Consider the following 55,946-nt stretch of genomic DNA (forward strand, 5'->3'; position numbering starts at 1 on the left):
CCTTGTCATCCGCGACCGGTCCAGTGTGCGGATCGCGGTGCTGGTCCAGGCCGGATCGATACTTGGCATCGTCAATTACATCACGGGGATCAATGCAATGGCGATAATCGGGGCATTCGCGATGATCGCGGCGACCGTCCAACTCGCCCGCCCACTGCTGAAACCGGCCGCAAACGACAATCCCCTTATCGCGCGCACGGCCTGACGATCTTCGTTACGGCAAGGGGCTCAATCCATGATACGTCCACGGCCGATTCGTGGATTCGAGAGCGGGGGTTCAATTCGATGTTCAACAGCAACAAGGGCACGCGTGACACAAGCACGGCTCTTCCCACGGCGGCGCAACTCCAGGCGTCGGGCGGCAAGCGCGGCATGTTCTCGGTCCTTGGTCCCGATGTCGTCGTCACCGGCAATATCGCGGCAAGCGCCGACCTCCATATTGATGGCCGGGTAGAAGGCGATGTCGATTGCAACAGCCTCGTTCAGGGCACCGACAGCCGGATCGTCGGTTCGGTAAAGGCCGACACCGCGCGCCTGGCCGGAACGATTGAGGGCTCCGTATCGGTGCGTCAGCTGACCATCGAGCGGGCCGCGCGGATCATCGGCGATGTCGAATATGAGACGGTCGCGATCGAAAATGGGGCGTCGATCGACGGTCGCCTGAAACATGTCGCGGCCGATGCCGGCGCGCGTGTGTTTGACCGGACCGCGCCGACTGTGCCGACACTTGTCAGCGCGCCGGACGAAGATCAGCGCCTCTTTAGTTCCAATGACGTGGCGGCCGCCTGACGGCTTCCGCCTGACCGGCGATTCAGCTGAGGCGCGACAATGTGTTCGCCGCGCCCAGCATGTCGACGAAGAAGCCGATCCACATCGCCATCAGCACCGCGCACGACGCCACATAGACCATGAAGCGCGGCTGGACCTTTTTCGGACCGATATGAATGAAGCTGTGGACCGCGCGCAGCACGACATAGATCCAGGCAAGGATCACCTGCACGTGGTTCGCCTGATGCGTAATCATCAACAAGGGCACGAGCGCGAAGTACATCACCGGCATCTCGAACAGATTGGTGAGGTTGTTCGCGGGCATCTCGACCGGGCGAAAATAGCGCAACGCCGCCTCGCCATCGGCAAAGTCGCGCGCGGTCGGCGGGTTGCGCTTGATATGGCTGAAGCGCTGCACGAACATCGTGAACCATATGATCGTCACCAGCGCGACCATCGCAAAGGTCGGCCATAAAATCGCGATTGTCGTCATGACACTATCTCCCCGTTTCGGCGTTATTGTTCTGTCCGGCCGTCACTCTGTCCAGCCCGAAAGGATCCGCCATAATGACTGACCCGACCTTGCCGATGACCGGTGGCTGCCGCTGCGACCGGCTGCGCTTCAGCGTCACGCGCCCGCCTTTGTTCACCGCTGTGTGTCACTGCACCGGCTGCCAGAAGATGTCCGGCAGCGCCTTTTCCACCACGGTCTGCGTGCCGAGCGATGGCTTTGCCCTGACCCGGGGCGACGCCGTGATCGGCGGCCTGCACGGCGATCAGGCGAAACACCATCACTGCGACTGGTGCAAGAGCTGGGTCTTCACCCGGATCGAACCCGACATGGGTTTCGTCAATGTCCGCGCGACCATGCTCGACGATCCGAGCTGGTTCGTGCCTTTTGTCGAAACCTATACCGACGAAGCACTGCCTTGGGCGAAGACCCAGGCCAAGCACAGCTTCGCGACCTTCCCGGAAATGGAGCGGTATCAACCGATCGTCGCGGAATATGCCGCAACGACCCGCGTCACTTGACCAATTCACCGCCCTTGATCACCGCGCTGGGCTTTTCGAGCAAGCGTATGTCGCTCAGCGGATCGCCATCGACCGCAACGATATCGCCGTAACGCCCGACCGCGATCGCACCGACATCCGCCGTCTTGCCCAGCGCCTCGGCGGCATCGGACGTGGCCGCGCGAATCGCCTGGATCGGGGTCATGCCCCATTCGACCATCTTGGCGAATTGCTTGCCGTTGTCGCCATGCGGATAAACGCCGGCGTCGGTACCGAACAACATCGGCACGCCCGCCCTGACCGCGCGCTGAAAGGTCTGGCGCTGCTTCAGGCCGATCGCTTTTTCCTTGTCGAGGCTTTCCTGTTCGGTCCCGTTGCTGGTGCCGGTCGCGAGGATATAATCGTCGTTATAGATATCCATATCGAACCAGGTGTGGTGCTGCGCGGCAAGCTTGATCGTCTCGTCCGAAGCCAGGCTGCAATGCTCGATCGTGTCGATCCCGGCGAGGATCGCAGCCCTGATCCCTTCATCGCCATGGGCATGCGCCGCGACGCGCAAGTGCAGCATATGTGCCTCGTCGGCGATCGCTTTCATCTCTTCCAGGCTTAGCTGCTGTCCGCCGACGCTGTCGCCGAGCGAGAAGACTCCGCCGGTGGCGCAGATCTTGATCACTTGCGCGCCATATTTATGCAGCCAACGTACTTTTGCGCGCGCTTCCTCGGGTGAATTGACCACCGAGACATTCTTGCGGTCGAGCGACGGCGGCAGGCTGTTGTCGTCGCAATGTCCGCCGGTCGCGCCGATCGCATAAGCGGCGGTGGTGATGCGCGGCCCCTGGACCCAGCCGCCGTCGATCGCTTCGCGCAAGCCGACATCCTGGAAATCGGACGAGCCGACATTGCGTACCGAGGTGAAACCGGCATCGAGCGTCTTCCGCGCATTGGCGACGCCCACCGCCGCCCAGAAGCTGTCGGTATATTGCAGCGTACGATAGCCGCCGATCTCAGCCAGCGAGGTCAGATGGACGTGCATGTCGATCAGCCCGGGCAGGATGGTCTTACCGCTCAGGTCGATATGCTTGACCTTGTCACCCCAGCGGATGACGCGCGCATCGGCGATGCTGGTGATGCGCCCATTCTCGATAAACACTGCCGGATGATCGACCGTCTTGCCCGTGACGACGTCGATCATCTTGTCGGCCGTGACGACCACCGTCTCAGCGGCGGCGGGGACGGCAACCAGTGCCAGCAGCGCCGCACCCAGATATTTCAGCATCTCGTTTCTGCCCCCAAAACCGTGTCGATCGACGCGGCGTCCCTCGCCGCGCTCTGCATCACATGTGCAGCGTACGTCCGTAAGCGCCAAGCACGCTTTCGTGCATCGTTTCCGAAATGGTCGGATGCGCGAACACCGTTTCCATCAGTTCGGCCTCGGTCGTCTCGAGCTGACGCGCGACGACATAACCCTGGATCAGTTCGGTGACTTCGGCACCGACCATATGCGCGCCTAGCAATTCACCGGTCTTGGCATCGAATACCGTCTTTACGAACCCTTCGGCCTCGCCGAGCGCGATCGCCTTGCCGTTACCGATAAAGGGGAATTTACCTACCTTCACCTCATATCCCGCTTCCTTGGCCTTGGCCTCGGTAAAGCCGACCGACGCGACCTGTGGCCGCGAATAAGTGCAGCCTGGGATGTTCCAAGTCTCGAACGGATGCGGCTGCTGCCCGGCGATCGCCTCGACACAGACCACGCCCTCATGGCTTGCTTTGTGCGCCAGCCATGGTGGGCCGGTCACGTCGCCGATCGCGAACAAACCCTCGACATTGGTGCGGCCATAACCATCGGTCTTGATATGGCCACGGTCGGTTTCGACGCCGAGCGCCTCGAGCCCGATCTCCTCGGTGTTGGGCACGATGCCGATCGCGACGATCGCATGGCTGAACTCGGCCGTCTCGACCTTACCGTCCTTGCCCTTGATCGAGGCGGTGACGCCCTTGGCGCCGCTCTCGAGTTTCTCGATTCCCGCGCTGGTCAGGATCTTGATGCCCTGCTTGGTCAGCGCCTTTTCCATGAAGGCACTGACTTCCTCGTCCTCGACCGGCACGACCCGTGGGAGCATTTCCACGATCGTCACATCGGCGCCCATATCATTGTAGAAGCTGGCGAATTCGACACCGATCGCGCCCGATCCGATCACCAGCAGCTTGGTCGGCATTTCTTCCGGCACCATCGCATGGCGATAGGTCCAGATGCGCTTGCCATCGGCCTTGGCGAACGGCAGGTCACGCGCGCGAGCGCCGGTTGCGACGATGATGTTCTTCGCCTCCAGCTCGGTCACATTGTCGCCCTGCTTGACCGACAATTTGCCCTTTCCGGTAAGCGTGCCGGTGCCCTCGACCACGGTCACCTTGTTCTTCTTCATCAGACCCTTGACGCCCATGTTGAGCTGGCCGGCGACCTTGCGGCTGCGCTCGACGATCTTGGTCAGGTCGAAACCGGGCTTCTCCACGCTCAAGCCGTAATCGGCGGCGTGGGTGATGTAGTGATAGATTTCCGAAGTGCGCAACAACGCCTTGGTCGGGATGCAGCCCCAATTGAGGCAGATACCGCCGAGCCGCTCGCGCTCGACGATCGCCGTCTTCAGGCCAAGCTGCGCGGCGCGGATCGCCGCGACATAGCCGCCGGGGCCGGAACCGAGAATGATCAGGTCGTAGGTATCAGCCACGTTTGCTTCCTTCTGAATTTAGCGGGGAAGGCCGATCGTCCTCCCCCATCGAAACCAGTGTAAAATTACCGGCGGCCGCCTTGGCGGTCCCGTCGCCATGGCGATCGCGCCGCCACACTTCGACCGCGACGGTCATCGAGGTCCGGCCGGTCGCGACAATCGCCGCGTAAAAGGATACCTCGTCGCCGATAGACACCGGGGCAGTGAAACTGAAACCGTCCGCCGCGACAACCGGTGCGCGGCCCTGACAATGACGTGAGGCGACCGAACCGGCGGCGAGCGCCATTTGTCCCATCAGCCAGCCGACGAAGATCTTGCCATAGGGGTTCGCGTCCGCCGCCATCGCGGTGGCGCGAATCGCAGGAGCGCCTGCCGGCGGGCCATCACTCATCGACGGCTGGCGGCGTGCCACGCTTGCGCGCATCGGCCCGGTCCCTGGCCCAGGCAAGGCGAAATGGTCGGATACCCATGAACACAACGACTATCATCGAGGCATAGGCAACCCACCAGATCGTCCGACCTGCGGCGGGCACCGCCCATACCGCGAGCGACGCGATCAACGCCGTCGCGGCGAGGCCGGCTGCAATATGCAGAAGCTCGATCAGCGTCCGAGCCATCGATTTAAGCCACCATGGCAAGCGGTGCCTCCACCAGCGCCTTGAACGCCTGCATCAACTCTGCACCATCCGCGCCGTCGATCGCGCGGTGATCGAAGCTGCCGGTCGCCGACATCACCGTCGCGACGCCAAGCGCGTCGTCGATGATATAGGGCCGCTTCTCGCCTGCGCCGACTGCCATGATCATGCCCTGGGGCGGATTAATCACCGCTTCGAACTGCTTGATCCCGAACATGCCCATATTGCTCAGGCTGGCGGTGCCGCCCTGATATTCCTCGGGCTTTAATTTCTGCTCGCGCGCGCGACCCGCCAGATCCTTCATCTCGGTCGAGATGGCCGAGATCGCCTTGGTATCGGCATGAGTGATGATCGGCGTGATCAGGCCCGACGGCGCGCTGACCGCGACCGAGATGTCGGCGCGCTGAAAGGTGATCAACTGATCACCGGTGAACATCACATTGCATTTGGGCACGCGCATCAGCGACACCGCCAGCGCCTTGATCAGCAAGTCGTTGACCGACAGCTTCACGCCGCGTGGTTCGAGCGCGGCGTTGAGATCGGCGCGCAGCTTGAGCATCGCGTCGAGCCGGATATCCACCGTCAGATAGATATGCGGAACGGTCTGCTTCGATTCGGTCAAGCGGCGCGCGATCACCTTGCGCACGTTCGACAGCTTGGCCGCCTCGTGCGGGATGTCCGGGATCGCGGCGGGTTTAGCGGCGGCCGCTGGCACGGATGCGGCTTCGGCGATCGGCGCGGCAGCTGCCTCAGTCTTGGCAACAGGTGCGGCTCCCGCCTTGGCGCCTTCCACATCGGCCTTCACGATCCGGCCATTCGGTCCCGAACCGCTCAGCGCCGACAGTTCGACACCCTTCTCGGCCGCGATGCGCCGGGCGAGTGGGCTCGCCTTGACGCGCTCGCCATCAGCTTTGGCCCCATCAGCTTTGGCCCCATCAGCTTTGGCAGGTGTCGGTGCGGGAGCGGCGGACGCCGCCTCGGACGCCGGCTTGGGTTCCGGCTCGGCCTTGGCATCTGCCTTCGGCGCGGGTGCCTCTGCCTTCGGCGCTGAGGCCGGCGCATCGGCGTCTTCGCCTTCGGCGGTCAGGGTCGCGATGACCGTGCCGACCTTCACATTGTCGGTACCCTCGGCGATCAGGATCTTGGAGATCACGCCTTCGTCGACCGCCTCGAATTCCATCGTCGCCTTGTCGGTCTCGATCTCGGCCATCAGGTCGCCCGACTTGACCGTGTCGCCTTCCTTGACGAGCCATTTGGCGAGCGTGCCTTCCTCCATCGTCGGGGACAGGGCAGGCATCTTGATCTCGATAGGCATAAGCTGGGGAGTCCTCAGGCCGAAACTTCGCGGGGTGTTTCCTTCGCGCCCGATGCCGACCGGGTCAAGACCGCACACTTGCTTAGTGCCCGACATCGCGTCACCTATATGCTCAGGAGAGCGATGAAATGCGTGTTTATCTGGTGGTGATCGACGAGAGCCCGGAGGCGGAGATCGCACTTCGCTTCGCTGCCCGGCGTGCGGTGAAGACCGGCGGCGGAGTCGAGATACTGACGCTGCTGCCGCCGGCCGAATTCGTGCAATGGGGCGGCGTACAAGCGACGATCGAGGAAGAAGCGCGGCACCATGCCGAAGCGCTGGTCGCGGGCGCGGCCGGCACATTGATCGAGGAATCGGGACTGAAGCCGTCGATCACGCTCAAACAGGGCGACGGGCCGAAGATCATCCGCGAGATGATCGCGGAAAATCCCAATATCGCAGCACTGGTGCTCGGCGCCGCCGCGACTGGCGCGCCGGGGCCGCTGGTCAGCCACTTCGCCGGCACCGATGCGGGCGCGTTGCCGATTCCGTTGATGATCATCCCGGGATCGCTCGACCGCGACGCGATCGACCGACTGAGCTAGCCACTTTAACTCCTCCCCGGCACGGGGAGGAGTTAAGAAATACAACACCCGGCACAGGCTTGCCTCGCCCCGAATACGCGGTCACCATGGCGCGATGCGTTACCTCCCCCTCGCCGCCCTGATCCTCACCGCCCCCGCCGCCGCACAGGACGCGCCCGATCCGGCGCGACTCAAGGCGACGGTCGACAAGCTGGTCGGGTTCGGCACACGTCACACCCTTTCCACCGCTGACCCGGCCAAGCCCGGACGCGGGATCGACGCGGCGCGAGGCTGGGCGGGCAGCGAGCTGACCCGCATCGCCGATGCGTGCGATGGCTGCATCACCGTCGCCAATATCGCGCGTACCTTTGTCGGGCCACGCGCGCCCGCCGGCGTCAATGTCGTCGATGTGCTCGGTTTTCAGCAGGGCGAGGAGCCGCGCCGCGTGGTGATCGTCGCAGGCCATATCGACAGCCGGGTTACCGACGCGATGAATGCCACCAGCGATGCGCCCGGCGCCAATGACAATGGCTCGGGCAGCGCCTTGGTGCTGGAGGCGGCAAGGATCCTCTCGAAGCAGAAGTTCAAGGCGACGATCGTCTATGCCCTGCTCTCGGGAGAAGAGCAGGGGCTGTGGGGCGGCCAGTTGCTCGCCGAGACCGCACAGCAGAAGAAATGGACCGTCACGGCGATGCTCAACAACGACATCGTCGGCAACAGTATCGGCCAGGGCGGCCTGCAGGTCGCCGACCGGGTCCGGGTCTTTTCCGAAGGCGTGCGCGCGTCGGAAGACCTGGCCGCGCAGATCGCACGTCGCGCGTCCGGCGGCGAGGATGACGGTCCGTCGCGCGCGCTGGCCAAGGCGGTGGATGGTATCGCTGCGACATTGCCCGCCGGTCTCGACGTGTTCGTCGCGCGGCGACCGGATCGCTTCGGACGCGGCGGTGATCATGAGCCGTTCCTGAAACTCGGTTTTCCCGCGATCCGCTTCACCTCGGCGGTGGAGAATTGGGACGCGCAGCATCAGGACCTGCGTACGGAAAAGGGTGTGCGTTATGGCGACACGCTGGACCGGATGGATTTCGCCTATCTCGCCAAGGTCACCGCGATCAACGTCGCGACGATCCGCCGCCTGGCCTCGGCTCCCGCCGCGCCTTCAAGCGTTACCCTGTCAGGCGCCTTGTCGCGCGACACGAGCGTGAAATGGGACGCCGTACCCGGCGCGGCCAGTTACCGCGTGCGCTGGCGTCGCAGCGATGTGCAGGACTGGACCAACAGCCTCGATGTCGCGACGCCGGGCACGATCCTCAAGGAAGTCCCGGTCGACGATAATTTCATCGGCGTCTCGGCGTTATCCGCCAATGGCGACGAGAGCCTCGTCACCTTTGGCGAAAGTGAAAAGCGCTGATATCCGACAGCGAAACGCCGTGCACGGGTCCGACCCTTGCACGGCGTTCTGCTCTTCTTAGATTTTCAGCCCGGGATCAGCGGCAACCGCATTGGCGCGGCTTGGCGCGCCACACCTTCTTCTTTGCGCGATAGACCTTGCGCGGCGAATAGGTGACCTCGTCGATATAGGTCGTTGTCGTCTCGATCACCGGCGCGGACTGCACCGTCACCGTCGTCGTGGTGGCCGGCGGATACCAATAACCGCCGCTCACATAACCGCTCGAGGCGTAATTGCCCGAATAGCCCGAGGTTGAATAACCGCTCGAATAACCGCGCTGCTGCACGACTTCGCGCGGCGGCGCATAGGCGACCGACGGTTCGTCATAGCCCGGCTCGCCATAGGGGGCGCCATATGGCGGGGGCGGCGCGGACTGATAGTCCTGCTGCACATAACCCCCGCCAGCGCTCCCCCCAGCGCCTCCATAAGGATATTCGCCATCCTGGCCGTCCGGCCCATAGGCATAACCATCATCATAACCGTCGCGATCGTCATAGCGGTCCCAATCAAGGCCGCTGACCGAATCCCAGACCTGGCCGCGACCGTCCGTCAGGACTGCGTCGTCATAATAGCGCGTCCAGTTGTAACCGCGCGGCGGGCTCGACAGACCATAGGACGACCAGTCGCTGATGAAGAAGGTCGGCGCGATCCAGTAGCGCGGCAAGGTCCAGCCCCGCACCGGACGGCGATAGCTGTTCCAGCCGCCGGGCGCATGCGATCCACCATACCAGCGACCGCCAACCTGAGCGCCCCAGCGCTGGCCGCTGCGATGCTGCCCACCCCAACGCTGGCCACCATTGTTCTGGCCGCCCCAGCGCTGACCGCCACCATGCTGACTGCCGTTCCAGCGCGCCGGGCGCGGCATGGTCGTGCCGCCCGGCTGCGGATGATAGGTGCCCGGCCCGCCGATCTTCGGGGCTGGCAATGGTCGCATCGGGCCGGTCGTCGTGCCCCCTTGTGACCCGAGTCGCTGTGCGTCTGCAGGTGCCGTGGTGGCGCCGAGCATCACCGCAAAGGCAGCAATCGTGAGGGTTCGCATGGTAAACACTCCAATCAAGACGCCGCACCCCCGCGCGACTTCGGTTATTCTTAACGCAAGCGTTACCATTTCCGGCGATTTGTCGCCAGAATTCAGAATGTCCCGGAACGGGTCAGCGCGCGATGCGCGACGCGATCAGCGCGACCAGGGCTTCGCAGCCGGCGGCATCCTCTGCATCGAAACGCGCGGCGCTCGGGCTGTCGAGGTCAAGCACGCCGAACAGCTGCCCATGATGAACGATCGGCACGACGAGTTCGGACCGGCTTGCCGCATCGCACGCGATATGACCCGGAAAGGCGAAGACATCTTCGACCAGCTGCGTCTCGCGCGTCTGCGCCGCCGTGCCGCACACGCCCTTGCCCATGGCGATGCGGATGCATGCCGCTTTGCCCTGAAACGGCCCGAGCACCAGTTCGCCGTCGATCGCGCGATAGAAGCCGGCCCAGTTGAGATCGGGCAAATACTCCCAAATCAGCGCGGCGGTGTTGGCCATGTTGGCGATCGGGTCAGGTTCGTCCGCGGTCAGCGCGTCAAGCGCGGCATGGAGGTCGCGATAGAGTTCGGTCTTGGAGCCGGTGTTGATCGCGAAGTCGAACATGGGGATTCCTGTGGCTACGGTCGGGCGCGCCGATTCACCTGGAATGCGGCGTGCGCGAGAGATGAGGGTGGTCGATGGTCAGCGCAAGGCGCCGTGTCATCTCGGCGGCAGCTCGGACGGTACCGGATCGCCATAAACCACCCCATGACGGCGAGGAAATGTCGACAGCGCGCGCTGCCAGCGCTCGCTGTCGGTTAGCCGCGACTGGATGATCTTGAGCTTTTCCCAACCCGCGATGCCATGGATCACGGCGCGCGCCGAGGCGACGAGCTCTGGGTGCATGAATGGGCTGAAAGTGACCTGGCGCAAAACCGCCGGGCCGATATCGATATGCAGTGCCGTGACCGGCTCGACCGCATGGCCGACGACGCGCAACTCGGCTTCGTCGATGAAACCACGGCGCTTCAGGAACGGCAGGCTATGGATGTCCGACGCATCGATCTTGGCGATTTCGTCGATCTTCACATAACGCATCGGTGCGAACATGCAGTGCGGCGTGCCCGCGATCACTTGTTCGAAATTGGCGCGGTCGAACTGGACGCACACCCCCGACGTATCGCCTGCGAACACCTGCCAATGATGGAACGTCTCGGGCGCCTCGGTCAGGCAGATCGCGCCGACAAAGGCGTAGTGCATCGTCTCCTGATACACTTCCATCGATCGGCGATCATTGGCGTCCTTCCAGGTCGAATAGCTGACCAGGGTCAGCCGCCGATTGAGCAGCGTATCGAGCAGCACGGGCAGGCTGGTGTAGCGGCGCAGCGGCTTCGGCGACGGGCTAGGTGAAGGGACGGCGCGCGGCGGCGCGGGCGGCGGTGAAACGGGCTTTGCCATGGAGGCGACATACACCGCCAAACCGGGCTATGGAACGCCCCACCCTACCCCGCAAAGATGGTTCGATGTCCCTGCTCCCCGTTACCCGATCGATCGCCATCGACAGCGACGAACTGCAAGAAAGCTTCGCCCGGTCGTCCGGGCCGGGCGGGCAGTCGGTCAACACCACTGATTCCGCCGTGATGCTGCGCTTCGACGTGCGCGGCTCGCCCAACCTGCCGGAGGCGGTCAGGGTGCGGCTCGAGATCCTCGCCGGCAGCCGGCTGACGCGCGACGGCGTGCTGGTGCTGAAGAGCGAGGGCGCGCGGTCGCAATTGCTCAACCGCCAGGAAGTGCGCGAACGCCTGTTCGACCTGATCCGCGAGGCGACGATCGTGCCCAAAAAGCGCCGCCCGACCAAGCCGTCCAAGGCGGCAAAGGCGCGGCGCATGGATGGCAAGACGAAGCGCTCGACAGTGAAGAGTCTGCGCGGCAAGCCGATCGATTAGCGCAAGGCGCTGTTTCTTCGCCTCGAACCGGCGATTCACAGTGGCTTCCGGTGTCGCCATGCCTGTTTCTCGCCGCGCATGTTGCGCTTCAGGATCGCCATCCGATTCGAGAAATCAGTTGAATCGGACGGCACAGAATCGAGCCGATCATGACTTCCACCGATCGATCCCGTCCCACCCGAAAATTCCCGTGCGGTCCTGGCGGAATTCCCGCAGAATTTCCCGTAGATTCCCGTAAAACTCCCGAAAAAGCATCTCGCCGCAACAATTCCCGTAACTGCGGGGAATTCCGATGGCGGCAGGGGCGCTCTCACGGCGCCGTAAGCTCACCGATTCAAGTGCGATTGTTTAGGCGCTAACGCCTCCTCCCAACGGCGTCTCGCCGATCGCCACGCTCTTTCACATCATGAAACCAACAGGAGGAACGACCGCCGACGGTTCTAGGCCTCGGGCAGCGCTAGGCTAAACCCGGCCTCCAGGAACCGCTCCGGCAACGGTGCCTCGGCGATGATCGGATCCTTGCCTTCACGCGGCACGGTCAATGATGCCGCATGCAGCAAACTATGCTTGCCGCCGCTGCCGTAGATCGGATCGCCGACCACCGGTGCGCCGAGGACCTCGGCGGCATGGACGCGGATCTGATGGGTGCGGCCGGTTTCCGGCGTGAATTCAACGAAGGAACGCCCATCCTTCACCTCCAGCACGCGCCAGCCGGTGCGTGCCGCCTTGCCGTTCGGGTCACCGCGCATGCGCCAGCCGTCTTCCGCGGTGCTGGTCTTGCCCAGCGCGAGATCGATCATGCCGCTTTCGCCCTCCGGCACGCCTTCGAGCACGGCAAGGTACCGCTTCTTGACCAGGCCTTGTTCGAACGCCTGCTGGAATCGCGCATGCGCCTTGGGATTGCGCGACAGCAGCAGGCAGCCAGACGTGTCGCGGTCGAGCCGATGTACCGGAACGGGCCAGCGCTTGAAGCCGAACTTCAGGCTGTCGAGATGGTTTTCGAGGCTGATCGAGCCGTCGCGCGGACGATCGACCGGCAAGCCGGCGGGCTTGTCGATGACCATCGCTTCGCCGTCGAAGAAAAGAACATGATTTGCGAGCATGCACCGCCCTTGCCACTCCCCGCGCGCTCATGCCAGAGAAACACCGATGGGCCTTCTCCAAAAGACCGCGATCGGTATCGCCGGCTTGATCCTTTGCGCGATGCCGGCGGCGGCGGCCACCGCGCCGATCGAAATCTGCACGGGACATATCGTCTATCCGTTCATGGACGGGCGCTTGCTCGGGCATTTGCCTTATGGTGACGCGTCGCCATTCGACCTGGTCGCTGCACCACCCGGATTCGGCATCGGCGAGAACTGCCTGATCCAGCGCGCGGCCGCGATCGATCTCACTCGCCTCCTCAACGCTGCGAACGCGGTGCCGGAGGTGGCAAACCAGTTGCGCGGCGTGTCCTGTCATCGCTCGATCTCCCGCCAACGCGCGGTTTTCTGTGGGCAGGTCGGACCGGGCCGGCGCTTTGCGACGCCGGGGCAGCGGGCGCAGTTCGTCGCGCCGCCGGGATTTAGCGAGCATTCCACCGGCTACACGATCGACTTCGGCATCCGTCCGGCACTCAATTGCTTCGATGTCGATCCGTGCATCGCCTCGACCGCCGCCGGTCGCTGGTTGGCCGCCCATGCCCGCGAATATGGCTTCGAAATGTCATTTTACTGGCACAACAAACAAGGCGTGACATGGGAACCATGGCACTGGCGCTGGGTCGGCACCTCGCCCAGCGCGCCGGGCGCCGTTCCGGCGCGGGCGATCTTCGCGCGTGCCCGAACCACCTTCGCGGCCAATCCCGCGGTTATCGATGCGTCGGCACCTTGGCCGCAACAGCCGGCCAAACCAGCGACGTCGCCGATTCTGCCAACTCCACCGGGCCACGTCGAGATTCCGCCAGGCGTTTTCCCGCCGCCACCGCCAAAACCCTGAACCATCCCGAATAGCAACGGCCGGCCAGCTGGGCATCAGCTGACCGGCCGTTCTGGACGTCGACGGTGCGTCAGGCGGCCAGCTTGGCCGCCGTCTCCGCAACGCGCTTACCCTGATAGCGCGCACCATCGAGCTCGGTAGCGCTCGGCTGGCGGCTGCCATTGCCGTCGGCGATCGTCGTCGCGCCATAAGGCGATCCGCCCTTGACTTCATCGACGCCCATCTGACCCTGGAAGCCATAGTCGAGCCCGACGATGGTCAAGCCGAAGTGCAGCAGGTTGGTGATGATCGAGAACAGGGTGGTTTCCTGCCCGCCATGTTGAGACGCGGTCGAGGTGAACGCCGCACCGACCTTGCCGTGCAGCGCGCCGCTCATCCACAGCCCGCCGGCCTGGTCGAGGAACGAAGCCATCTGGCTGGGCATCCGGCCGAAGCGGGTCGGTGCGCCGATCACGATCGCGTCGTAATTGGCCAGCGCGCTGATCCCCTCGATGACCGGATGCGAGGTGTCCGCCTTGAACCCAGCCGCGGCAGCGACCTCGGGCGGAGCGGTTTCGGGAACGCGGCGGATATCGACGTCGGCGCCGGCCGAACGCGCACCCTCGGCGACGGCGTCCGCCATCTGCTCGAGATGGCCGTAGGATGAGTAATAAAGCACAAGGACTTTGGTCATGGGAAAACTCGCTTTCATTTTGATGGGGCCCCTCCCGCAATCAGAGGGCTGGAGCGGGAGGGGTTAGGGGGAGGACCTGGATTCGTCGGGGAAGCGACCAGGCCCTCCCCGACTTCCCCGTGGGGGGCGGGGAAGTATCGGGTTAGGCTGCGTCGACCAGGACGATCTCGGCATCTTCGATCGCCTTGATCTCGACCGTCTGGCCACCGCTGATCGCGGCACCGTCGCGGGCGTCGAAACGCACACCATCGATCTCGATCGCGCCGGTCGCGGGGACCAGATAGGCGTGACGTCCCTCACCCACGCTATGGGTCAGGCTCTCGCCAGCCTTGATCGTCGCCCCGAGCACACGTGCATCGGCACGAATGGGCAGCGCGCCCTTGTCGTCGGCGAACCCGCTGGCGAGGACCACCAGCGCGCCATCGCGGCCGTCCTTGGGGAAGGGCTTGGCGCCCCAGCTCGGGGCACCCCCGGTGCGGCTCGGTTCGATCCAGATCTGGAACAGGGTTGTCGTTTCGGGTTCCAGGTTGAACTCGGCATGACGCACGCCGGTGCCGGCGCTCATCACCTGCACGTCGCCCGCACCGGTGCGGCCCTTGTTACCCATCGAATCCTGATGAGTGATCGCGCCGCTGCGGACATAGGTGATAATCTCCATGTCGCGATGCGGATGCGGCGGGAAGCCGCTGTTCGCAGCGATCTCGTCGTCATTCCACACGCGGATCGCGCCCCAGCCCATGCGCTTGGGGTCGTGGTAATCGGCGAAGGAGAAATGGTGGCGCGCGTTGAGCCAGCCATGATCAGCATGGCCGAGACTGTCGAAGCTGCGGCGTTCAATCTTTTCCTGAGTAGCGATCATGTCGAAACTCCATTTGGTATTGCTGTGTTGCCGCCAAGATAGGCATTTCGATCATGCGGTAAATGGAAACACTGGAAACCGATCGTTTCGTTCTATATCTCCCGGTTCGAAGGATTTTGAACCATGCGCCTGCCAGATCTCGAAGCCTGGGCGATCTTCGCCAGCGTCGTCGACCAACGCTCGTTCAGCGGCGCCGCCGATGCGATCGGCGTTTCCAAGGCAACGGTGTCGAAGGCGATCACCCGGCTGGAGGCGCATCTCGGCCAGTCGCTGTTCCATCGAAACTCGCGCCGGCTGACGCTCACCGAGAGCGGCAAAGGCTTGGCCGAACATGCCGCGCGCATCCTCGCCGAAGCCAATTCAGCGGAAGAAGCCGCGCGCGATGCCGCGACCGCGCCGACCGGACTGGTGCGCATGACCGCGCCGATGACGCTCGGGCTGGCCAAGATCGCACCGGCAATTGCGGAATTCCTGGTCGCGCATCCCGGGATCGAGATCGACCTGCATTTGTCCGATGCCAAGGTCGATATCGTCGCCGAAGGTTTCGACATCGCACTGCGTATCGCCGATCTGCCGGACAGTTCGCTGCGTGCTCGCCGTCTCGGCGCGATCAGGACACATATCGTCGCGGCGCCCGCCTATCTCGCCAAACATGGCCGCCCGACCCACCCGGCGCAGCTCGGCGAGCATCCCTGTTTCGGTTATACCAATGTCACCGGACCGTGGCGGTTCTCCGGACCGGACGGCGGCGAGGCGGCGGTCCGTCCGACCGGGCCACTCCGTTCCAACAATGGCGACGCGCTGCTCCCCGCTCTCCGTGCCGGGCTCGGCATCGGTATGCTGCCCGATTTCATCGTCGGCCCCGACCTGTTGGACGGGATATTGGAGGCGATCCTGACCGACTGGCACGGACCGCCCATCGCACTGCACCTGATGACGCCGCCCAGCAATCTGCGACCCGCGCGGGTCGAGGCGCTGATCGCATTCCTTTCGGATCGGCTGCGCAACCTGTGCGAGCAGGCTGGTTAACCCCGCAACGTCAGCGGTACGTGGAATCCCTGGTCAGGGGATTCCCCGCGACTCGTGGAGTCAGGCCGATTAATTCGAAATTAACCTTTTACCTTCATCACTGATCAGGTTAATGGTTTGTTCGCAGTTGGGTCGAGCCGAAGGGGGCATCGAACATTGCGAGTGACAGGGGAACGGCCGATGCGCGTGTTGCTGATCGAAGACGAGCCGACGACCGCCAAGGCGATCGAGCTCATGCTTACGACCGAAGGGTTTAACGTCTATACAACGGACCTGGGCGAGGAAGGCCTCGATCTGGGCAAGCTGTATGATTACGATATCATCCTGCTCGACCTGAACCTGCCGGACATGCATGGTTACGACGTGCTGAAAAAGCTCCGCGTCGCCCGCGTGCAGACTCCGGTGCTGATCCTGTCGGGCATCAACGAGATGGACTCCAAGGTGCGCAGCTTCGGCTTCGGCGCCGACGATTACGTCACCAAGCCATTCCACCGCGAAGAACTGACCGCGCGTATCCATGCCGTGGTGCGCCGCTCCAAGGGGCATAGCCAGTCGGTCATCCGCACCGGCAAGCTCGCCGTCAATCTCGATGCCAAGACGGTCGAAGTCGATGGCAGCCGGGTCCATCTGACCGGCAAGGAATATGCGATGCTCGAGCTGCTTTCGCTGCGCAAGGGCACCACGCTGACCAAGGAAATGTTCCTCAACCACCTTTATGGCGGCATGGACGAACCCGAACTCAAGATCATCGACGTGTTCATCTGCAAGCTGCGCAAGAAGCTCAGCCTGGCTTGCGACGGCGAGAATTATATCGAGACCGTGTGGGGTCGCGGCTATGTGCTGCGCGAGCCCGATGAGGTCGGCGAACCCATTTCCGAAGTCGCATAAGGAACCTCCCGCGTATCGGGGAGAAAGGCCGCGGCCTCCGGGGGGAGCCGCGGCCTTTTTGTGTCCGGCGCCGACCGTTCATCGGGATGATGTAAATAATATTTGACATGTCAAAAATCTTTGACGATATCCTGTGTATGAAATTTTTTACACCGCAGGAGATCGCCATGTCGTTCCGGGAGAAATCCGCCTGGGTCATGTCCGTCATCATCGCCGGCACGGGCGTCTGGTATTATCTCGCTATCACCGCGGCGTCGCGTACGCTCGGATACACCGCGCCGCCGACCGGGCCGTTGATCGGCTATACCGTCATCCTCGTCACAGCCTCTGTCGTGGCGCAGATCATCCTGGCGCTGCTCTCCCCCAAAGAGGCGGACGCGCCCGCCGACGAGCGTGAGCGACGGATCATCGACCGGGCGGGCAATTGGTCGGGTTATGTGCTGGCCACCGGAGTGATCTTCGCGCTTGGCCATTTTCTCTTCTTCGCTGACGGCAATCTGCTGTTCCATCTGGTGATGGGTGCGATGATCGTCGCGACGCTGGCCGACTATCTGTTCCTGATCCTGCTTTATCACCGGGCCGATTGAGCGTGGCGAAGCGTCCACCGATCACCAACCGCGTCCGCGAATTGCGCGAACACCATGACGGGATGAGCCAGTCGGCGCTGGCCGAAGCGATCGGCGTCACCCGACAGACCGTCATCGCGATCGAGCAAGGGCGTTACTCGCCATCGCTGGAAAGCGCGTTCCGCATTTCGCGCGTGTTTGGGGTTGGCGTCGAAGATGTGTTTGGCTGGGAAGAGTGAGGCGGACGCCCTCACCTCTTCTCCCACACCTTCTCGCCCCCGACCCACGTCTCCTGGACCTTGGTCGCGCGCAACTCGGTGGGTGATGCCAGCAACGGATCGCGGTCGACGATGATGAAGTCCGCGCGCTGCCCGACGCCCAACCGTCCGAACTTGTCCTCCGCGAATCCGGCATAAGCCGCACCGCCGGTGAATGCCCACCAGGCCTGTTCGCGGCTCACGCGTTCTTCCGGTCGCCAGCCGCCGAACGGCTGGCCGCTCGCGTCCATGCGGGTGAAGGCGGCCGCCCAGCCGGCAAAGGGATCGGGACTTTCGACCGGATAGTCGGAGCCAAAGGCGAGCGCTGCCCCGTTCCTGAGCATCGACGCCCAGGCATAGGCGCCGACGAGGCGCGCTTCGCCCAACCGTGCTTCGACCATGCCGCGGTCGCTGGTCTGATGGACCGGCTGCATCGAGGCGATGATGCCATGCTTGCCGAAGCGCGGCAGATCGGCCGGATCGACAATCTGCGCGTGTTCGATGCGCCAGCGCCGATCGCCCTTGTACGTGTCGGACATGGCGTCGATCGCGTCGAGCGCTTGCGCATTGGCCTTGTCGCCGATCGCATGGACCGCGACCTGGAAACCATCCATCGCCGCGCGGCTCATCAGGTTGCGGATCACATCCTCCGACAAGAATTGCAGTCCGGTTTCCTTGGGCGCATCGGCATAAGGTGCCTTCAACCACGCACCGCGCGAACCGAGCGCGCCATCGGCATAGAGTTTCACCCCGATCATGCGCAGCCGGTCGCCATAGAGCCATGGCGTCGGCCCGTTGCCGGCGATCTGGATCGCGGGCTCGACCCCCGAGGAATAGCTCATGATGCGGACGCGCAGCGAGCCCTTGTCGCCCATCCTGCGAAAGGCGAGCCAATCGTCGAGCGTGGTGCCCATATCGGCGGTGGCGGTGATGCCGAAGCCGAGCAGAATGTCCTGCGCCTTGAGCAGCGCGCCATTGCGGTCGCGCGGCAAAGGCGGCGGCACAAGCTTCGCGATCAGCGTCTGCGCCGCGTCGATGAATACGCCGTTCGGCTGCAGGCCGGTCTTTTCGATCCGTCCGCCCGCCGGCGAAGCGCTCTTCGCGGTGATGCCTGCCAGTTTCATCGCCATGCTGTTGCCCCAGCTGGCATGCCCGTCAGCGCGTGACAGCCACACCGGGCGGTCGCTGACCACCGCATCGAGATCGGCGGCGGTCGGGAAGCGGCCGAGGTTCCAGACTTCCTGGTTCCAGCCGCCGCCAAGGATCCATTTGCGTTCGGGGTTGGCCGCCGCATAGGCGGCGATCTTCGACTTGGCTTCCTCGAGGTTTTTCGTGCCGGACAAGTCGAGTTCGAGTGCGCGAAAACCCAGGTCCATTACGTGGCCATGTGCGTCGATGAAGCCGGGCAGCAAGACCTTGCCCTTCATGTCGGCGCGCCAGTCGAGTTTCTCGGGCCGTTTCTCGCCCTGTTTGAGCAGTTTCGCGACCTTGCCGTCGGGGGTCATCAACAGGCCGGTAAACTGGATGACCTTACCATCCTTGTCCATCGTGATGCCGTTGACATTATCGACCAGCGCATCGGCGAAGGCCGGTGTCGTGCCGAGCATCAGCGACATCGTCGCCGCAGCCAGAAAATACCTCGTCCGGGCAATCACTTCGGCAATCTCCTCACCAGCGAACTGGTATCCTGGCGGGCGCCGCCCAATTTCTGCACTTCGGCATAGAATTGATCGACCAGGGCCGCGACCGGCAGCACCGCACCATTCTGCTTCGCCTCGTCGAGCGCGAGGCCGAGATCCTTGCGCATCCAGTCGACCGCGAAGCCGAAATCGAAACGATCCTCGCTCATCGATTGCCAGCGATTGACCATCTGCCAGCTCTGCGCCGCGCCGCCCGAGATCGCGTCGAACACCTTGGTCGTGTCGAGCTCGCTTGCCTGAGCGAAGCGCAATGCCTCGGACAGGCCCTGCAATACACCGGCAATGGCGATCTGGTTGACCATCTTGGTCTGCTGCCCCGCGCCCGGGCCGCCGACATGGATCGTCCGCGCGGCATAAGCGGCGACGATCGCCTCGGCGCGCGCGAACGCCTGCGGAGAGCGTGCGCCGCACATGATCGACAGCGCACCCTTCTCGGCCCCGGCCTGCCCGCCCGAAACGGGAGCATCGACGAATTCCACGTCGAGCGCCGCGGCGGCATCGCAAATGCGGCGCGAGATATTTGCGGAGACCGTGGTGTGATCGATGATCAGCCCGCCGCGCAGCCTGGCGATCGCGTCGGGGCTGTGCAGCAGCAGCGCATCGAGGTCGGCATCGTTGCCTACACACGTGATCAATATCTCGGCGCCATCGATCGCATCAAGCGCTGTCGCGGCCGATTTACCGCCATATTGCGCGACCCAGGCAGCGGCTTTTTGGGGCGAGCGATTATAGACGGTGACGTTGTGCCCGGCGGTGACAAGGTGCCCCGCCATCGGCGCGCCCATCACGCCGGTTCCAATGAATGCGATTTCAGCCATGCGCCAGCGCATAAGGCGTGTTCCTTCATCACGCCAGATGGTCTAGGCGCCTTCGCCTATGGCTACCGATCCTCTGTCCGCCGCTGAACAGCTCCCCGTCACCATCGACGATGTCCGCGCCGCCCATGCGCGGATCGCCGAGTCGATCGTGCGCACGCCGACCTTCATCAGCAAGACGCTGTCCGACCTGACCGGCGCGACGGTCTATCTCAAATTCGAGAATCTGCAGTTCACCGCAGCGTATAAGGAACGCGGTGCGCTCAACACGCTGTTGCAGCTCAATCCGCAGACCAAGGGCGTGATCGCCGCGTCCGCTGGGAATCATGCGCAAGGCCTGGCCTATCACGCGCACCGGCTCGGCATTCCCGCGACGATCGTGATGCCGACCAACACGCCGACGGTGAAGGTGACGCAGACCGAGGGGCATCACGCCAACGTCGTGCTGTTCGGCGAGACGTTCGACGCCGCCTATGCCCATGCGCGCGAGCTCGAGGCGGGCGAAGGCTTCACCTTCGTCCATCCGTTCGACGATATCCGCGTCATTGCCGGGCAAGGCACGGTTGCGCTCGAAATGCTCGAGGATGTGCCGACGATCGACACCTTCATCACGCCGATCGGCGGCGGCGGGCTGATCTCCGGCATGGCGGTGGTCGCGCGCGATGCCAGCCACAGGGCCGGGGGCAAGCCGATCGAAGTGATCGGCGTCGAGGCCGAGCTTTTCCCGTCGATGTACAACCGAATCAACGGCACCGAGATGCCGTGCGCCGGCGACACGCTGGCCGAGGGCATCGCGGTCAAGGAACCTGGCGCGATCACCAGCGGCATGGTCAAGGTTCTGGTCGATGACATCGTGCTGGTCAGCGAACGCAGCCTGGAACAGGCGGTAAGCCTGTTGCTGCAGATCGAAAAGACCGTGGTCGAGGGCGCTGGCGCCGCCGGCCTCGCCGCGCTGCTCCAGCATCCCGAACGCTTCAAGGGCAAGACAGTCGGCGTCGTGCTGTGTGGCGGCAATATCGATACGCGGCTGCTCGCCAATGTGCTGTTGCGCGATCTGGCTCGCTCGGGCCGGCTCGCACGCCTGCGCATCCGGTTGCAGGATCAGCCTGGCGCGTTGTTCAATGTCGCGCGGATCTTCGATCAGCAACGCGTCAACATCATCGAGATCTATCACCAGCGCGTCTTCACCACGCTGCCGGCCAAGGGCCTGATCACCGATATCGAATGCGAGACGCGAGATCGCGCGCATCTCGACCGGTTGATGGTGGCGTTGCGTGAGGCCGGATACGAGGCGAGCCCGGTCGAGCTCGCTTAGCACGCCTCATGACCGCACCATTGTGCGTCCCGGCGGCTCATCATAGGGTGCCGGGTGCGGCGCCAGGCGTGCCGGTAGCAAAGGCTGGGGCGGCATGACGCGTATATTGGTCTTGACCCTGTTGCTTGGCAGTGCACTGCCGCTCGGCGGCTGTGTCGCCGCCATGGCGACGAGCGCGGTCGGCGCGGCGGTCCGCGGCGCACAAGGCGAACCGCAGAACAATGAACAATTTGCGCCGACGGCAAGACAGGCCTGCGGTATGCAGGCGTCACAATATGGCACCGTGCATATCATCGACGTCCAGCAGGCCAGCCCGAGCAAAATCATCGTCTGGGGGACGGCGGACGATGGCAAGCAGCGGCGTTCGTTCGAGTGCCGCTACGGAACGAAAATCACCGGTTTCAAGCTGCGTGAGATCAAGCCGTCGCGCTGAACGGCTGGGGCGATCGCTATTCGGCTTCGTGATTATCCCCTTCAGCCAAATATCGTCATGCTGACGGCGGTGCTTGTCTCAACGGTATAGCCGCCGAACTAGGCCCGGGTGACGGCCAACGCAGTGATCAGATCACAGAACTGAATATCGATCAGTTCCTCGATAAATCCATTCGAACGGCGCCGCGTCCCTGGTTCGTGGAAGGATATTCGCTCAAGCGAATCTGGCATGCGACCAGCCGCACGCGCACCGCTTTCTCCTGTTCGATGCATGCGTTAAGACGGGCGCGGCAGGTTGCGCGTTGCCATGAATGTGACACTTTCTATGTCGCGCGAGTCGCGTTAACCTTCATTCATGGTAAAGCCGCTTTTCATCACGACCTGTACGATTCATAACGCTTCCGAACCGGGCATCTGCGCGGCAGGAAAAAGGGCATACAGGCGGTGACTGCGCCATTTCGCTTCCCACGTTTTTTTGTGACCAGCCCGTCGCCTTGCCCCTATTTGCCCGGGCGCCAGGAGCGCAAGGTGTTTACCGAACTCAACGGCCCACACGCCGGCGAGCTCAACGACGCGCTCGGCCGGATCGGTTTCCGCCGCAGCCAGTCGGTCGCCTATCGCCCGAGCTGCGCCAGTTGCACTGCCTGCGTTTCGGTCCGCGTCGTCGCCCATGAATTCGAACCCAATGCGACGCAGCGCAAGCTGATCCGGCGGCACAGCGATATCGAAGTCACCGCCTGCCGTCCCTGGGCGACCGACGAACAGTTCCAGCTGCTCCGCCGCTACCTCGCCACACGCCACCCAGGCGGCGGCATGGCAGGCATGGATGAGGGTGATTATGCCGACATGGTCGAGCATTCGCCGGTCAACAGCTTCATCGTCGAATATCGCGAACCGGCGAAGAATGGTCGTCAAGGCAAGCTGATCGGCGCATGCCTGACCGACCAGCAGGCCGATGGCCTGTCGATGATCTACAGCTTCTTCGATGCCGATCTCGCCGATCGCCCCGGTCTCGGCAACTTTATCATCATCGACCATATCCTGCGCGCACGGTCGGCCGCCCTGCCCTATGTCTATCTTGGTTATTGGGTGAAGGGATCGGCGCGGATGGAGTACAAGACGCGCTATCGCCCGCTCGAAGTGCTCGGCCCATCGGGCTGGACGATGCTGGTTGACGAGCCGGTCGCCGTATCGGCGATGACGCAGGCGGCACTCGAAGGCGAGTTGGCCTAGCGCTACGCTCGACCCAACGTCGCACAATCCGGGCCTATTGCTCCACGTCCACCGTCACATCGACTTCAAGTTCTTCTCTGCCCTCACCGAGCCGGGACCCTGCAACCGGCGCTGCACCTGCTGAATCGAGTGCGACGGCGACGCGCACATAGGCTTCATCAGCCGATAATCCGGTGCAGGGATCGAACGCTACCCAACCAAGCCCGTCAATATGGGCCTCGGCCCAGCCATGCGGCGCGGGCCGGCTGTCGCCCGAAAAACAGGCCGTGCTGTATCCGGAGACATAACGCGCAGGCAGGCTCAGTGAACGTGCGCCTGCAACGAACATCTGCGCCAGGTCGCGCGGCGTCACCGCGTCAAGCGCGAACGCCTCAGCAGCGCTACGTCCCGCGACCGGCCGAGCCTGATCTAGTTCGAAGCGGCGATGAAAGGCGAGATTGAGCGCATGCAGTCGCGCGACCGGGTCGGCGACCGTACCGGCCGCAGCGCTGGAGAATGCCGCCAGAGCCTCCCCCCCATCGGTCAGCGGCGTGGTGCGCAGGAACACCGCCGGCGGCAGCGGCTCGATCGAGCCGTGCAGTACGCCGTCGCTGACATTGGTCAGCACTTCGCCGGACACCTCGATCTCGATGTTGTCGATCGGCCCCTCGACATAAAGCATGGTCGTACGATTGCCGAAACCGTCGCGACCGTGGCGCATCCGCGCGTCGCAATCGACATGGATACCCCAATTGGCAACAGCCTGACCGTCAGTGCCGGCCGGCGTCAGGCGAAGGAGCTGGGTAAGGCGCCCCTGCGGGACCGAGAAGCGATACGTCGTGCGATGATCGACAGTCAGCCTCATCCGAATTTGAACTGCCGGCCGATGGCCTCATGGAGCAGGTCGTTCTCAGCGTTGAACGCCTGGAGATATTGGTGAAGCCCGTTGGCGATCACTTCGCCCGATCGCGTCTTCGCCAGCCGCGCTTGACGCATGCGCGCCATCCGGTCCGCCTCACCGTGCAAGCCGGTGCGCTTGGCGAGCAGATTGAGAATCTCCAGCGTCTCCTCGGCCGACGCGGCAAGCGAACGTGGCAATTCGGCGCGCGATATCAGCAGGTCGATCACATTTGCGGGTTTCAACCCCTCGGAATAGAGCCAGCGATAGGCCGTGACCGCCGAGACGGTCTGCAAAATGGTGGTCCATTGATCGCGGTCGACGACACCACCAACCTGCTCGCCTTCGGGCAGCAGCAGGTGATATTTCACGTCGAGCAACCGCGCGGTGTTGTCGGCACGTTCGACCGCCTGGCCGAGCCGGATGAACCACGTCGTCTGGTTGCGCAGCATGCGGTGAATCGCACCCTCGAACCCTCGTGCCTCGGTCTTGACCGCTTCGACCAGGTTGAGCGTCGCCATCGCCCCGCCCGGGCTCGACCGGCCATGGAACATCAGCCAGGCGCGGTTGATCGCCGTCCAGGCTTCGCGGGTCAGTGCGGTGCGCACCGCCTTGGCATTGTTGCGCGCCCGGTCGAGACAGCGGACGATCGATCCGGAATGAGTTTCATCGAGCGTCAGGAAACGTGCAACATGCTGCTGGGTGATGGTCTCGCCCGCCGCCTTGAACGCCGTATCGGTCTCGGTCACTGCCAGCGCACTGGCCCAGGCAGCTTCACCCGCGGGACGCGGCGACAGCACGTCGAGCCGAACCGTGGCTTCGACCAGCCGGGCGATAAAATCCGCGCGCTCGATATAGCGCCCGAGCCAGTAAAGCGAGGAGGCGGTGCGCGAGAGCATCAGAGCGCCTCGCTCTGGCTCTGAGTCATGCCACCCAGCGTTTGCGCCTGCGTGCCGGCCGGGATATTGCCGCCGTCCATCAGCACGAAGCTATCCTTGGTCCCGCCGCCCTGCGACGAGTTCACGACCAGCGATCCCTCCTTCAGCGCCACACGAGTCAGCCCGCCGGGGACCACTTGCACGGTCTTCGATCCCTTCAGCACGAACGGTCGAAAATCGACATGACGCGGCGCGAGGCCGGCATCGCACAAGGTTGGCACCGTCGACAGCGCCAGTGTGGGTTGCGCGATGTAGCGATGCGGCTCGGCGATCAGCGCGGCGCGGAAATCCTCAATCTCCTGCTTGGTCGCGGTCGGCCCAACCAACATGCCATAACCACCCGAGCCATCGACCAGCTTCACAACCACGTCCTTGAGGTTGTCGAGGACATATTTCAGCGCCTGCGGCTCGCGGCAGCGCCAGGTCTCGACGTTGGGCAGCTTCGGCTCTCCACCCGAATAGAATTTCACGATCTCGGGCATGTAACTGTAAATCGCCTTGTCGTCAGCGATGCCGTTACCCGGCGCGTTGATCAGCGCGACATTGCCCGCCGCATAGGCAGAGATCAGCCCAGGCACGCCAAGCATCGAATCCGGATTGAACACCAGCGGATCGAGATAGTCGTCGTCGATCCGGCGATAGATCACATCGACCTTCACCCGTCCGGCGATGGTGCGCATCCACACGATATCGTCGTCGACCACCAGATCGGCCGCTTCGACCAGTTCGACGCCCATCGTATCTGCAAGAAAGCTGTGTTCGTAATAGGCGGAATTGTAGTGACCCGGCGTCAGCACCACGCATACCGGCGCGGCGATGCCGTTAGGGGCGACCGATTTCATCGTCTCAAGCAGGCGATCGGGATAGCTGTCGACCGCCGCGACGCGGAATTCGCGGAACAGTTCGGGGCAGAGGCGCAGCATCGCCTCGCGGTTCTCGAGCATATAGCTCACACCCGAGGGGGTTCGCGCATTGTCCTCCAGCACGAAGAACTCGTCCGGCCCGGTACGTACAAGGTCGATGCCGCAGATATGCGCCCAGATGCCATGCGGTGGCCGGATGCCGGCGATCTCCGGGCGGAATTGCGGATTGCCGAAGATAAGGTCGGGCGGCAGCACGCCGGCATCGAGGATCTTCCGCGCACCATAGATATCATCGAGAAATGCGTTGATCGCCTCGACCCGCTGGATCAACCCTTCGGAGAGCCGCGCCCATTCGTCTGCAAGGAAGATGCGCGGCACGATATCGAACGGAATGATGCGCTCGCTCGCGTCGCTATCACCACAAACCGCGAAGGTGATGCCGAGCTGACGGAAGGTCGCTTCGGCGCTTTGCTGGCGGCGGCGCAGCTCGCCATCGGGAGTTTCGTCGATCCAGCGGCCAAGCGCGGCGAGTTCCGGTCGTGGCGTGACGCTGCCGCCCTGGCCCATGATCTCGTCGAACGCGCGTCGTTTCCCCATCGAAACCTTAAAGCCCCCCAAGCACCGACAAGTTCCATGCTGCGACGAATTGCTGCGGCGCACAAGGGACTTTCGAGCTTGGCTCGAAAAGGCTTCTACTTCGCGGCCAACCCGCTCAGCAGGCCGGGAGTGAGCACCTGCGGAAGGATCTCCGGTTCGGCCGCGCCGGGGGCATAATAGAGATAGAGCGGGACGCCGGCACGGTTGTGCCGTTCGATGAAGCGGCCGAGCACCGGATCGCCATCGGTCCAGTCGCCGACCAGCACCGCGACCTTGTCTTTGGCAAAGGCCGCCCGGGTCGACGCCACATCAATCGCCGCCGCTTCGTTCACCTTGCAGGTCAGGCACCAGTCGGCGGTGAAATAGGCGAAGACCGGACGCCCTTCAGCGCGGAGCGCGGCCAGCCGCGCTTCGCTGAACGGCTCGCTTCCCGCCGCCTGGACCGGCGCTGCGGTCGAGCGTTCGACAAAGGCGATCGACCCCCCGGCAATTGCCAGCAGCGCGCCCACCCAGACGATGCCAAACGCCAGCCCGCGCGCCTGACGCCGCCCGGCGATCCACAAGATCACAGCAATGCCCAGTGCCGCGATCAGGCCGAGCGTCATGCCGTTAACCCCGGCCTGTCGCCCCAGCACCCAGGCGAGCGCGATCGCAGTGAGCCACATCGGCACGCTGAGGATGTGGCGAAAAAACTCCATCCACGCGCCGGGCCTGGGCAGCAGTTTGCGCAAGGCGGGCACGAAGCCGAGCGCGAGGAAGGGCAGTGCCAGACCGAGCCCAAGGCCGGCGAACACCGCCAAAGCAGCGGGCCAGGGTAGAATCAGCGCCGCGCCCAGTGCGACACCCATGAACGGTCCGGTGCACGGCGTGGCGATGAATGCCGCCAGTGCTCCGGTCGCAAAGGCGCCGCCGACCCCACCGGCATTGCCGACAAAGGCCGGCGTCGGTATCTCGAACAGCCCGGCGAGGTTGAGCGCGATCGCGACGGTCAGAAGCAGGAGCAGCAGGATCATGCGCGGATCCTGCAACTGGAAAGCCCAGCCGACCGCGCTGCCCCCGGCGCGGAGCGCGAGAATCGCACCGCCCAGCGCAACGCAGACCGCGACGACGCCCGCCGTGTAGGCGAGCGCCTCGCGCCGGGCCGCGCGTTCGTCGAGATGCCCGCGCGCCAGGCTGAGCGCCTTGAGGCTGAGGATCGGGAAGACACAGGGCATGATGTTGAGCAGCAAGCCGCCGAGCAACGCGCCGCCGAGTGCGAGCAACGTCGCCGCCAATATGCCGTCGCCGCCCTTCACCGCGCCTGCCACCATGCCCGATTCAGCCGTCACCGCCAGGCCGCGACCATCGCCGATGCGCAGCACGCCGGCCAGTTGCCCGCCAGCCTTGCCCCTCGTTGCAATCAGGACGCGGTCGCCGTCTCGCGTCACCGTCTGCGGCGCGGCATAGTCGATCACCTGCGTGGTCACCGGGAAGAAATAGGCATCGGCCAGCGGTGCATTGGCCGGATAGGGTATCGCGATCGTCGCCGCGCCGTTGGTTACCTGCCATGTCGCTTTGGCATCGAGCGGCTTGGGAATCGCACGCCGCCAGGCATCGAAGGTCGCACGCGCCTGTGGCGTTATGAGACCGTCGCCGATCGTCAGGTCGACGGCGAGTTCAGCCGTCTCCGGCACGCAGATTTGCACGGTGCAGACGAGATAGGCGGTCTTCAGCCGAACCGGGAGCTTGCTCCCCACCGCCAGGCCGGCAGGCAATTTTAGCGTCACCAGCGGCGCATAGGGTTTCTCGAACACATAGTTCATCAGGCCGGCGATCAGCAGCGTATCCGGTACCGGATAGGCCGGCGCGCTCGCCGTCACGCCCGCGGGCAAGGTCCAGTCGAGCTTGGCCGGAAAGCCGGCGTCGCCGGGATTGAGCCAATAGCCATGCCAACCGGCTTGCGGGCGCGTATCGAGCGCGAGCGTCACGTCGCTCCCCGCCGCCGGGCGTTCGCTTTCCGCGACCAGCTTGATCGCGAGGTGCGGCCCGGCCGCGTTCGGATCGGGCAGCTGCGCCCAGGCGGGGGCCGCGAGCAGCGCGAATATCGTCACGATCAAGCAATATAAACCGCGCATTGGGCGTCCTTGCCGCAAATCCAGAGCTCGCCCATACAGCGCGTCGCGGTAATATGCACCGGACCGAAAAAGGAATCACTATGCAGACCACGGCGTCGATTTTTGCCCTCGCCGCAATGCTCCTGGTCGCCGCGCCAGCGGGAGCGCAGCAGGTGCCCGACGCCGGTGCGCCAGTGATCGCACCGGTCAAAATGGTGCCGCCAAAGGATGCGCCCAAGCTGATCGTCGCAATCTCGGTCGATCAATTCTCCGCCGACCTGCTGGCCAAGAATCGCGCCTATTTCACCGACGGTTTCGCCCGGCTGCTTAAGGGCGCGGTCTTTCCTTCGGGTTATCAGAGCCATGCCGCGACCGAGACTTGCCCCGGCCATTCCACCATTCTGACCGGCTATCGCCCCGCCAATACCGGCATCATCGCCAATAGCTGGACCGATCAGGCGACGCCACGCCCCGGCAAGTCGGTCTATTGCGCCGAGGACGAGAGCGTGCCGGGCAGCAGCGCGTCGAACTACACCGTCTCCGCCAAACATCTTAAGGTCCCGACCCTTGGTGAACGCATGAAAGCGGCCGATCCACGCACCCGCGTCGTCTCCGTCGCTGGCAAGGACCGCGCCGCCGTGATGATGGGCGGGCACAATGTCGATGAGCTGTGGTGGTGGGACGGCAAGGCCTTCGCGTCCTATGCCGGCCGCACCGAACCCGCAGTGGTGACCCGGGCGACTGCAGCGACGACCGCGCTGCTCGCCATGGCGCAGCCCGCGCTGGAGATGCCCGCATGGTGCGCGAGCCGCGACAAGGCCGTCTCGATCGGTGGGGACAAGACCGTCGGTACCTGGCATTTCGACCGCGCGGCCGGCGATACCCGCGCCTTTCGCGCCTCGCCCGCTTATGACGCCGCGGTCATCGCACTCGCCGCCGGGCTGATCCAGGATATGAAACTCGGCCAGGGACCAGCCACCGACATCATCTCGATCGGCGCCTCCGCAACCGATTATGTCGGGCACAGCTTCGGTACCGACGGCGCGGAGATATGCATTCAACTCGCCAACCTCGACGCGACGCTCGGCGGGTTGTTCGACATACTCGACCGGACCGGTGTCGATTATGAGGTCGTGCTGACCGCCGACCATGGCGGCAACGACTTGCCCGAACGCGAAATCACGCAGGGCATAACCGAAGCGCAACGCGTCGATGTCGCACTCGCCCCCGCGGTGATGGGCAAGTCGATCGGCGAGAAGCTCGGCATCGCCACCCCGCTGCTGTTCGGCGACATGCCCAATGGCGATGTCTGGATCTCGACCGCCCTGACCACCGAACAGCGCAAGACCGTGCTGGCGGAGACGATCGCGCGCTACAAAGCGATGCCGCAGGTCGCCACCGTACTGACCGGCAAGCAGATCGCCGCGACGCCGATGCCCAAGGGACCGCCCGAGACATGGACGGTGATTCAGAGAGCGCGTGCGTCCTATGATCCGACACGGTCGGGCGACCTGCTGGTATTCCTGAAGTCGCGCGTCACCGCGATTCCGGTGGCCGGCACCGGTTATGTCGCGACGCATGGCAGCCCTTATGATTATGACCGCCGTGTGCCGATCCTGTTCTGGCGCAAGGGCATGACCGGGTTCGAGCATGCGGGCAGTATCGAGACTGTCGATATCGCCCCGACGCTGGCCAGAACGATCGGGCTGCCGGTGCCGGGCGTCGATGGCAAATGCCTGGACCTGGGCGCTCAGGGCAGTCCCTGCCGTTGAGTACCGCGCCCGTCACGACCGCCTCGCCGCTCGACCATATTCGCGGCATCACGACCTATTGGGCGTCGCTGACCGGGCGGTCAGCCGAATCCCTGCCCTACAAGCAATGGCGGATGCTGCTCGATACGCTTGGCCTGGGGATCGAGCAGGTGATGAGGCATGTCGGCAGCCAGCGGCCCGATTATACCGGTTTCGGTGCCTGGATCATCGAGACCGCGGGACTGCCCGATCCGGTTACGGTGGCGCGCTACAATGCCCAGGTGGACGGGATCGCGCCCCCCGCTACGGTCGTGGAACGCCTTGCCGCAGTCGATGCCGCGCCGCCGGTGTTCGACGATGCCGATCTGGCCGACTGGGACGAAAAGGGTGTGATCGTCCTGCGCAATGCGATCACCGCCGCCGAGGCGGCAGCGGCCGCAGACGTGCTGTGGCAGCAGGTCGGCGGGCACGCCGACGATCCGGACAGCTGGTACGGCGGGCCGCGCGAGAACGGCATCATGATCCAGCATTTCCAGCACCCCGCCCAGACCAGGATCCGCCGGTCGCCGCGCATCCTGAAGGCATTCGCGCAACTCTGGGGCACCACCGACCTGTGGATGACGACCGACCGGATGAGCTTCAATCCACCCGAGCGACCGGATTATCGCTTTCCCGGCCCGCATCTTCACTGGGACGCCAGCCTGACTCAACCGATGCCGTTCGGCACGCAGGGCATCCTCTATCTGACCGACACCGCCGCCGATCAGGGTGCGCTGCAGCTCGTGCCGGGTTTCCATCGCCGCATCGGTGCCTGGCTCGATCGGCTGGACGGTCTCAATCCGCGCCAGGTCGATCTGTCGGCTGAAGCGGTGACCGTGCCGGCCGGTGCAGGTGAGCTGGTCATCTGGCGTGAAGACCTGCCGCATGGCGCCAGTCCCAATCGCTCGCGCCGCCCGCGCCTCGCCCAGTATCTGAACATGTATTCGCCGGTGCCCGGCCCCGAGCGGCCATGGTTGTAAAGCTCAGCGTGTCTCGAACGCTCTGACCCCCGCGCCGAGGCGATTGGCACCGATCGCGAGGCGCTCATGGCTGTAGTCCGCCACGAACGCCGGTGAGCGCGTCTCGCCTGGCGCGAGCGAAGCATCATTGCCCTCGACCCTGAGACCGGCCGAACGGTATTTACGCGCCTCCGCCGCGATAACGATGAAGCCGGTCCAATTCTCCTTGTTGCGCCCCTGCACGAAGGTATTGCGGGCGATCAGCCCGGTGCCGCCTTCGGGCAGGTCGATCATGTAATTGGTCTTCTTGCCGGCGGTGTCGTCGAAGCTGTTGTCGGTGATTGACACGTTCGGCACGCGCAGTTTGACGTAATGCCCGCCGGTGCCGCGTTCGAAGCGCGAATTGGTGATCGTCACCGACCCCTGATTGGCGAGGTAGATCGCGTGGCTGCAATCGGCCGTCTCGTCGCACTGGCCGAGCCCGGAAAAGGTCGAACGCTCGATAAGTATCTTCTGGTTGGTCGGCTCACCGCCAAGGATGCCCTCCTGACTATCGAGAAACATCGAGTTCCGCACGGTGAGGTTGCCTATCTCGGTGCGGATGCCGGCGCCATTGCCGTCGTCGACACGAATGCCGCGGAACACCAGGCCATCGACGATCGATTCCTGCCCGCGCAGCACGAACGCCGCCTTGCCCTCGCACGGCGTGCCTTCGAAGATCGCGGTGCCGGGCTGCACCGCCTTGAAGGTGATCCGGCCGCCCGCCTGCACGGTGCATTGGCGATAAGTGCCCGGCGCGATCAGGATCGTCGCCGTGCCCATCCGCACCGCGCTCACCGCATCGTCGATCGTGGCGAAGCCTTGCCCGGTTTCCTGGATGACGAAAGGCGCGCGCGCTTGCTGCGCGGCGGCGGGTACGGTCAGCGCGAGAGCGGTCAACGGCAGTATGCGGCGCATGGGCGGCTCCTTTTCAGCAGCAATGCCGCGTTGGATCCCGCCTGAGAAGGCAAATTGAGGGTTAACCGTAACAACCGGAGCCGCTGTTAATCACGCCCGGCGAGGCGCGTGTCGAGATACGCGGGCAATCTTGCCGCGCCCGCCCGTTGGGGCAGGATTCAACTATGACGGGAGTCGGCGGCGGCTAGGCCAGTACGCGGAACGTGGCAATCAGCCCCTGTCGCTCACGCACCGCGGCGATGCTTGCCGCCGTAACGGGCACCAATATACCCACCGATCCGGGCCATTTCCATCGCCGCCACGTTGGCGGTTTGCTCACTGCACGGGAACGGCGCGCATTCCGCCTGTTTGGCGCGGGTCGAAACGCGGTCGCACAATTCCTCAATATCCGCGCGGGTTAGCAGATTCTTCTCGCGCAATAAGCAAAGCAGGCTTTGCAGGATGATCAGGCTCTCGTCACCCGAGCCTTCAGACGCATTCAAAGTCCCCATCGCATACTCTCCTAATTTTCTTCTATTTTCTTTGGAGATTATGCTCTTTCCAGCTCTTCGCAAGCCACTTGTCGCAATTTTCGGCTAACGACCGACATGTGCGATCCGGCGACGATCAATCCAGATTAGGCCGCAGCCAGCGCTGCACCGTCGGCAAGTCAGCGCCACGCCGCGCCGCATAGTCGGCGACCTGGTCCGGGCCGATGCGGGCAACGCCGAAATATTCCGCCTGTGGGTGCCCAAAATAGAAGCCCGAGACCGCCGCCGTTGGCATCATCGCGAAACTCTCCGTCAGCACGATCCCGGTCGCTTCGGTCGCGCCGAGCAGGTCGAACAGCATCGGCTTTTCGCTATGGTCGGGGCATGCGGGATAACCCGGCGCGGGGCGAATGCCGCGATATTGCTCGCGGATCAGCGCCTCGTTGGTCAGCTGCTCGCCCTCGGCATAACCCCATAAGGTCTTGCGGACATGCTGATGCAGCCGCTCGGCAAAGGCCTCGGCGAGGCGGTCGGCGAGCGCCTTCAACAGGATATCGGAATAATCGTCATTGTCGGCCTTGAAGCGCGCGAGATGCGGCTCGATGCCGTGTCCGGTGGTCACCGCGAAGCCGCCGATCCAGTCGCCCGCCGGATCGATGAAATCGGCCAGGCACATATTGGGCCGCCCTTCGCGCTTGGCGATCTGCTGGCGGAGGAAGGGCATGCGCACCTCCTCGTCCGCCTCGATGATCACATCGTCGACCTCCTTGCGGCACGGCCACAGCCCGGCGACGCCCTTGGCGGTCAGCCATTTTTCCGCGATGACCTTGTCGAGCATCGCATTCGCGTCCTCGAACAACGACCGTGCGCTCTCGCCAACCACCGAATCCTGCAGGATCGCGGGGTAATTGCCGGCCAGTTCCCAAGCGCGGAAGAACGGTGTCCAGTCGATCACCTCACGCAGGTCGTTGAGGTCCCAGTCGGGGAATATGTGCAGACCCGGTTGCGCCGGCGCACCGGGCTTCAGCGCCATGTCCGCCGGAAAGGCATTGGCGCGCGCCGCCGCGATCGGGATCAGCTCGCTCTGCCCCTTATTGGCGCGTGCTAGGCGCACCGCCGCATATTCGTCCGAGGTGCGCTGGACGAAGCCATCCTTCTGCGTGTCGCTGACCAGAGTCGAGGCGACGCCGACCGCGCGGCTCGCATCGAGCACATGCACCACCGGGCCGTCATACGCCGGGGCGATGCGCAACGCGGTATGGACCTTCGACGTCGTCGCCCCGCCGATCAGCAGCGGCATCTTCATGCCGGCACGCTTCATCTCCTCGGCGACGGTGACCATCTCGTCCAATGACGGCGTGATCAGGCCCGACAGGCCGATCATGTCGGCGTCATTCTCGTTCGCGGCCTTGAGGATATCCGACCAGGGCACCATCACGCCCATATCGACCACGTCGAAGCCGTTGCACTGCAGGACCACGCCGACGATATTCTTGCCGATATCATGCACGTCACCCTTGACGGTGGCCATGATGATCTTGCCCTTGCCGCGCGCGCCGGGCTCCTTCGCCGCCTCGATAAAGGGCAGCAGATGCGCGACCGCCTTCTTCATCACGCGGGCGGATTTCACCACCTGCGGCAGGAACATCTTGCCCGATCCGAACAGGTCGCCGACGACGTTCATGCCGTCCATCAGCGGCCCTTCGATCACTTCGATCGGGCGGGCAAAACCGAGCCGCGCTTCTTCCGTATCCTCGACCACGTGCAGGTCGATGCCCTTGACCAGGGCATATTCGAGCCGCTTGTTCACATCGAGGCTGCGCCATTCCGCCGCCGCCTTTTCCGCCACCGCGTCGGTGCCGCGATAGCGTTCGGCGAGCGCGATCAACCGGTCGGTCGCGTCGTCGCGGCGGTCATAGACCACGTCTTCGCACGCTTCGCGCAATTCCACGTCGATATCGTCGTAAATGTCGAGCTGCCCGGCATTGACGATCGCCATGTCGAGCCCGGCGGGGATTGCGTGATAAAGGAACACGCTGTGCATCGCGCGGCGCACCGGTTCGTTGCCGCGGAAGCTGAACGATAGGTTCGAAAGGCCGCCCGAGATATGGCAATGCGGGCAGCGAATCTTGATCTCCCGGCACGCCTCGATGAAGTCGATCGCGTAGCGGCGATGTTCGTCGATCCCGGTCGCGACGGCAAAGATATTGGGGTCGAAGATGATGTCCTCGGGCGGAAAGCCGATCCCGATCAGCAAGTCATAGGCGCGGCCGCAAATCTCGACCTTGCGGTCCTTGGTGTCGGCCTGGCCGACCTCGTCGAACGCCATCACGACCACGGCGGCGCCATACGCCATGACCTTGCGTGCTTGAGACAGAAACTGAGCTTCGCCTTCTTTCATGCTGATCGAATTGACGATCGGCTTGCCCGAGACGCATTTCAATCCGGCCTCGATCACTGACCATTTCGAACTGTCGATCATGAACGGGATGCGCGCAATGTCGGGTTCGGCGGCGATCAGCTTGAGAAAGGTGGTCATCGCCTTTTCGGAATCGAGCAAGCCCTCGTCCATATTGACGTCGAGCACCTGCGCACCCGATTCCACCTGCTGCCGCGCGACTTCCACGGCGGCGGCATAGTCATCCGCCATGATCAGCTTCTTGAAACGCGCCGATCCGGTGATGTTTGTGCGTTCGCCGATATTGACGAACTGGGCGGTGGTCGTGGTCATTTTTTACTTCCTCCCCTCCCGCTTGCGGGAGGGGATCGAGGGGTGGGCGCCCGGCTCAAGCAGGCGAAAACGTCGGAGGAGAGCGCGAGCCCACCCCGGCCCCTCCCGCGAGCGGGAGGGGGGAAAGATCAAGCCGCCATCGTCATCGGCTCCAGCCCCGCCAGCCGGGTCACCACCGGCGGCACCGGCAGTTCACGCGGCGGCAGTTCGCCGACCGCCCTGGCGATCGCCGCGATATGTTCGGGGGTCGAGCCGCAGCAGCCGCCGAGAATATTGACTTGCCCTTGCGCCGCCCATTCGCGGACCAGACCGGCCGTGGTCGCCGGCTGCTCGTCATATTCGCCAAGCTCATTGGGCAACCCGGCATTGGGATAGACCATAATCAAAGTATCGGCGATTTGAGACAGAGTCTTAACATGTGGCCGCAACTGCTCTGCGCCGAATGAGCAATTGAGCCCGATAGTGATTGGCTTGGCATGCCGTACAGCGTGCCAGAACGCCTCGACCGTATGCCCGGACAAATTACGCCCGGACAGGTCGGTCAAGGTCATCGACATCATGATCGGAACGTCACGGCCGAGCGCCTCCGCCGCCTCAAGCACCGCCATGACGCCAGCCTTGGCGTTGAGCGTGTCGAACACCGTTTCGATCAGGATGAAGTCGACGCCACCCTCGATCAGCGCGTCGGTCTGTTCGCGGTACACGCCCTTCAGATAATCAAAGTCGATCTCGCGGAACCCCGGATCGTTGACGTCGGGCGACAGCGACAGCGTCTTGTTGGTCGGCCCGATCGCCCCGGCGACGAAGCGGGGTCGCCCGTCTTTCGCGGCATATTCGTCGGCCAGCCGCCGCGCAATCTGTGCCGAGGCCAGATTGATCTCGCGTACCAGATGCTCCGCGCCGTAATCCGCCTGGCTGATCAGGTTCGCGCTGAAGGTGTTGGTCGATACAATGTCCGACCCTGCCTCGAGATATTCGCGCGTAATCCTCTCCGGCACCTCGGGCTTGGTCAGCGCAAGGATGTCGTTATTGCCTTTCTGGTCCTTCGACAGGCCCAGGTCGCCGGCATAGTCCGCCTCGACCAGTTTCCAGTTCTGGATCTCGGTGCCGAACGCCCCGTCCGTGATCAGGATGCGCTTGGCGGCTTCGGCCAGCAGTTTTTCACGTATGCTCATATCGAATTCCTCAGGCCGCAGCGGCCGTGGCGATCGTCGCTGGAACGGATTTCGCCCTGATCCCCAGCAAATGGCAGATCGCAAAGCTCAGTTCGGCGCGATTGAGCGTGTAGAAATGGAACCCGCGCACGCCGCCGGCATAAAGCTTGCGGCACATCTCGGCGGCGATCGTCGCGGCGACCAGCTGGCGCGTGCCGGGATGGTCGTCGAGCCCCTCGAACAACCGTCCCATCCAGTCGGGAATCTCGGCATTGCACATTGCGGCGAATTTGCGCGTTTGCGCGACGTTCGACACCGGCAGGATGCCAGGCAATATCTCGGCGGTAATCCCGGCCGCCGCGACCCGGTCGCGAAAGCGGAAATAGGTTTCCGGTGAGAAGAAGAATTGCGTGATCGCCCGGCTCGCACCGGCGTCGAGCTTGCGCTTGAGATTGTCAAGATCGGCCTCAACGCTGCGCGAATCCGGATGGCATTCAGGATAAGCCGCGACCGACACCTCGAACGGATGAAGCTGTTTCAATCCGGCGACCAGTGCCGCCGCATTCTCATAGCCGCCAGGATGCGACACGAACTTCGTCCCCATCACTGGCGGATCGCCGCGCAGCGCGACGATATGCCGTATGCCCGCCGCCCAATATCCTTCGGCGACTTCGTTGATCTCTTCCTTTGTCGCCTCGACACAAGTGAGATGCGCCGCCGCGGTCAGCGAGGTTTCGCGCTCGATCCGCGCGACCGCCGCATGAGTCCGTTCACGCGTCGATCCGCCCGCACCATAGGTGACCGAGACAAACTGCGGCCCAAGCGGCTCCAGCGCTTTCACTGCTTCCCATTGCGCCTCTTCCATCTTGTCGTTCTTGGGCGGGAAGAATTCGAACGAGACCAGCGCATCACCCGCGACATCGGCGAACAACGGCGCCTCCAGCGCGCGGCGCGCTTCTTCCAGCTGATTGATGGAAATCGTCATGCCGCCTTCACCTCGTGCACCGGAATTTGTTCAGGCCTGGCAGCCTTGCGGCCGAGCCATAATTTCACCGTCAATTCACCGCCCTCGAGCGTCTCGGTCCGCGCCATCGCAAGACCGCTGGCATCGAACCAGACGGCGATCTGCTCGTCCGAAAAACCGAGCCTTGTATGCGCATCCTTGGCGCGCAATTCCTCGCGATCATGCGCTGCGAAATCGGCGATCAGCAGTCGGCCGCCGGGCGCCAGCACCCGCGCCGCCTCGGCGATCGCCGCGCCCGGCTGCTGTGCGAAATGCAACACATGATGGATGATCGCCGCATCGGCCGCGCCGTCGCCGAGCGGCAGCGCATAGAGATCCGCCTGGCGCAATTCGGCATTGGCCAGCCCGCGCTCGGACAGTTTCGCCCGCGCCAGCCGCAGCATTTCCGAACTGCGATCGATCCCGAGTGCCGCCCTGGCGCGCCCGGCGAACAATTCGAGCATCCGCCCGGTCCCGGTACCGATATCGATCAACTGACCGATCGCCGCGTCCCCGAGCACCGCCGACATTGCCGCTTCGACTTCGCTCTCGGCGATATGGAGCGAACGGATCGCGTCCCATTGTCCCGCATTATTCTCGAACCAGGCCGCTGCCGAGGCGGCGCGATCAGCGCGCACCGCCGCGAGCCGCGCGACGTCGGCCACCGCCCAATGATCGGGCTCGATCGCCGACCAGCCGTCGAGCGCGGCAAGCACTGGCGCGACCCGTGCCTCCGCACCGACGCCGACGAATACCCAGCTGCCCTCCTTGCGCCGCTCCGCCAGCCCGGCGTCGCACAGGATCTTCACATGGCGGCTGACGCGCGGCTGGCTCTGCCCGAGCACTTGTGCCAGCTCGCCGACCGACAGCTCCATCGAGCGCAGCAAGGCGAGGATGCGCAGCCGCGTGGTGTCGGCAAGGGCACGGAAGATGTCGAGTGCGATCGTCATGTCGATACAACATATAAAGATATCTTTATATCAGGTCAACGCAACATGTGCCGCACATGTGGAAACATGCGCTTCGTCGTGCGTATTGAAGCGGCCCCTGCCCTCCGCTAGCGTCTCCAGCCTATCAACAAGATGGGAATCGCCACATGAAGAAGATCGTTGCTATCTCTGCCGCCCTTTCCGCTGCCGCGCTTGCCGCCTGCACGCCCGCCGCGCAAAACGAAACCGCGCAGGCCGCCGACCAGATCGCCGCCGATGCCAATGCGACGATGGGCGAAGCGGTCAACGACACCGATGCCGCTGCTGACCGCGCGTTCGGTTCGGCCGAAGCGACCATGGACAATAGCAGCGCAGCAATCGGCAATGCCGCCGATCGCGCAGCCGATTCGACGGGTGCCGCGCTCAAGGATGCCGGCAACGCGATCGAAGACTGAGTCGATATAGGGGCCGTTGCGCGGATGCTCGCGGGCGGCCTTTCGACATGCTGGAAACGAACGGGAGAAGACGCAGATGTCCGGGCTCAAACCACTGGGTCTAGTCGCCCTTCTCCTGCTTTCCGCATGCGGTGGCGCGCCCGATACGCCCGGGGCCGTTACTTCGGGTGAGGCGCAAGCGTTGAACGACGCCGCTGCCATGCTCGACGCGAACAGCGTCGATGCCAACGCGATGAACGTCGAAATCGACGGCGAAAACGAGGCTCAACCGCAATGACCGACCTTCGGCGATTAGGCGCGACCGATCTCCACATCGCCCCGCTGGTGCTGGGCGGCAATGTCTTCGGCTGGACCGCCGACAAGGCCACGAGCTTTGCCGTACTTGATGCCTTCGTCGCGGGCGGCGGCACGATGATCGATACCGCCGATGTCTATTCGGCCTGGGTGCCTGGCCATCAGGGCGGTGAATCCGAAAGCGTGATCGGCGAATGGCTCAAGTCGAGCGGCAAGCGCGACAAGGTACAGATCGCGACCAAAGTCGGCATGCTGCCCGGTGAGGGCGGCGTGAAGCTCGCCCCCGCGCGCATTGCCGCGGCGTGCGACGCGTCGCTCCGGCGCCTCGGGGTCGAGCGCATCGACCTGTATTTCGCGCATCAGGACGATGACGCCGTTGCCCAGGGCGAGGCACTGGCGGCGTTCGCCAAGCTGGCCGAAGCGGGCAAGATCAACGCGCTGGGCGCGTCGAACTTTCATGCCGCGCGGCTCAAATCGGCCAATGAAGCGGCACTTGCCGCGGGCGTGCCGCATTATCAGGTGTTGCAGCCCGAATATAATCTGGTCAGCCGTCACGCCTTTGAAGGCGAGCTGCAGGATTATTGCGTCACCCACAATATCGGCGCGGTGCCCTATTACGGCCTCGCCTCGGGTTTTCTGACCGGCAAATATCGCAGCGAAGCCGATCTCGGCAAAAGCGTGCGAGGCGGCCGGATGACCGACCTGCTCAAGGGCAAGGGCCTTGCCGTGCTCACCGCGATGGATGCGATCGCCGCCGAGACCGGCGCCTCGCTCGCGCAGATCGCGCTCGCCTGGCTCGCCGCACAGCCCGGTGTCACCGCCCCGATCGCCAGCGCGACCAACGTTACACAGGTCGAGGAATTGCTCGGTTCGATGACCTTGGCCTTGAGAAAGGACCAGCTCGATCGACTGGACGCCGCCGGGAGTTAGAGTCGCTCGCCATCAGCTTTGGTCATCATGCCGGACCCTTCGACTTCGCTCAGGAGAGCCCGAGGGCCCTGGCCCGGCGACATCGGGGCAACCCCAAGACCATCGCCAAGTGGAAGCGACGCACTTCAAGCGCTACCATTACGACGGCCACGATCGGCTTCGGCAGCATCTCGACGACTTCATCGCCGCTTACAATTTGGGCTCCGGGCTCAAGACCCTCGAAAGACTCACACCATGCGAAACTATCTGCAAAGCATCGAGCCTTGAACCCAAACGATTCATATCAGATCCCACCCACCAATTCCGGGGCGAAACCCCTAGGGGTGTAACATATCTCTCCAGCCCGCACTTCCAGTCCTGACTCTACAGCCTGGACGTTGCCTGTGATTCATCACACAGGATCGGGCATGTCATCTCTTGCCGGCCTGATTACCGGCCCGCTCGTTCTTTTTGTCGGGTCAGAACCGCTACGGGCTACGCAATGGGCTGGCGCGAACAAACAATGCCTGTCTTATGACACTACCGTCAGTTCGGGCCAGTTGTCCGGTTGACGGTCAGGCCGCGAGGTGGCGGCTGGCGCGGACCGGTTTCTCTTCCGGCTCGACGATGCGCCGCGGCCGCGCCATCACGCCGCAGCACAGGCCGAAGATCACCGAGATTGCCGCGGTGCGCAACGGATAGTCGACGAACTCGTGTAACATGATGATGCCGGTGACGACCGTCGCCGCTTCCGAAAAGGCGTCGCGCGTCGATGCGCGCCAAATCACCACCGTGGTGCGCAGCCACCATGCCACGAAGCCGGCCATCAAAATGACCGCCGGCACGCCGCCGGTCATGATCACTTCCAGAATATCGTTATGCGCATGGTTGGCGAACACGCGGGTCGCCGTCTGCGCATCTTCAAACTGTGGGAAAACCGCACGAAAACCGCCCAGGCCAGATCCGAATGGCATGAACGCGCCGATCGCCCGCACGGTGCGGCTCCAGAGCTGCGGCCGGCCCATCTCCGATCCGGCGGCGAACTGGTCGCTCGACACATGGCCCCAGACGATCACCGCCGCAACCACGCCGATCGCCAGTACCGCGACCGCGATCGCACCGATCACGCCCATCCGTATCTTGCTGTCGCCACGCCGAAGGCGAGCGATCAGGAAGATCGACACCAATCCGATCAGCGACAGGCCGATCCCGGCTAGCGAATTGGCGATCCACACGCCGAACAGCGCGACCAGCACGATCGCGATCAGAACCAGCCAGCTGGCATTGGGCTTGGTCTTTCCCCGCTGCGCGACGAACAGGGCGGTCGCAGCCGGGATCGACAGCACGCACAGCGTCGCCAGATGATTGCTGTTGGCGAACAATCCGGTCGCTTCGCCGCGGTTCGAAATGGCGTAAAGATAAAAGGGCGATTGGATGCCCGTCACACGCTGCGCCAGGCCGACACCGACCGATACCGTCATCAACAGGATCAGCATGATGAGCAACGCGATCAGGCCGACACGCGGTGCGCGCATGCCGATCAACGCGGCGGCGATCACCGGCAATAGCGCGAGCGCGCTGCCGATCGTTCCCTCCGGCGTCAGGCTGATCTGTCGCCAGCCCGGGTCGATCCCGGCAAGCGTCAGGCCCTGCGCCACGGCGCCACGTGCCGGCAGCGCCGACCACAAAGCGGGTGGTAGCGGAATCAATTGGAACAGGCAGAGACCGAGTGCGGCGCAGAGCAGCAACAATAGGCCCTTTTGCGTTCCGCCCGGATAATTGTGCCGCGACACGATGGCCAACGCGATACCCAGCGCGGCCGCGAACTGGATCGCGGCATTAGCGAACACACCGCCGCTGGACGATCCGCCCAGGACGATCGCGATACCAAGGAAGATGGTCGCGGGGACGATGGGCGCGGTACGATTCATGGCAGGACCGATGGCTTGGGCGACGGGATCGCCGATGTCGGATTTGCTGCCTGGCTGGGCGGCGCGCCGGTATCTGCCGCGACCTGCTCGAACTGGACGCTCGCGATCCGCGCGTCCAACCGCACCGGAAATTCGGAGGCCGTCCCGCCCAGCGACAGCAACACCGCCGGACACGTCGCTTCGGGCACGCGGAACGGCGCCGACAGCTGCGGCTTGCCGGTAGCGCTCGTGTTGAGCGCCAATTCACCCAATGGTTGATTGCCAGGCAGGCAAGAGGCACGCCAAGTCAGCGACGCGCCGCTGTTCGACGGCCCGTCGCTGCTGGCATTGGCTACCACGCTACGCAAACGATAGTCCCCGGGCTGCAGCACCACGACCTGACTGGCCAAGGTCGCCGGCTTTCGCCCCGAATAGGACAGGTCGAGCCCATTGTTCGCCTCGGCCCGATCGCCATCGGCGGCGGTTAGCTGCCAGTTGAACGGCGGCGGTCCAGGCATGCCCCGGAACCGCGCATCATATGGTGTATCGACGCTCGCAAGCGCGGATTCGGGCAGATACGAAATCCAGGCGAGATAGGCTCGCTCATAATCGGTCTTGGCGATTAGATCAGCCACGAATGCCGCGCGCTCGCGATCGATCGTGGAGACGTTGCTCTTGCCCGTATCCATGATCGCGAAGCGGATCCCGGGATCGAAGCCGCGGCTTTGCAGCGTGCTCAGGAACGGCTCACGCCAACCCGGATTGCCCTGCAGGGCAGTAGCGATTTGCGGAATATTGCGCCGATCCCGCGCCAGCCCGGCAAGGATCGGCACATAGCTTTGATATTGTTCGGGGTCGACCGCAAGCAACCTGATCGCGCTATTCGCCGCCTCGACCGTTCGCCCATTGCGCATCTGCTGGTCGAGCCGCCACAACCATGCCAGCCGGGTTCGTGGCTCAAGCGCAAGCGAATGCTCGACAAGCTTCGCCGCTCGCACCTTGTCGCCTTTTGCCGTCGCATCGAGCGCCAGCAACGCAAATGCCGTACCGTCGAGCGGCTTGCTGGTCAGCCGGCTGTACAAACGCGCCCGCTCCGCCGCGTCGAGCCTGATCGCCAATCCGCCGTTCAGATCGACCAGCCGTGTTCGCAAGATGGCCGGATCTTCGCCAAGGACGATCGTTACCGCGTCGATTTTGCGGTGCGCACGGCGATAGACATGACTGAGCGAAGCCCAGCCGGTCGCGACCACGAGCGCACCCGCGAGCACCCAACGCGTGGCGCTCGAATACAGCAAGTTGCGTTGCTGCATGTGCGATCAGTCGGCGTTGACCGAGAGCTGACGCTGCGGATCGGACCGGCTGCCCTCTTTTTCGCGGCCATAGCCATAGCCGTAGCCATAACCATAGCCGTACCCATAGCCGTAACCCGAGGTGCGGGCATTGAACTTGGTCAGCACGACACCGATCAGGTGCGACCCGGCTTCCTGGAGGCGCGCCACGGAGCGCTTGAGTACTGGCCGGCGGATACGGCCGGCCTGCACGATCAGGATCGTCGCTTCGCACATCGACGACAGCAGCGGCGCATCGGCCAGCCCAAGAATTGGCGGCGAATCGATGATGACGATGTCGACAATGCCTTCGGCCTCGGTCAGCAGTTCGCGCATCCGCCGTCCCGCAAGCAATTCCGCCGGGTTGGGCGGAATCGGCCCCGAAGGTACGACGTAAAGCTCGTCGATGCTGGTGCGCGCGATATGGTTGCGGATGCTGTCATGGCTGGCGAGCAGCGACGACAGGCCGCATTTCTCCTCCAGTTTCACCTTGAAGGTCGGCTTGCGCATGTCCGCATCGATCAGCAGCACGGTGCGGCCCGAGCGCGCGAACTTCTGTGCGAGCGCAAGCGAACTGACCGACTTTCCTTCGCCTGGTGCACAACTGGTGATCAGGATCGACTTGGCGACACCGCCGGAGGTCGCGAAGTCGATCGAGTTGCGCGCCGACGAATAGGCCTCGGATTGCTCCGAAGTCGGGTCGTTGAGCAACTCGGCCACCGCATCGCCCTTCGGCGCCGTGGGCACCACGCCGAGGAGCGACAGCTTGAGCTTGTCCTTGATATCGTCTGGATTCTTGACCGTGTCGTCGATGAACTCGATCGCGAACGCGAGGCCTACGCCGAGCATCAGGCCGAGGAACAGCGCGAAGGCCAGGTTACTGGTGATCGACGGCGCGAACGGGGCGCCGGGCACCCTGGCGCGATCGATGATTGACACCAGACTGTTGGAAACGCCGCCGGCAACGCCGACTTCCTTATAGCGCTGCAACAGGCCGTCATAGAGCTGGCGGTTGGTGTCCACCTCGCGTTGCAGAATCGTGTACTGGATGCTGCGCCCGCGCAGATCCATGACCGACGTCTTCAGGCCGTTGACCTTGCTGCGCAGGTCATTCTCCCGGCCCACCGCGGAAAGATATTCCGCGCGCAGATCGCCCGCCGCTGCACCCGATATGCTGCCCGAAGTCGCCGTGATCTGGCGCTGCAGCGACTGAATCCGCGAGCGCAACTGCTGCATCTCGGGGAAGTCGGGTTTGTAGATGTTGAGCTTGTCCTGATACTCGGCATCGAGCCCCGCCTTTTGCCCGATCAGCGTCTGGACTGCGGCGCTCTGCACCACCTGCGATTGCGGCGCGGTGCGCAATGCATTGCGATACTTCTGTTCCGCAGCGATCCGATCGCTCTGCGCTGCGGACAAGGCCTCGTTCAGCGTGACCAGCGACGCGCTGTCGAGCGAGCTGCTCGTCGTATCGCCGCCATCGTCGCCCTTGTTCTGGTTGACGACGATGATACCGGCCTTCTGGGCATATTCGACCAGCTGCCGCTCGGATGTTTCGAGCTGACTCTTCACCTTGGCAATGCGGTTTTCCAGGAAGGTCCGCGCATAGGAGGTCGCGCCGTATTGACGCTCGAGATTGGATGCGATGAACCCGTCCGCGATCGCGTTGGAGACGTCGGCAGCCAGCTTCGGTGACGGGCTGACATAGGTGATGTTGATCAGGCGGCTCGCCGGCACCGGCACTACCGTCAGATTGCGCTGGATCGTACCGGCATTGACGCGGGGATGATCGGCGGCGCCGCCCTTGCCGTTGAGCCCCAGGTCGGCAACGACGCGCTCGGCAAGCGAACGGCTCTTCAGCAGGCCGATCTGGGTGGCGAGATATTGCGGATCGCGGACCGCCGTCTGGCGGTTGCCACGATTGTTGGTATCGGTGATGTCATCCTGCGCAAGCGCGATCTCGACTTGCACGGCCGCCTTGTACATCGGCGTCGCGAGCAGCGAGATGGCAAGCCCGACGAGCAAGGCGAGCACCGTGCAACCGGCGATCAGCCAGCGCCACTTGGTCAGGACGCGCCAGATTTCGTGCGGATCGATCTCCGCGATCGAGCCCTCGGCCGGCGGCGCGGCGCGGAACGGCACCAGCCCCGCCGAACGCGGATCGACCAGCGCGGTTTGGCCGGGGCCACGCAGGGCGCGGTCGTCGGGTCGCGGTTGATACTCGTTCATGAAACCCTCGAATCGTAGAGATCGCTCGTGCTGGACGCGGTGCGAATCATTGTCAGAACGGCCTGAAAATGGCGAGCAACGGCACAGTGCTCAGCGCATCCTTGAAGTTCTGGCGCGCCCTGTTGCCGTCGACAACGATGATGTCGTTGCCGAAAATTTCAGGGTCCGGCTGGATGCCGCGACGAATGTCGGTCAGGTCGAACGATGCCGCCTGGCGCTGCCCCTTGATCGTGCGGAACACGACGACGCGGCGCGGATTGGCATCGGTATCGGTGCCACGCGCCAGCGCGATCGCCTGGATCAGCGTGGTCGATCCTGCGATCGGATAGATACCCGCCTGCTTGACCGACCCGTCGATGGTGACGCGCTGGCTGGTCGCGCTCTTCACAGTCACGCGCACTTCCGGCGATTGCAGATATTTGGCGCCCAGCTTGGTCGCCAGTTCGCCGGACAGCTGGTCGGTCGTCTTGCCGGTCGCCTCGACCTGGCCGATCAGCGGCATGGTAAAGGTGCCCGTCACGTCGACAGTCACATCACCGGTCAGATCGGGCACGCGGAAGACGACCACCGACAGCGTGTCGCCGGGGCCGATATGATAGCTGTCGTCGGTTTTCAGCGCGACGGGTGCATCGGGCGTTCCGAAATCCTGCACGCCATAAGGCACTGTGCCGCCGCGCTTGTCGGCGCACGCCGCCAAGGCGAGCGACATCAGTGTGACCAGCCACAATTTGCGGCGAAGCAGCGGAAGGCCGCCAAGGAATTCCCTGCGGCCGCGTTCAGCGTGAGCGATCAATGCCAGCTCCAATAAATTTTCGACGACGAAGGGGCCCCCTCGCATGTTCGTCGCGGTTTAGCAGCCGTCCCGCTGGAATCAACCCGACAGGAGATTTGCAGCGCATCGGGTCCGCTGCAAATCGCCCCGCCGCCAAAGGCATGGCTGACATTCTTGCGATTCTATTTCGACCCGGACCCGGTGATCACGGTCCTGACGGTGCGGAACAGGATGAGCGCGTCGAGCCAGGCGGACAGATATTTGATGTAATAAAAGTCGTAACACAGCTTGTAGTGTACGTCGCCGATCTCCGCGACATGCCCCTGATTGACTTGGGCCCAGCCGGTGATGCCCGGCTTCACGACATGGCGATAGCTGTAGAACGGCAGCTCGCGCTGATACCAGTTCGATAACGATATCGCTTCGGGGCGCGGGCCGATCCAGCTCATCTCGCCACGCAGGATGTTCAGGATCTGGGGAATCTCATCGATCCGCGTCCGGCGCAGGAAACGACCGACGCCGGTGATCCGATGGTCCTCGTCCTGCGTCATCGCCCGTTTGCGTTCATCGTCGCCGCTCGCAATGGCCGCCTCGGGCTGGCGCATGGTGCGGAACTTGTAGACTTGAAACGGTTTGCCGCGGAAACCCATACGCTGCTGACGAAACAAGACCGGGCCACGCGAATCGAGCCTGATGGCAATCGCGACGATCGCCAGCAGCGGCAGAAGCGCGGGCAGCAGAATGATCGCGGTTACGACATCGCTCAGCTGCTTGACCTTGCCATACCCCTCATTCGGCGCGAGCGATCCGAGGCCGTTTTCCGAGATATGTTCGATCTCGAGCTGCCCGGTGATCGATTCGAGCAATTGTTTCAGATGATAGACCGGAATCCCTTCCAGTGCGGCATCGGCCAAAAGCCGCTCCCACTCGTCGTCGATATCAGCACGAAGGTCGACGACGATCCCCGAACCCGGCGATGCCGGCAGGGTCGGCTCGAGCATATGGATCCATTCGACATTGCCGATCTGCTCAAGCCGCGAAACGTCTCCTGCCGGCACGACATGAAACACATAGGCGGTCGAGCGCAGCCCGAAATAACACAGTATGAAAAAGGTGATGATCGACAGGCCCAGGCTCGCGACCAGCACCGACACGACATAATCGAAGCGGAACGCGAGCAGCACCCCGGTCACCAGACCATAAGAGGTGAAGAAGGATGGCAGCACATATTCATAAGCGCGCACGCCCGGGAAATTGCGGAATCGCCGGAACAGCATGATGCCCAGCACAACCGCGATCGTCACCGCGATCATCGAATTGAAATTGGTGCTATATCTGAGGACGCCTTGCGGCATGAAATTGGCGCGCGCGATTACCGGCAGGACGACCGCGACCAGCAGGCCGATCGCCAACTGGACACGCAAACGCTCCGCCGCCGACTTCACGACACCATGATGCCTCTGCAATCGCGACTGCAGCATTGTTGAAAGCCCCTTGTTAGGCCCCGACCGACACTTTAGCGCGGGCCGGGCATATAGATATTGCCCGATTGGGTCCACATGATTGCGGTTCCCCATACAAGTCTTTTAGATCAACAACATACATCAAGTCTTCGTTCCGACATCGTAAGAATTCGGACTCGATGGCAACGCGATTGAGCGACCGCGCCCGTCATACGCCATTATCCGGGACACTTACAAACCCTTCGCAGGTGCAGCGTTCTCGCCGCGGGACGGATCGCATCAGCGTCGAAAAATCGCCCCGCACATCGCCCCGGATCGGATCAGCCCGTTGATCAACACGGTCCGTTTGTGCTTTGGCGCGCATGATGACGGTCAGCGAACCAAAGTCGGGCGCGACGCCGCCCGTCATTTTCTTCAACCGCTTCTATGCGCCCGATCACAGCGCGACCGCGCAGATCCTTTCCGACCTTGCCGAGCACCTCGCCGGACATGGCCGCACCGTCACGGTGGTCACCAGCCGGGCGATTTACGGCCAGGACCAGGGGCTGTTGCCGGCCCGCGAAGAACGCGGTGGTGTAACGGTCGTGCGCACCGCCACGCCAGGGCGGCGGCGCGGCATGGCCGGCCGGATCGGCGCATATCTGGCATATTACGTCATGGCGTTCTTTGCGGCGCTGCGGCTGGGGCGTCGGGGCACGATCTTCGTCGTCAAGACCGATCCGCCGTTGCTGTCCGTGCCGCTCGCCATCGCCGCCCGCCTGCGCGGCGCAACCCTGGTCCACTGGGTGCAGGATCTCTATCCGGAAATCGCCGGCGCCTATGGCATGCGGATCGCCGACGGTCCGGTCGGCAAATTTCTTGCCGCGCTGCGCAACTGGTCCTTTCGGCGCGCAGCACGCGTCGTTGCGATCGGCGACCTGATGGCCGAAAGGGTCGAACGAATGGGTGTGGCGCGGGACAGGATCGCGATCATCCCCAACTGGTCGAACGATGTCGATATCACGCCCTCCCCGACCCGCTCGCCCGCGCTCCGGCAGGACTGGAATATTCCCCACGGCGCGTTCGTGCTCGAATATTCGGGCAATCTCGGCCGAGCGCACGAATATGACACGCTGATCGAGGCAGCGATCACGCTTCGCGAGCGGCGCGATATCGTCTTCCTGTTCATCGGCGGCGGCCATATGTCGGATCAACTGGCCGCGCGCGTCGCCGAACTGGGCCTGACCAGCTTCCGCTTCGCACCTTATCAGCCGCGCGAGCGGCTTTCCGAATCGCTTGGCGCCGGCGATGCGCACTGGGTCTCGCTCCGGCCGGAATTCGAAGGCCTGATCGTGCCGAGCAAGGTGTTCGGGATCTGCGCCGCGGCACGGCCGGTGATCGCCGTCTGCGCGGCGGACGGCGAACTGATCCGCCTGCTCGAACCCGGCCATGCCTGTCTGTCGGCAGTTCCGGGCGACGCCGCGGCGCTGACCGAAGCCATCGTCACGCTTGCCGACGATCGGCCGCGCGGCGATCGCATGGGCGCCGTCGCGCGTACGATACTCGATCGCCACTACACAAAAGCGCGGACGCTCGATCGTTGGCGCACGACACTCGACCGAATGGGCGACCGAATGGGCGACCAAATGGGACCAAATTGGGCGCGATGATATCGGTGTCCGATCTTGACCGCATCGCGATCGTTAGCGCAGCGCAACAAAATCGCGCAGCGGGCGTATATGCGGCGCATGTAAGAGTTAGCGGCTTATCGGATCACAGATCAGGTAGGGCGGTTAAGCGGGATTTTTGAGCACGTGGGAATTTTCGGAAATATCGGGCGCAAGCCCAAGCCAGCCCGCGTACCGAGCGGCCCGCCCGACGCGCGCGCTTATGCGATCGGCGACGTGCATGGCCGGCTCGACCTGTTGCGCGCCCTGATCGACGAGATTGCCGCGGATCGGCGCGCCCATCCGTGTCCGCGCGAATATATCATCTTTCTCGGCGATCTGATCGATCGCGGCCCCGATTCGCGCGGCGTGCTTGATTTTCTGCTGCAGGCGCGAAATTTTCTGCCTACGCCGGTCTTCGTCATGGGAAATCACGAGGAAATGCTGTTGCGTGTTCTGGATCGGGACACCGATCAGTTTCGCGATTGGCTACGCTATGGCGGCTATGAATGTGCGCAGAGCTATGGCGTGGAGGTCGGACGACTCGCATTGCTCGATCCGCCGTCCGCTGCGGCTTTTGTGCGGCGCGCAATTCCCGACGATCATTTGACGTTTATCGACAGTTTTGTGGATAGTTTTCAGTTCGGAGATTATCTGTTCGTCCATGCCGGCATCAGGCCTGGCGTTCCAATACAAGAACAGACAATTCAAGACTTGCGCTGGATTCGCGAAGATTTCCTGGACAGCACAGTCGATCATCAGCTTGTTGTTGTTCATGGACATACCATTAGCGATGGACCTGACGAACATTTCAATCGAATTGGTATTGATACAGGCGCCTATACATCGGGTATTTTGACAGCTTTGTGTATTGAGGGGACCGGACGACGCTACCTGACCGCCCGTTTTTGATTGGAACCTTGTGACATGTCGCGCGTTGCGCCCTCGAATTTCGATCTTTATCAGGTTCAAGATCGATTTTCCGGTGGACAAATCGACATGCGGCCGGTATCGGACTCAAGAGCCTACAAATTGAAGCGGTTAAAGGGAGACTGAAATGAAATTTTCGCGGGTGACCGCCGCCGTCCTGATGGCGAGCCTTTCGTCGCCGCTGTTCGCGGCGTCGGAGCAATCTGTTGGCAAGCTGACCTCGGCTACCCAGGGCACGTTCGTTGCTCGTGAGGGCAAGCTGATTGCAGCCTATCCTGGCCAGACGCTTTATGCTGGTGACCGCGTCCTGACGCGCGGCAAGGCGAACGCCAAGGTCGCGATGACTGGCTGCAGCTACGCGCTCAAGCCAACGTCGATCCTGTCGGTCGGCAAGTCGGCATGCCTCACCGCACCGAAATCCTTCGCAGTTGCCGAGGATGGCAGCGATGAAGGCACTGGCGACGACAATGGCGGCGGCACGATCGTTGCGGTTCTCGCAGCTATTGCTGTGGGTGCCGGCATCTATGTCGCTGTCGACAACAACGACAGCGCTCCTGCCAGCCCGTAATCGTTTTTGCGATACAAGAATTGAACGGGGTCGAACGAAGTTCGGCCCCGTTTCTTGCGTTATGGGCTCTTTGAACCTGTTATGGGGCCCTGTGAACCGCGCCCATTTTTGTAGTGGTCAACGCTGTGCGCGCTCGGTGAGATTAGCTCTGTATAGCTGAAGCCGCTTCGCAATCGGCGACCTGCTTCGCCAGATACCAGTCGATGGTCCCCGCCAAACCTTCCCGAAAGCGTATCTCCGGATACCAATCGAGCGCCTGCTCGATACGGGATGGGTCGATCGCATAGCGCCGGTCATGCCCTGCCCGATCCTCGACGAACCGAATCAGACTTCGCCGCCGCCCTGCAGACGATGGCATCCGTTCGTCGATCAGGTCACAGATCATCGCAACGACCGCGATATTGCTATGCTCTTCGCGTCCCCCCACGACATAGGTCGCGCCCGGCGCGCCGCGCGTCATCACCATGTCCAGAGCCCGCGCGTGATCCGCCACATGCAGCCAGTCGCGCACGTTCGCGCCGGTACCATAGACCGGCAAGGTCTCGCCTGCGGCGGCGCGCGTGATGGTCAGCGGAATCAGTTTCTCGGGATATTGATGCGGCCCGTAATTGTTGCTGCAATTGGACAGGACGACCGGCAACCCATAGGTATGATGCCAGGCACGAACGAGATGATCCGCGGCCGCCTTTGACGCCGAATAAGGCGATGATGGCCGATACGCGGAGTCTTCGCTGAATTTGCTGTCGTCGAACGGCAGGTCGCCGAACACTTCATCGGTCGATACATGATGGAAGCGGAAATCGGCTCGCGCCGCGCCGCTCAGCGAGCGCCAATGATCAAGTGCCGCCTCCAGCATATGGAAAGTGCCGGTGATATTAGTCTCGATGAACACTGCCGGCCCGTCGATCGACCGGTCGACATGGCTTTCCGCGGCCAGATGCATGATCGCATCGACCCGTTCGGTCGCCAGCACATCTGCGACGAGGCGCCGATCGGCGATATCTCCCTGAACGAACCGATAATTCGGCGATGCCTCGATCTCGGCAAGTGCCGCATGCGACGCGGCATAGGTCATCAAGTCGAGATTGATCACCCGGGTGCGCCCGTCGGCAATCAGGTGCCGGCATACCGCCGAGCCGATGAATCCTGCGCCGCCGGTGACCAGCACGATCCGCTCGGGCGGGGTGGAGATGACGCGCATCATGCCGCCTGCGCCGCACAATAGCGCAGATAGCGCGCATAGTCCGTCTTGCCGAGCAAGTCGGCGCGGGTCATCAGCGCCGCCGGATCGAGATAACCGAGATCGAGCGCGATCTCCTCCGGGCAGGCGATCTTGATGCCCTGGCGTCGTTCGATCGTGCGCACGAAAGACGATGCGTCGTGCAGCGAATCATGCGTGCCTGTGTCGAGCCAGGCATAACCACGCCCGAGCCGCCCAACCTCTAGGATGCCCGCCGCGAGATAGGCGCGAAGCACATCGACAATTTCCAGCTCGCCCCGCGCCGACGGGGTCAGGCCCTGGGCGATCTTCACGACCTCTGCGGTGCAGAAATAAAGCCCGGTCAGTGCCCAGTTCGACGCCGGAACCTCGGGCTTTTCCTCGATCGAAGAGGCCCGACCCTCGGCATCGAACGACACCACCCCGTAACGCTCCGGATCGTCGACCTGATAGGCGAACACCGTCGCGGCACCCGCCTCGGCCGCTTGCGCGGCGGCGCGGCACTTTCCGCCCAGTCCGTCGCCGTGAAAGATATTGTCGCCAAGGATCAGCGCGCACGGTTCGCCGGCAAGGAACTCCTCGGCGATCAGAAACGCCTCGGGCAGGCCGCGCGGCGAATCCTGCTCGGCATAAACCAGGTTGATCCCGAACATCGAGCCGTCGCCCAACAACAGCCGGAACATCGGCAGGTCGCGCGGTGTCGAGATGATCAGAATGTCGCGAATGCCGGCGAGCATCAGCACCGACAGCGGATAATAGATCATCGGCTTGTCGAACACCGGCAGCAGCTGCTTCGATATCGCCAACGTCGCTGGGTAGAGCCGCGTGCCGCTGCCTCCCGCCAGAATAATACCCTTCATCGCCCCGACTTGTCCTCTCACGGAATGGCCGGTCTAACGCGGATAGGTTAAAGGTGTCTGGTCAGCGCAGCAGATCGACCGCAAAGGCGCGCACCGCTTCGCCGATATCGTCACGGCCCAGCGCCACCGCCAGATTGGCTTGGACATAACCGGCCTTGTCGCCGCAGTCGTAACGCTGCCCGTTAAAGGTCACGCCGTGGAATGGCTGATCGCCAACCATTCGCGCCATCGCATCGGTCAGCTGGATTTCCCCACCCGCGCCCTTTTCCTGTGTCTCCAGGATACGCATCACCTCCGGCTGGAGAATGTAGCGGCCGATCACCGACAGGTTGGACGGTGCGGTGCCCGGTTTCGGTTTTTCGACCAGGCCGCGCACTTCGGTCAGTGCACCGTCGCGCTTGCCCGGCGTGATGACGCCATACATATGCGTCTGATCCTCGGGCACTTCCTGTGCACAGATCAGGTTTCCGCCGACCTGATTATACGCCTCGACCATCTGTTTCAGGCAGCCGGGTTCACCGACCATGAAATCATCGGCGAGCAATACCGCGAACGGCTCGTCACCGACGATGTCGCGCGCGCACCATACGGCATGGCCCAGGCCCATCGGTTCCTGCTGGCGGACATAGGCGACCGCGCCGGGTTTCAACCGCGTCTGGTGGAGCAGGTCCATCGACTTGCCACGATGCGCCATGGTCGTTTCGAGCTCATAGGCAATGTCGAAATGGTCCTCGATCGCCGATTTGCCCCGCCCGGTGACGAAGATCATCTGCTCGATCCCGGCTTCGATCGCTTCGTCCACCGCATATTGGATCAGCGGCCGATCGACCACCGGCAACATTTCCTTGGGCAACGCCTTGGTCGCCGGCAGGAAACGCGTACCCAGCCCCCCGACGGGAAATACGGCCTTGCGAAGCGGCTTGAAGCTCATCGGGTTCGATCCTGAAACACTGTGCGTGCGAGCCGTAAGAGCCTTGCAGCGCTATTGGAAGGGGGAGTTGCGCTCGGCCGGGCGCGCGACGGGTCAGCCCATCAGCCACCAGCGGATCAGTATCGCGACCAACCCGAGCGCGGCCACGCTGCCAGCCCAGATCGCCGCCATCCAGGCGAGACGTTTCCATAATGGGCCGGCGTCGCTTTCCATCAATGATAACCGTCGGTGCCGACCTTGCCGCGGAACACCCAATAGGCCCAGCCGGTATAGGCGAGGATGATCGGCACCATCACACCAGCCCCGATGAGCATGAAGATCTGGCTCGATTCGGGCGCCGCCGCCTGCCAGATCGTCACCTGGTCGGGCACGATGAAGGGATACATGCTGATCCCCAGGCCGACGAAGCACAAGGCGAACACGGCAAGGACGAGCAGGAACGGCAAGGATTGCGCACCCCGGCCAAGCGCGCGCCAAAAGGTCAGGCTGAGTATAGCGATCAGCACCGGCACCGGCGCGGTCAGCAGCAAACCCGGCATCTGAAACCAGCGGCTGTAATAGTCATGATCGAGAAATGGCGTCGCCAGGCTCACCGCAGCGATCGCGGCCAGCGTGAGCACGCCGGACCATTTGGCGAGCCGATAGGCATGTTTCTGCGCGCCGCCCTCGGTCTTGAGGATCAACCAAGTCGCGCCCAGCAATGCATAACCGGCCACCACGCTGAGCCCGGTCAGGGCGGTAAAGGGCGTCAGCCAGTCGAGCCAGCCGCCACCATAAGCGCGGCCATCGACCTCGATTCCCTGCAACAACGCGCCAAGCGCGATACCCTGGGCCAGCGCTGCGATGACCGATCCGGCGGTAAAAGCGAAATCCCAGAACGCCCGGTGCCGTGGATCGCGCCAGCGGAATTCGAATGCGACGCCGCGGAACACAAGTCCGAGCAGCATCGCGATGATCGGCGGATAGAGCGCTGGCATTACGATCGCAAAGGCCAGCGGAAACGCTGCCATCAGACCGCCGCCGCCGAGCACCAGCCAGGTCTCGTTGCCATCCCATACCGGCGCGATCGCATTCATCGCCTGGTCGCGCTCTTCGCCGACGCCAAATGCGGGGAAGAGGATTCCGATCCCCAGGTCGAAACCATCGAGCACGACATAAGCGAACACGGCAAAGGCGATGATGAACGCCCAGACTGTCGCAAGATCCATATTGACGTTCATTGCTGAACCTCCGTCGGATGCCGGGCGGGCGATGGCGTGATTCCGGCGGTGCGGATCGGGGCGCTGGTGATTTCCGGCTCGCCGGCCTCGGCCCCCTTCTGCATCAGCTTCAATATATACCAGGTACCGATCCCGAACACCGCGAAATAGACTATGACGAAGGCGATCAGCGACGCGCCCACCGCCGGCGCAGCCAGCGGCGAAGCACTGTGCGCAGTCCGCAGCAGATTATAGACCGTGAAGGGCTGCCGCCCGACCTCGGTCGTGATCCATCCGGCAATGACCGCGACGAACCCCGCCGGCCCCATCACCAGAGCGGCGCGATGCAGCCACCTCCAGTCATATAGTTTGCGCCGAGCCCGTGCGACCAGGCTCCACAGGCCAAGCCCGAGCATCGCCATACCGAGCCCGACCATCACCCGGAACGACCAGAAGACGATCGCTACCGGCGGCTCGCGATCGTCGGGGATAGTATCCAGGCCAGCGAGCGGCGCGTTGAGGTCGTGCTTCAGGATCAACGAGGAGAGCTTTGGAATCTCGACCGCATAATCGACGCGCTTTTCCCTGGCGTTGGGCAGGCCGAACAGGATCAGCGGCGCGCCGTCCGGGTGGCTTTCATAATGCCCCTCCATCGCCATGACCTTGGCGGGCTGATGTTCCAGCGTGTTAAGCCCCTGCATGTC

The 55,946-nt window shown here is 63.5% G+C and carries 57 protein-coding genes (2 of these 57 cut by a window edge); 22 read left to right on the forward strand and 35 right to left on the reverse strand.

The window, feature by feature from the left end; genetic code table 11:
- Both G4G27_RS10625 and G4G27_RS10630 read left to right on the forward strand, forming a co-directional pair.
- Positions 1-205, forward strand: the end of a protein-coding gene (locus G4G27_RS10625) for a hypothetical protein (RefSeq protein WP_183113294.1). The gene continues 1,385 nt to the left of window position 1, outside the view; 205 of the gene's 1,590 nt are visible here — the last part of the coding sequence; its start codon lies off the left edge, out of view; its stop codon occupies positions 203-205.
- A gap of 80 nt (positions 206-285) precedes the next feature.
- Complete coding sequence (locus G4G27_RS10630) at positions 286-789, forward strand: polymer-forming cytoskeletal protein (RefSeq protein WP_183113295.1); 504 nt, start codon at positions 286-288, stop codon at positions 787-789.
- A 22-nt stretch (positions 790-811) separates the two neighbouring features.
- On the opposite strand, the gene G4G27_RS10635 is transcribed toward G4G27_RS10630, so the two are convergent.
- Entirely contained in the window at positions 812-1,261 is a 450-nt protein-coding gene (locus G4G27_RS10635) for an MAPEG family protein (RefSeq protein ID WP_183113296.1), read from the reverse strand.
- A 74-nt stretch (positions 1,262-1,335) separates the two neighbouring features.
- Between G4G27_RS10635 and G4G27_RS10640 the strand changes: the two genes are divergently transcribed.
- Positions 1,336-1,800 carry a GFA family protein gene (locus G4G27_RS10640; protein ID WP_183113297.1) on the forward strand — a complete coding sequence of 155 codons (465 nt, stop codon included), beginning with the start codon at positions 1,336-1,338 and terminating at the stop codon, positions 1,798-1,800.
- Here G4G27_RS10640 and G4G27_RS10645 read toward each other — a convergent pair.
- The 5 genes from G4G27_RS10645 to G4G27_RS10665 are packed head-to-tail and all read right to left on the reverse strand — an operon-like array spanning position 1,793 to position 6,458.
- A complete protein-coding gene (locus G4G27_RS10645) occupies positions 1,793-3,055 on the reverse strand; it encodes an amidohydrolase family protein (RefSeq protein WP_183113298.1) in 1,263 nt (420 codons plus the stop codon). The genes G4G27_RS10640 and G4G27_RS10645 overlap by 8 nt on opposite strands.
- Positions 3,056-3,113: 58 nt before the next feature.
- Positions 3,114-4,508 carry a dihydrolipoyl dehydrogenase gene (gene lpdA / locus G4G27_RS10650; protein ID WP_183113299.1) on the reverse strand — a complete coding sequence of 465 codons (1,395 nt, stop codon included), beginning with the start codon at positions 4,506-4,508 and terminating at the stop codon, positions 3,114-3,116.
- Positions 4,501-4,899 carry a hotdog domain-containing protein gene (locus G4G27_RS10655; RefSeq protein WP_183113300.1) on the reverse strand — a complete coding sequence of 133 codons (399 nt, stop codon included), beginning with the start codon at positions 4,897-4,899 and terminating at the stop codon, positions 4,501-4,503. The genes lpdA and G4G27_RS10655 overlap by 8 nt, the downstream gene beginning before the upstream one ends.
- On the reverse strand, positions 4,892-5,125 hold the full coding sequence (locus tag G4G27_RS10660; protein WP_183113301.1) for a hypothetical protein: 234 nt from the start codon (positions 5,123-5,125) through the stop codon (positions 4,892-4,894). The genes G4G27_RS10655 and G4G27_RS10660 overlap by 8 nt, the downstream gene beginning before the upstream one ends.
- Before the next feature lie 4 nt (positions 5,126-5,129).
- Positions 5,130-6,458 (reverse strand): pyruvate dehydrogenase complex dihydrolipoamide acetyltransferase, encoded by a 1,329-nt coding sequence (locus tag G4G27_RS10665; RefSeq protein ID WP_183113302.1) that lies wholly within the window; start codon positions 6,456-6,458, stop codon positions 5,130-5,132.
- Between the two features lie 128 nt (positions 6,459-6,586).
- On the opposite strand from G4G27_RS10665, the gene G4G27_RS10670 reads away from it, so the two are divergent.
- Complete coding sequence (locus G4G27_RS10670; protein WP_183113303.1) at positions 6,587-7,042, forward strand: universal stress protein; 456 nt, start codon at positions 6,587-6,589, stop codon at positions 7,040-7,042.
- 94 nt (positions 7,043-7,136) lie between these two features.
- Positions 7,137-8,429 carry a M28 family peptidase gene (locus G4G27_RS10675; RefSeq protein WP_183113304.1) on the forward strand — a complete coding sequence of 431 codons (1,293 nt, stop codon included), beginning with the start codon at positions 7,137-7,139 and terminating at the stop codon, positions 8,427-8,429.
- Between the two features lie 76 nt (positions 8,430-8,505).
- Here the strand turns inward: G4G27_RS10675 and G4G27_RS10680 are convergent, their stop codons facing one another.
- The 3 genes from G4G27_RS10680 to G4G27_RS10690 form a co-directional block, all read right to left on the reverse strand.
- Positions 8,506-9,507: an RcnB family protein gene (locus G4G27_RS10680; protein ID WP_183113305.1), complete on the reverse strand. Its 1,002-nt coding sequence runs from the start codon at positions 9,505-9,507 to the stop codon at positions 8,506-8,508.
- 112 nt (positions 9,508-9,619) lie between these two features.
- On the reverse strand, positions 9,620-10,105 hold the full coding sequence (locus G4G27_RS10685) for a GAF domain-containing protein (RefSeq protein WP_183113306.1): 486 nt from the start codon (positions 10,103-10,105) through the stop codon (positions 9,620-9,622).
- Between the two features lie 96 nt (positions 10,106-10,201).
- Positions 10,202-10,939: a hypothetical protein gene (locus G4G27_RS10690; RefSeq protein ID WP_183113307.1), complete on the reverse strand. Its 738-nt coding sequence runs from the start codon at positions 10,937-10,939 to the stop codon at positions 10,202-10,204.
- 65 nt (positions 10,940-11,004) lie between these two features.
- Here G4G27_RS10690 and arfB point away from each other — a divergent pair, with 65 nt between their 5' ends.
- Complete coding sequence (gene arfB, locus G4G27_RS10695; protein WP_183113308.1) at positions 11,005-11,427, forward strand: alternative ribosome rescue aminoacyl-tRNA hydrolase ArfB; 423 nt, start codon at positions 11,005-11,007, stop codon at positions 11,425-11,427.
- 440 nt (positions 11,428-11,867) lie between these two features.
- Here arfB and G4G27_RS10700 read toward each other — a convergent pair whose 3' ends face one another.
- Positions 11,868-12,530 carry an RNA pseudouridine synthase gene (locus G4G27_RS10700; protein ID WP_183113309.1) on the reverse strand — a complete coding sequence of 221 codons (663 nt, stop codon included), beginning with the start codon at positions 12,528-12,530 and terminating at the stop codon, positions 11,868-11,870.
- Between the two features lie 46 nt (positions 12,531-12,576).
- On the opposite strand from G4G27_RS10700, the gene G4G27_RS10705 reads away from it, so the two are divergent.
- Entirely contained in the window at positions 12,577-13,404 is an 828-nt protein-coding gene (locus G4G27_RS10705; protein WP_244624640.1) for a M15 family metallopeptidase, read from the forward strand.
- Positions 13,405-13,474: 70 nt separating this feature from the next.
- Here the strand turns inward: G4G27_RS10705 and wrbA are convergent, their stop codons facing one another.
- The gene (gene wrbA, locus G4G27_RS10710) at positions 13,475-14,077 is read right to left on the reverse strand and encodes an NAD(P)H:quinone oxidoreductase (protein WP_183113310.1); all 603 of its coding nucleotides are present in this window, start codon (positions 14,075-14,077) and stop codon (positions 13,475-13,477) included.
- Positions 14,078-14,219: 142 nt separating this feature from the next.
- Complete coding sequence (locus G4G27_RS10715) at positions 14,220-14,936, reverse strand: pirin family protein (RefSeq protein ID WP_183113311.1); 717 nt, start codon at positions 14,934-14,936, stop codon at positions 14,220-14,222.
- Positions 14,937-15,059: 123 nt separating this feature from the next.
- Here G4G27_RS10715 and G4G27_RS10720 point away from each other — a divergent pair, with 123 nt between their 5' ends.
- The 4 genes from G4G27_RS10720 (at position 15,060) to G4G27_RS10735 (ending at position 17,658) form a co-directional block, all read left to right on the forward strand.
- The gene (locus G4G27_RS10720) at positions 15,060-15,965 is read left to right on the forward strand and encodes a LysR family transcriptional regulator (RefSeq protein ID WP_183113312.1); all 906 of its coding nucleotides are present in this window, start codon (positions 15,060-15,062) and stop codon (positions 15,963-15,965) included.
- 180 nt (positions 15,966-16,145) lie between these two features.
- Positions 16,146-16,853: a response regulator transcription factor gene (locus G4G27_RS10725; RefSeq protein WP_183113313.1), complete on the forward strand. Its 708-nt coding sequence runs from the start codon at positions 16,146-16,148 to the stop codon at positions 16,851-16,853.
- 137 nt (positions 16,854-16,990) lie between these two features.
- Positions 16,991-17,440, forward strand: a complete 450-nt coding sequence (locus tag G4G27_RS10730; RefSeq protein ID WP_244624641.1) for a hypothetical protein — start codon at positions 16,991-16,993, stop codon at positions 17,438-17,440.
- Positions 17,441-17,460: 20 nt separating this feature from the next.
- The gene (locus G4G27_RS10735) at positions 17,461-17,658 is read left to right on the forward strand and encodes a helix-turn-helix transcriptional regulator (protein WP_345940688.1); all 198 of its coding nucleotides are present in this window, start codon (positions 17,461-17,463) and stop codon (positions 17,656-17,658) included.
- Between the two features lie 11 nt (positions 17,659-17,669).
- Here the strand turns inward: G4G27_RS10735 and G4G27_RS10740 are convergent, their stop codons facing one another.
- Together G4G27_RS10740 and G4G27_RS10745 are read right to left on the reverse strand one after the other, a co-directional pair.
- Entirely contained in the window at positions 17,670-19,292 is a 1,623-nt protein-coding gene (locus G4G27_RS10740; RefSeq protein WP_183113735.1) for an amidohydrolase, read from the reverse strand.
- 35 nt (positions 19,293-19,327) lie between these two features.
- The gene (locus G4G27_RS10745; RefSeq protein WP_183113315.1) at positions 19,328-20,194 is read right to left on the reverse strand and encodes an NAD(P)-dependent oxidoreductase; all 867 of its coding nucleotides are present in this window, start codon (positions 20,192-20,194) and stop codon (positions 19,328-19,330) included.
- A gap of 58 nt (positions 20,195-20,252) precedes the next feature.
- On the opposite strand from G4G27_RS10745, the gene G4G27_RS10750 reads away from it, so the two are divergent.
- The 3 genes from G4G27_RS10750 to G4G27_RS10760 all read left to right on the forward strand — a co-directional run bounded on the left by G4G27_RS10750 (position 20,253) and on the right by G4G27_RS10760 (position 23,171).
- Positions 20,253-21,506: a threonine ammonia-lyase gene (locus tag G4G27_RS10750; protein ID WP_183113316.1), complete on the forward strand. Its 1,254-nt coding sequence runs from the start codon at positions 20,253-20,255 to the stop codon at positions 21,504-21,506.
- Positions 21,507-21,600: 94 nt separating this feature from the next.
- Positions 21,601-21,939: a hypothetical protein gene (locus G4G27_RS10755; RefSeq protein WP_183113317.1), complete on the forward strand. Its 339-nt coding sequence runs from the start codon at positions 21,601-21,603 to the stop codon at positions 21,937-21,939.
- 443 nt (positions 21,940-22,382) lie between these two features.
- Entirely contained in the window at positions 22,383-23,171 is a 789-nt protein-coding gene (locus tag G4G27_RS10760) for an arginyltransferase (protein WP_183113318.1), read from the forward strand.
- A gap of 34 nt (positions 23,172-23,205) precedes the next feature.
- On the opposite strand, the gene G4G27_RS10765 is transcribed toward G4G27_RS10760, so the two are convergent.
- From G4G27_RS10765 to G4G27_RS10780, 4 genes are all read right to left on the reverse strand, one after another.
- A complete protein-coding gene (locus G4G27_RS10765; RefSeq protein WP_183113319.1) occupies positions 23,206-24,015 on the reverse strand; it encodes a transglutaminase family protein in 810 nt (269 codons plus the stop codon).
- Positions 24,012-24,947: an alpha-E domain-containing protein gene (locus G4G27_RS10770; protein WP_183113320.1), complete on the reverse strand. Its 936-nt coding sequence runs from the start codon at positions 24,945-24,947 to the stop codon at positions 24,012-24,014. The genes G4G27_RS10765 and G4G27_RS10770 overlap by 4 nt, the downstream gene beginning before the upstream one ends.
- A complete protein-coding gene (locus G4G27_RS10775) occupies positions 24,947-26,446 on the reverse strand; it encodes a circularly permuted type 2 ATP-grasp protein (protein ID WP_183113321.1) in 1,500 nt (499 codons plus the stop codon). Before G4G27_RS10775 ends, G4G27_RS10770 begins: the two co-directional genes overlap by 1 nt.
- A gap of 95 nt (positions 26,447-26,541) precedes the next feature.
- Positions 26,542-28,560: a thioredoxin family protein gene (locus G4G27_RS10780; protein WP_183113322.1), complete on the reverse strand. Its 2,019-nt coding sequence runs from the start codon at positions 28,558-28,560 to the stop codon at positions 26,542-26,544.
- A 191-nt stretch (positions 28,561-28,751) separates the two neighbouring features.
- Here G4G27_RS10780 and G4G27_RS10785 point away from each other — a divergent pair, with 191 nt between their 5' ends.
- Positions 28,752-30,311 carry an alkaline phosphatase family protein gene (locus G4G27_RS10785; protein ID WP_244624702.1) on the forward strand — a complete coding sequence of 520 codons (1,560 nt, stop codon included), beginning with the start codon at positions 28,752-28,754 and terminating at the stop codon, positions 30,309-30,311.
- Positions 30,308-31,309 carry a phytanoyl-CoA dioxygenase family protein gene (locus tag G4G27_RS10790; RefSeq protein ID WP_244624642.1) on the forward strand — a complete coding sequence of 334 codons (1,002 nt, stop codon included), beginning with the start codon at positions 30,308-30,310 and terminating at the stop codon, positions 31,307-31,309. The genes G4G27_RS10785 and G4G27_RS10790 overlap by 4 nt, the downstream gene beginning before the upstream one ends.
- Before the next feature lie 3 nt (positions 31,310-31,312).
- Here G4G27_RS10790 and G4G27_RS10795 read toward each other — a convergent pair whose 3' ends face one another.
- The 6 genes from G4G27_RS10795 to G4G27_RS10820 all read right to left on the reverse strand — a co-directional run bounded on the left by G4G27_RS10795 (position 31,313) and on the right by G4G27_RS10820 (position 38,553).
- Positions 31,313-32,245: a right-handed parallel beta-helix repeat-containing protein gene (locus G4G27_RS10795; RefSeq protein ID WP_183113324.1), complete on the reverse strand. Its 933-nt coding sequence runs from the start codon at positions 32,243-32,245 to the stop codon at positions 31,313-31,315.
- A 224-nt stretch (positions 32,246-32,469) separates the two neighbouring features.
- Positions 32,470-32,736: a hypothetical protein gene (locus tag G4G27_RS10800; RefSeq protein ID WP_183113325.1), complete on the reverse strand. Its 267-nt coding sequence runs from the start codon at positions 32,734-32,736 to the stop codon at positions 32,470-32,472.
- A gap of 115 nt (positions 32,737-32,851) precedes the next feature.
- Positions 32,852-35,446, reverse strand: a complete 2,595-nt coding sequence (gene metH / locus G4G27_RS10805) for a methionine synthase (protein WP_183113326.1) — start codon at positions 35,444-35,446, stop codon at positions 32,852-32,854.
- Positions 35,447-35,574: 128 nt separating this feature from the next.
- Entirely contained in the window at positions 35,575-36,621 is a 1,047-nt protein-coding gene (locus tag G4G27_RS10810; RefSeq protein WP_183113327.1) for a homocysteine S-methyltransferase family protein, read from the reverse strand.
- Between the two features lie 10 nt (positions 36,622-36,631).
- A complete protein-coding gene (gene metF / locus G4G27_RS10815) occupies positions 36,632-37,585 on the reverse strand; it encodes a methylenetetrahydrofolate reductase (RefSeq protein WP_183113328.1) in 954 nt (317 codons plus the stop codon).
- Positions 37,582-38,553: a metalloregulator ArsR/SmtB family transcription factor gene (locus tag G4G27_RS10820; protein WP_183113329.1), complete on the reverse strand. Its 972-nt coding sequence runs from the start codon at positions 38,551-38,553 to the stop codon at positions 37,582-37,584. The genes metF and G4G27_RS10820 overlap by 4 nt, the downstream gene beginning before the upstream one ends.
- A 146-nt stretch (positions 38,554-38,699) precedes the next feature.
- Here G4G27_RS10820 and G4G27_RS10825 point away from each other — a divergent pair, with 146 nt between their 5' ends.
- From G4G27_RS10825 to G4G27_RS10835, 3 genes are all read left to right on the forward strand, one after another.
- Positions 38,700-38,987, forward strand: coding sequence for a hypothetical protein (locus G4G27_RS10825; protein ID WP_183113330.1), 288 nt, complete (start codon positions 38,700-38,702; stop codon positions 38,985-38,987).
- 76 nt (positions 38,988-39,063) lie between these two features.
- Positions 39,064-39,264: a hypothetical protein gene (locus tag G4G27_RS10830; RefSeq protein ID WP_183113331.1), complete on the forward strand. Its 201-nt coding sequence runs from the start codon at positions 39,064-39,066 to the stop codon at positions 39,262-39,264.
- Positions 39,261-40,211 carry an aldo/keto reductase gene (locus tag G4G27_RS10835; protein ID WP_183113332.1) on the forward strand — a complete coding sequence of 317 codons (951 nt, stop codon included), beginning with the start codon at positions 39,261-39,263 and terminating at the stop codon, positions 40,209-40,211. Before G4G27_RS10830 ends, G4G27_RS10835 begins: the two co-directional genes overlap by 4 nt.
- A gap of 554 nt (positions 40,212-40,765) precedes the next feature.
- Here the strand turns inward: G4G27_RS10835 and G4G27_RS10840 are convergent.
- From G4G27_RS10840 to G4G27_RS10860, 5 genes are all read right to left on the reverse strand, one after another.
- On the reverse strand, positions 40,766-42,121 hold the full coding sequence (locus G4G27_RS10840; protein ID WP_183113333.1) for an O-antigen ligase family protein: 1,356 nt from the start codon (positions 42,119-42,121) through the stop codon (positions 40,766-40,768).
- The gene (locus G4G27_RS10845) at positions 42,118-43,410 is read right to left on the reverse strand and encodes a hypothetical protein (protein WP_183113334.1); all 1,293 of its coding nucleotides are present in this window, start codon (positions 43,408-43,410) and stop codon (positions 42,118-42,120) included. The genes G4G27_RS10840 and G4G27_RS10845 overlap by 4 nt, the downstream gene beginning before the upstream one ends.
- A 6-nt stretch (positions 43,411-43,416) precedes the next feature.
- Positions 43,417-45,654, reverse strand: a complete 2,238-nt coding sequence (locus G4G27_RS10850; RefSeq protein WP_183113335.1) for a polysaccharide biosynthesis tyrosine autokinase — start codon at positions 45,652-45,654, stop codon at positions 43,417-43,419.
- Positions 45,655-45,706: 52 nt separating this feature from the next.
- Positions 45,707-46,447, reverse strand: a complete 741-nt coding sequence (locus G4G27_RS10855; protein WP_183113336.1) for a polysaccharide biosynthesis/export family protein — start codon at positions 46,445-46,447, stop codon at positions 45,707-45,709.
- A gap of 161 nt (positions 46,448-46,608) precedes the next feature.
- Positions 46,609-47,907, reverse strand: a complete 1,299-nt coding sequence (locus G4G27_RS10860) for a sugar transferase (RefSeq protein WP_183113337.1) — start codon at positions 47,905-47,907, stop codon at positions 46,609-46,611.
- Positions 47,908-48,254: 347 nt separating this feature from the next.
- Between G4G27_RS10860 and G4G27_RS10865 the strand changes: the two genes are divergently transcribed.
- From G4G27_RS10865 to G4G27_RS10875, 3 genes are all read left to right on the forward strand, one after another.
- Positions 48,255-49,538, forward strand: a complete 1,284-nt coding sequence (locus tag G4G27_RS10865) for a glycosyltransferase family 4 protein (protein WP_183113338.1) — start codon at positions 48,255-48,257, stop codon at positions 49,536-49,538.
- 144 nt (positions 49,539-49,682) lie between these two features.
- Positions 49,683-50,447, forward strand: coding sequence for a metallophosphoesterase family protein (locus G4G27_RS10870; protein ID WP_244624643.1), 765 nt, complete (start codon positions 49,683-49,685; stop codon positions 50,445-50,447).
- Positions 50,448-50,592: 145 nt separating this feature from the next.
- Positions 50,593-51,033 (forward strand): hypothetical protein, encoded by a 441-nt coding sequence (locus tag G4G27_RS10875; RefSeq protein ID WP_183113339.1) that lies wholly within the window; start codon positions 50,593-50,595, stop codon positions 51,031-51,033.
- Positions 51,034-51,175: 142 nt separating this feature from the next.
- On the opposite strand, the gene rfbB is transcribed toward G4G27_RS10875, so the two are convergent.
- The 6 genes from rfbB to G4G27_RS10905 form a co-directional block, all read right to left on the reverse strand.
- Positions 51,176-52,234, reverse strand: a complete 1,059-nt coding sequence (gene rfbB / locus G4G27_RS10880; protein ID WP_183113340.1) for a dTDP-glucose 4,6-dehydratase — start codon at positions 52,232-52,234, stop codon at positions 51,176-51,178.
- Positions 52,234-53,112 carry a glucose-1-phosphate thymidylyltransferase RfbA gene (rfbA, locus tag G4G27_RS10885; protein ID WP_183113341.1) on the reverse strand — a complete coding sequence of 293 codons (879 nt, stop codon included), beginning with the start codon at positions 53,110-53,112 and terminating at the stop codon, positions 52,234-52,236. The genes rfbB and rfbA overlap by 1 nt, the downstream gene beginning before the upstream one ends.
- A gap of 61 nt (positions 53,113-53,173) precedes the next feature.
- Positions 53,174-54,043, reverse strand: coding sequence for a UTP--glucose-1-phosphate uridylyltransferase GalU (gene galU, locus G4G27_RS10890; protein ID WP_183113342.1), 870 nt, complete (start codon positions 54,041-54,043; stop codon positions 53,174-53,176).
- Positions 54,044-54,136: 93 nt separating this feature from the next.
- Positions 54,137-54,256: a DUF2474 domain-containing protein gene (locus G4G27_RS10895; RefSeq protein WP_183113343.1), complete on the reverse strand. Its 120-nt coding sequence runs from the start codon at positions 54,254-54,256 to the stop codon at positions 54,137-54,139.
- Complete coding sequence (cydB, locus tag G4G27_RS10900; RefSeq protein ID WP_183113344.1) at positions 54,256-55,263, reverse strand: cytochrome d ubiquinol oxidase subunit II; 1,008 nt, start codon at positions 55,261-55,263, stop codon at positions 54,256-54,258. The genes G4G27_RS10895 and cydB overlap by 1 nt, the downstream gene beginning before the upstream one ends.
- Positions 55,260-55,946: the 3' portion of a cytochrome ubiquinol oxidase subunit I gene (locus G4G27_RS10905; RefSeq protein ID WP_183113345.1), read on the reverse strand. It continues 723 nt past the right edge of the window; only the last 687 of its 1,410 coding nucleotides appear in the window; the start codon falls outside the window, past its right edge — the gene reads right to left on this strand; its stop codon occupies positions 55,260-55,262. Before G4G27_RS10905 ends, cydB begins: the two co-directional genes overlap by 4 nt.

It is taken from the genome of Sphingomonas sp. So64.6b (assembly GCF_014171475.1).
In the GTDB taxonomy this organism is placed as follows: domain Bacteria; phylum Pseudomonadota; class Alphaproteobacteria; order Sphingomonadales; family Sphingomonadaceae; genus Sphingomonas; species Sphingomonas alpina_A.

Coding starts and splice junctions, on each gene's coding strand:
- G4G27_RS10645 (WP_183113298.1), bottom strand. CDS start 3,055: ATGCTGAAATATCTGGGTGCGGCGCTGCTGGCACTGGTTGCCGTCCCC.
- G4G27_RS10895 (WP_183113343.1), bottom strand. CDS start 54,256: ATGGAAAGCGACGCCGGCCCATTATGGAAACGTCTCGCCTGGATGGCG.
- G4G27_RS10810 (WP_183113327.1), bottom strand. CDS start 36,621: ATGAGCATACGTGAAAAACTGCTGGCCGAAGCCGCCAAGCGCATCCTG.
- G4G27_RS10665 (WP_183113302.1), bottom strand. CDS start 6,458: ATGCCTATCGAGATCAAGATGCCTGCCCTGTCCCCGACGATGGAGGAA.
- G4G27_RS10840 (WP_183113333.1), bottom strand. CDS start 42,121: ATGAATCGTACCGCGCCCATCGTCCCCGCGACCATCTTCCTTGGTATC.
- G4G27_RS10800 (WP_183113325.1), bottom strand. CDS start 32,736: ATGGGGACTTTGAATGCGTCTGAAGGCTCGGGTGACGAGAGCCTGATC.
- G4G27_RS10640 (WP_183113297.1), top strand. CDS start 1,336: ATGACTGACCCGACCTTGCCGATGACCGGTGGCTGCCGCTGCGACCGG.
- metF (WP_183113328.1), bottom strand. CDS start 37,585: ATGACGATTTCCATCAATCAGCTGGAAGAAGCGCGCCGCGCGCTGGAG.
- G4G27_RS10655 (WP_183113300.1), bottom strand. CDS start 4,899: ATGAGTGATGGCCCGCCGGCAGGCGCTCCTGCGATTCGCGCCACCGCG.
- G4G27_RS10795 (WP_183113324.1), bottom strand. CDS start 32,245: ATGCGCCGCATACTGCCGTTGACCGCTCTCGCGCTGACCGTACCCGCC.
- G4G27_RS10720 (WP_183113312.1), top strand. CDS start 15,060: ATGCGCCTGCCAGATCTCGAAGCCTGGGCGATCTTCGCCAGCGTCGTC.
- G4G27_RS10835 (WP_183113332.1), top strand. CDS start 39,261: ATGACCGACCTTCGGCGATTAGGCGCGACCGATCTCCACATCGCCCCG.
- G4G27_RS10670 (WP_183113303.1), top strand. CDS start 6,587: ATGCGTGTTTATCTGGTGGTGATCGACGAGAGCCCGGAGGCGGAGATC.
- G4G27_RS10725 (WP_183113313.1), top strand. CDS start 16,146: ATGCGCGTGTTGCTGATCGAAGACGAGCCGACGACCGCCAAGGCGATC.
- G4G27_RS10765 (WP_183113319.1), bottom strand. CDS start 24,015: ATGAGGCTGACTGTCGATCATCGCACGACGTATCGCTTCTCGGTCCCG.
- G4G27_RS10785 (WP_244624702.1), top strand. CDS start 28,752: ATGGTGCCGCCAAAGGATGCGCCCAAGCTGATCGTCGCAATCTCGGTC.
- cydB (WP_183113344.1), bottom strand. CDS start 55,263: ATGAACGTCAATATGGATCTTGCGACAGTCTGGGCGTTCATCATCGCC.
- G4G27_RS10700 (WP_183113309.1), bottom strand. CDS start 12,530: ATGCTCGCAAATCATGTTCTTTTCTTCGACGGCGAAGCGATGGTCATC.
- G4G27_RS10750 (WP_183113316.1), top strand. CDS start 20,253: ATGGCTACCGATCCTCTGTCCGCCGCTGAACAGCTCCCCGTCACCATC.
- G4G27_RS10715 (WP_183113311.1), bottom strand. CDS start 14,936: ATGATCGCTACTCAGGAAAAGATTGAACGCCGCAGCTTCGACAGTCTC.
- G4G27_RS10730 (WP_244624641.1), top strand. CDS start 16,991: ATGAAATTTTTTACACCGCAGGAGATCGCCATGTCGTTCCGGGAGAAA.
- G4G27_RS10680 (WP_183113305.1), bottom strand. CDS start 9,507: ATGCGAACCCTCACGATTGCTGCCTTTGCGGTGATGCTCGGCGCCACC.
- G4G27_RS10845 (WP_183113334.1), bottom strand. CDS start 43,410: ATGCAGCAACGCAACTTGCTGTATTCGAGCGCCACGCGTTGGGTGCTC.
- G4G27_RS10630 (WP_183113295.1), top strand. CDS start 286: ATGTTCAACAGCAACAAGGGCACGCGTGACACAAGCACGGCTCTTCCC.
- G4G27_RS10860 (WP_183113337.1), bottom strand. CDS start 47,907: ATGCTGCAGTCGCGATTGCAGAGGCATCATGGTGTCGTGAAGTCGGCG.
- G4G27_RS10830 (WP_183113331.1), top strand. CDS start 39,064: ATGTCCGGGCTCAAACCACTGGGTCTAGTCGCCCTTCTCCTGCTTTCC.
- G4G27_RS10825 (WP_183113330.1), top strand. CDS start 38,700: ATGAAGAAGATCGTTGCTATCTCTGCCGCCCTTTCCGCTGCCGCGCTT.
- G4G27_RS10675 (WP_183113304.1), top strand. CDS start 7,137: ATGCGTTACCTCCCCCTCGCCGCCCTGATCCTCACCGCCCCCGCCGCC.
- G4G27_RS10875 (WP_183113339.1), top strand. CDS start 50,593: ATGAAATTTTCGCGGGTGACCGCCGCCGTCCTGATGGCGAGCCTTTCG.
- G4G27_RS10685 (WP_183113306.1), bottom strand. CDS start 10,105: ATGTTCGACTTCGCGATCAACACCGGCTCCAAGACCGAACTCTATCGC.
- G4G27_RS10635 (WP_183113296.1), bottom strand. CDS start 1,261: ATGACGACAATCGCGATTTTATGGCCGACCTTTGCGATGGTCGCGCTG.
- G4G27_RS10745 (WP_183113315.1), bottom strand. CDS start 20,194: ATGGCTGAAATCGCATTCATTGGAACCGGCGTGATGGGCGCGCCGATG.
- G4G27_RS10850 (WP_183113335.1), bottom strand. CDS start 45,654: ATGAACGAGTATCAACCGCGACCCGACGACCGCGCCCTGCGTGGCCCC.
- G4G27_RS10740 (WP_183113735.1), bottom strand. CDS start 19,292: ATGTCGCTGATGCTCGGCACGACACCGGCCTTCGCCGATGCGCTGGTC.
- G4G27_RS10775 (WP_183113321.1), bottom strand. CDS start 26,446: ATGGGGAAACGACGCGCGTTCGACGAGATCATGGGCCAGGGCGGCAGC.
- G4G27_RS10755 (WP_183113317.1), top strand. CDS start 21,601: ATGACGCGTATATTGGTCTTGACCCTGTTGCTTGGCAGTGCACTGCCG.
- galU (WP_183113342.1), bottom strand. CDS start 54,043: ATGAGCTTCAAGCCGCTTCGCAAGGCCGTATTTCCCGTCGGGGGGCTG.
- rfbA (WP_183113341.1), bottom strand. CDS start 53,112: ATGAAGGGTATTATTCTGGCGGGAGGCAGCGGCACGCGGCTCTACCCA.
- G4G27_RS10705 (WP_244624640.1), top strand. CDS start 12,577: ATGGGCCTTCTCCAAAAGACCGCGATCGGTATCGCCGGCTTGATCCTT.
- G4G27_RS10820 (WP_183113329.1), bottom strand. CDS start 38,553: ATGACGATCGCACTCGACATCTTCCGTGCCCTTGCCGACACCACGCGG.
- wrbA (WP_183113310.1), bottom strand. CDS start 14,077: ATGACCAAAGTCCTTGTGCTTTATTACTCATCCTACGGCCATCTCGAG.
- G4G27_RS10660 (WP_183113301.1), bottom strand. CDS start 5,125: ATGGCTCGGACGCTGATCGAGCTTCTGCATATTGCAGCCGGCCTCGCC.
- G4G27_RS10690 (WP_183113307.1), bottom strand. CDS start 10,939: ATGGCAAAGCCCGTTTCACCGCCGCCCGCGCCGCCGCGCGCCGTCCCT.
- G4G27_RS10865 (WP_183113338.1), top strand. CDS start 48,255: ATGACGGTCAGCGAACCAAAGTCGGGCGCGACGCCGCCCGTCATTTTC.
- arfB (WP_183113308.1), top strand. CDS start 11,005: ATGTCCCTGCTCCCCGTTACCCGATCGATCGCCATCGACAGCGACGAA.
- G4G27_RS10780 (WP_183113322.1), bottom strand. CDS start 28,560: ATGCGCGGTTTATATTGCTTGATCGTGACGATATTCGCGCTGCTCGCG.
- metH (WP_183113326.1), bottom strand. CDS start 35,446: ATGACCACGACCACCGCCCAGTTCGTCAATATCGGCGAACGCACAAAC.
- G4G27_RS10770 (WP_183113320.1), bottom strand. CDS start 24,947: ATGCTCTCGCGCACCGCCTCCTCGCTTTACTGGCTCGGGCGCTATATC.
- rfbB (WP_183113340.1), bottom strand. CDS start 52,234: ATGCGCGTCATCTCCACCCCGCCCGAGCGGATCGTGCTGGTCACCGGC.